Source organism: Pelagibacterium nitratireducens (assembly GCF_037044555.1).
In the GTDB taxonomy this organism is placed as follows: Bacteria; Pseudomonadota; Alphaproteobacteria; order Rhizobiales; family Devosiaceae; genus Pelagibacterium; species Pelagibacterium nitratireducens.
Map to the genome: position 1 here is coordinate 3377830 of NZ_CP146275.1, position 56850 is coordinate 3434679.

The window sequence follows — 56850 nt, forward strand, 5'->3', positions numbered from 1 at the left end:
GCGAACAGCGTTTTTTCGGGCACGCCTTCGGTGCGGGCGCCATAGGCATATTGGCCGGTGGCGAGGACGGCTTCGGCAAGGTCGGATTTTTCGGCCCATTTGCCGGTCTCGACCAGCTTGCCGAGGCCGGTGCCATAGCCGCCGGGCGCGGCGCCGAAAATGCGGTGGCCGGCGCGCAAACCCGCTTCGTCCTGGGAAGTGCCTTGTTCCATCATGGCCAGAGCGTCGGTGCGCATGCGGGCGGCGATGGGGTTATCCTCGATGGGTTCGTCGAGCGCTCCGATGGCGCGGATTGCGCGGTCGAAGAGAGCAATCTGGGCGGGGAAGGCATCGCGGAACAGGCCGGAGATGCGCAGGGTGACATCGACACGGGGGCGGCCGAGTTTGGCGAGCGGGATGATCTCGTATCCCGAAACGGTGAGCGAGGCGCCCTGCCAGACCGGTTTGGCGCCGATGAGCGCCAGCGCCTGGGCGATGTCGTCGCCGCCGGTGCGCATGTTTGCGGTGCCCCAGACACTCATGGCGAGCGAGGTGAGCCAGAGGCCGTGATCCTGATAGTGGCGTTTGAGGAGATTTTCGGCGGCCTTGCTGCCCAGAGCCCATGCGGTCTGGGTGGGGATGGCGCGGTTATCGACTGAATAGAAATTGCGCCCGGTGGGGAGCGTATCGACCCGGCCCCTTGTGGGGGCACCCGAAGGGCCGGGGGCAACGAATTTTCCCGCAAGGCCATCGAGGAGCGATTTGATCTCGTTGGGGCCGGACGCGGCCAAGCGCGGGCGGATGGTGGTTTGGATGGTGTCGAGGACGGCGGTTGTGGCGGTCCAAGCCGGATCGGGGGCGCGGCCGGTGACGAGATCGGCGGCCAGGGCTTCGAGGCGATCGATGGTATCGCCGTTGGAGCGCCAGACACCGGGCGTATCGAGCGCCTCGGGTTTTGGGCCGGTCCAGGGGGCGGCAAGATCGAGCGAGAGGGGATCGATGCCGAGTTTGAGATCGTCGGCCAGGGCGCGGATCAATGAAGCATCGCCCCCCTGCCCTTGCCCGCGCGGGACGCGGGCGAAGGCGACCAAAAGGTCGCGCTCGAATGTGCCAGTGGGCGATTGACCGAAGATGTGCAGGCCGTCGCGGATCTGGGCCTCTTTGAGTTCACACAGGAAATTGTCGATCTGGTTGAGGGCTTCGGTTTCATCCTCGGGCAGGCGCAGATCGAGATCGAGCCGCGCATCGCGGGTGAAATCGAGGATCTTGCGTTTGAGGCTTTCAAGCCGGCGCTGGTCCATGCCGAGCGCGGCGTAGTATTCATCGAGCAGGGCTTCGAGGTCTTTCAGGGGCCCATAGGTTTCGGCGCGTGTCAAAGGCGGTACCAGATGGTCGATGATGGTGGCGCCGGTGCGGCGCTTGGCCTGGGTGCCCTCGCCCGGATCATTGACGATGAAGGGATAGAAATGGGGGAGCTGGCCCCAGAGAACCGAAGGGTAGGATTCACTGTCGAGGGCATTGGCCTTGCCGGGCAGCCATTCGAGATTGCCGTGCTTGCCATTGTGGATCAGCGCGTCGATGCCAAAGGCGTGGCGCAGCCAGAGATAGGAGGCGATATAGGCGTGAGGCGGCACGAGATTGGGATCGTGGAAGCTGATTTCCTCAGCCACATCGTAGGCGCGGGCCGGCTGGAGCAGGATGGCGATGTTGCCGAAGATTTTTATCGGCAGATGGAAGGCGTTGCCGCGCACGAAAGGGTCGGCCTCGGGGGCGCCCCAGCGGGCGGGGACATCCTCGCGGATGCAGGGGTGGAGGGTTTCGAGCCAGGCCTTGTAGGTTTTAACCGGCAGGATGGCGTCGGAAGTGCCGTTGTGCGGACGGGCATTGGTGGGGCCGGTCTGGAGGTACTCGACAAGGGCGGTGCCCGATGGCGGAACAGGCGAAATATCATAGCCCGTTTCAGCGAGGGTTTTGAGAATCTCGACGCTCGATTGGGGGGCGTCATAGCCGACGCCGTTGGCGAGGCGGCCGTCCTTTAGGGGATAGTTGGCGAGGACGAGGGCGATCTTGCGCTCGGCGGGGGATTTGGCGCGCAGGCGGGCGTAGTTCTGGGCGAGGTCGGTGGCGCGGGCGATGCCGTCGGGTTCGGGAGTGAAGGCGGTGAGCGGGCATTGGGTGCGCTCGTGCCAGACCGCTTCGGCCTTGTGGCCGACGATCAGCGCGCCGACGCGGCCATCGATTTCGGGCAGGACCACCTGCATGGCGAGATCCTTGGAGGTCAAACCGCGCGGATCGGCTTCCCACATGATGGGCGGGCGCGAGCCCTGGACGAGCTGGATGACGGGCGCGTCGGTCAGCGCGAAGGGGTTTTTCTCGGGCGTGAGGTCGTTGATGCCCAGGGCGAAGCCGGTGAGGTTGAGAATCGCGGCGGGCTCGATGTCCCCCAAAGCCTGGCGCACGAACGCGGCGCAGTCGGGCGATTTCAGCGAAGAGATAACGATGGGCACTGGTGCCAGACCCTGACGCTCCAGCCCGCTTGTCAGCGCTTCGAGGGTCGCTGTGCCCGATCCTTCGAGCACGGCGCGGTAAAAGAGGATGGGCACATGGGCCGGCTTTTTATGCGGTGTGTCGATTGGTTCGGGACAGACACCGCGCGCTGGCGCGCTGACGATGCCGCGTTGGCGATCCCAGAAGCCAAAGGCGGGAAAAGGGTGGGGCGCGGCGGGGATGGGTTCGCCCGCAGCGAGGGCGCGGAAGGCCGATAGGATCGCGTCCGCATTGTCGGGACCGCCGGTCAGAAACAGTTTGTGCAGGGCATGCCAATCGGCGTCCGCAATGGTCGAGCGGGCCAATAGGATCGGGTCGGGGGTGGCGTCGCCGGGCAGGAAAGCCAGGGGAATGGATTTTTGCCGGGCCAGCATTTCGATTTCATCGCAGCCATAGGGCCAATAGGCCGAACCGCCGATCAGGCGGATGACAATCAGTTTGGTGTGGGCGAGGGTATCCTGGCACCAGAGGTCGACCGAGAAATTGTGAGTCAGCCGCATGAGGTTGGCCAGCCGCAAGCCGTCCGCGCCAGCCCTATCGGCGGCGGCGGCCAGCATGGCCAGTTCGCTATCGGCTGAGGAGGCAAAGGCAAAATCGCCCGGGGTCTGGGCAAGATCGATGGCCTCGCCCTCCTGCTGGAGGGCGCCGGCCTGGGCGGCAAGCAGATGCATCAGTGGTCGCTCCAGGGCAGCGCAGTGGCGGCAAGGGCGACCGCTCCACCGACACCACCCAGAAACGAAAACGCACTGAAGGGCGCGAAGCTGTGGCCGAAAAGAAGCAGCATTGGCCAAATCAAGACCGCACCGGAAATGCCACCGATTATGAGGGCGGCGATCGTACGCGCGAGTGGGTGGCTCAAGCGGCATCCAACGCTGAACCACACGTATGCCGAAACCAGCGCCGGCAAGAAGCCGACAAACCAGCCGAAGAACAGAAAAAATCCTAGATCCGACCAGAAACTGGTTGTGAAATCGCTCGAGAGCCATATGCGCTCGGCGAGCATCACGCTGGCAAAGACGGTAAGCGATCCGACAATTGGGCCTAAAAAGCCGATCGCCGCCGATCTCCGTGAGGCGCGACGGGTCGATGGGCTTTTCAAGTCCGGCAAGATCAGCATGACGCTATGCCGCCTCGGCAATCTTTTTCAGGCTCGCCTCGATGGCGTCGCGGGCCAGGGGGCTTTCGCCGATGACGACGAGGCGGGTTTCGCGCGCTTCGCCCTCTTGCCAGTCGCGGTCGAAATAGGCGTTGACGCGGGGGCCGACGGCCTGGATGGCGAGGCGGGCGCGGGCGCCGGGGATGGCGGCGAAGCCTTTCAATCGCAAAACGTCATGGGTGGCGATGGTATCGGCGATGGCGGTGAGGAGCTGATCGCGGCCGGGGCCGGACGGGATGGTGAGCGAGAACGAATCGAAATCGTCGTGCTCATGGCCTTCGCCGTCATGCTCAAGCTCGTGATGGCTTTCGCGGCCTGCCAGATTGTCCTCGGTGGACATGCCAAGACCGAGAAGCGCGATTGTATCGACGTGGCCGTTGGCGGCGCGCACGATCTGGGTGCCCTTGCGCATATGTTTTTTGAGTTCTGACTCCACCGCTTGGAGGGCGGCGGGATCGACCAAATCGGTCTTGTTGAGAACGATCATGTCGGCGGCGACCATCTGGTCTTCGAAGAGTTCGCCGAGCGGGGTTTCGTGATCGAGCATTTCGTCGAGCCGGCGCTGGGCGTCGACGGCCTCTTCATTGGCGGCGAAGCGGCCTTCGGCGAGGGCGGCGGCATCGGCGACGGTGACGACGCCATCGATGGTGACCTCGGCCTTGATCTCAGGCCAGTTGAAGGCGCGGATCAGGGGCTGGGGGAGCGCCAGGCCGGAGGTTTCGATGACGATGTGATCGGGGCGGTCGGGGCGCGCGAGGATCTGTTTCATCGTGGGGATGAAATCATCGGCAACGGTGCAGCAGATGCAGCCATTGGCAAGCTCGATCATATCCTCCTCGCGGCAGGTTTCATCACCGCACCCGGCCAGGACGTCCTTGTCGACACCGATATCGCCGAACTCGTTGATGATGAGCGCTATGCGCTTGCCTTTGGCGTGGGCGAGAAGATGGCGGACCAGCGTTGTCTTGCCGGCGCCGAGAAAGCCCGTGATGACGGTTGTGGGGATTTTCGAGGTCATGAGACCCTCCGTGAAAAACGTGACGTGAGAACACCATAGCTGACACCGAGCACCACCCAGAAGACGAGCCCGTTGGCGAGAACGGCGGACGCAAAGGACGCGGCGAGGCCGGCGGGAACGCCGGTCTCCTCGAGCGGGGGCCGGGGGGCGCCGGCGGCGTGCGGCAGAACGATGAGGATGGCGGCCAAAGCGAGGGCCCACCATGTGCGCCATTTGGCAATCGCCAGCAGGCCGAGCGCCGTGGAGACGGCGGCAAAAACCCACCAGATCTGCCGCGCGCCGGTTTCGGCGACCGGCATGCCGGGCAGGCCCGGCGGCAGGCCAAGGGCGGGCGCGAGGGAAAAGGCGATGAACCCGCCGATCCCCCAAGCCAGCCCCGTCTGTGGGGTTACGGGCAGGTTGAAGATGAGCGAAATCGCCGTGATGACGAAGGCAAAGCCGGCGGCCATGAGCAGATTGGCGGCCACTGTGAAAGCGGTGCGCTCGAACCCGTCGGCGGGCATCCATTCGCCTTCGTCGTGAGAGTGGGGCGCGACGGTTTGTTCGCCGTGATCGTGGGGGGCTTCGCCCTCATAGCTTTCGGCGGCGACGATCAGGGGGATCAGCCGGAAATGCTGGATGATGGATGTGGCCAAGCCGGCACACAACGCGGCGATGAGCGCCGCGAAGAACAGATTTCTAAACATGTGATTGAATCCCCGATCCTGCCTTAATGGCAGGGAAAGCCCATGGAATGGCGGGTATCGTGGGCCCCGTTATGGGCACGATAATCGCCGGCAAAGCCCGTGCCCGCGACGAACACCGCGCCGAGGACGAGAAACAGGGCTCCAAGGAGCAGTCTTTGGGAAACAGATAGCGGACCAGCCGCCGAAACAGTTGCAGTCGTCATGGCAACACCCTCCGTGTGCGAACGCGATATGCCGGCCCCCTCATGGGGCCGGGCCTGTGTGCTGGCAGGTCTCCTGGCTGATCGCTTTATCGGTTCCCGGATGCCTTCCCGGCCTTTGGGCCAGTGGATAATTCCGAAATCCATCGCGACTTACAGTTGCGGGGGCAGCCACGGCATTGGCCCCTTTTTGGGTCGTCCGCACCGTGTTCCCTTTTGCTTCCCGTTTCGACTCTTGCAACGAAAGGGGAACCAACACGGTTCTAGATGTGCCACGCGCAATGACCTCTCGTCAATTGCATCGGATGGCATGCTCGCTTATCACCAAAGAGAACCGGACAACCCGAGAGGCAGGACAAAGATGAAAACGCGGCGATTGGGCAAAACCGACTTTCTGGTTTCCGAAATCGGATTGGGCACCTGGCAACTGGGCGGCGATTTCGGCCCGATCGAGGATATGGACGCCTCAACCATCCTGGCCAATGCGGCGCGGCTGGGGGTCAATTTCTGGGATACGGCCGATGTTTACGGCAACGGGCTGTCCGAGCACCGGATCGGCACGTTCTATGGCAAGCCCGACGGGCTGGTGGTGGCCACCAAGGTGGGCCGGGCGGCGGCGCTCTATCCCGACAAATACACAAAGGGCGGGGTGCGCGAGAGTCTCGAAGAGTCGGCGCGGCGGCTGTGTGTGGAGAGCATCGATCTCGCCCAGCTCCATTGCGTGCCGCGCGCAGTGCTCGAAGCGGGCGAAATCTTTGGCTGGATGGACGAGATCAAGGCCGAGGGGCTGATCAAGAACTGGGGCGCAAGCGTGGAAACGATCGCCGAAGCGGAAATCTGTCTCGAGCACGAAGGGCTCGCGACGCTGCAGATCATTTTCAACATCTTCCGCCAGGACGCGACCGAAAGCCTGCTCGATAAAGCCATGGAGCGCGACGTCGGGGTGATCGTGCGCCTGCCGCTGGCCTCGGGGCTGCTGTCGGGCAAATATACGCGCGACACCGAATTTTCCCCCACCGACCACCGCAGCTACAATCGGGATGGGCAGGCGTTTTCAGTGGGCGAGACGTTTGGCGGCATTCCGTTCGAGGTCGGGGTGGAGCTGGCCGACGAATTGCGCGGCTATGTGCCCGAGGGCCAGCGGATGAGCCTTTTCGCGCTGCGCTGGATTTTGGACCACAAGGCGGTCTCCACGATCATCGCGGGGGTTTCGCGGCCCGACCAGATCGGGGTCAATGCCGAGGCGGGCGATCTGCCCGAACTTCCGCAGTCCGTGCATGAAAAGCTCAAGGCGTTCTATGCGGAAAAGGTGCGGCCGGCGATAAGGGGCGAGGTCTGAGCCAGGGCGGGCACGTCAGGCCCTTTCCAGCAGGTCTGCCAGTTCATCGGGCATGAGCAGCGGGACGTCGTGACCGCAGGGCAGTTCGTGGACGCTCCAGGCGGGATCGTCGCGGAGCGGGGCGGCTACAGAGCCAAAACCGTCCCAGCCGGTGGCGAGGATGAAACTCTTGCGGGCGATCTTGAGATAGGCGCCGGTGAGCGTGAGGCGTTCGGTGAAGGTGCCGGTGGGCTGTGGCGTGGCCAGCGCGGCGACCCGGTCGGTTTCGGCCTTTGTGGCGTATTCGCCATCGCCGATTTCGGGCACCGGCACGACGGGGCCGGTCAGTTTTTCGCCCATGATGTCTTCGAAGGACTGGCCATCTTCAGGGATGAAGGCGTCGAGATAGACAATCGCGGCGATGCGCTCGAGCGCACGCTCGGCCACACCCGTTGCGACGAACCCGCCATAGGAATGGGCAACCAGAACCACATCGGTCAGCTCGTGCCAGATCATCTCGTTGACGATGTCGTCGATATGGGTGCTCAGGGTGATGGGCAGCAGGGCCAGGTGCGAGCGTTCGCCCAGCCCGCTCAGCGTGGGCACGTAAACGTCATGGCCCGCCGCGCGCAGCCGCTTTGCCACACGGTCCCAACCCCATGCGCCTGTCCAGGCGCCGTGCACTACGACAAAAGTCGTCATCGCCTCCTCCTTACGATTGCAAAATGCAATCACTTGTTTTTTGCAATCATTGAACCTAGAGTCAACCCATGGACTCATCAGTTTTTCGTTCCGGCTGTCCGATCAATCTCGGTCTTGAAGTGTTCGGGGACAAATGGACCCTTTTGATCATCCGCGACATGATGTTTGCGGGCAAACGGCATTTCCGCGAGTTCCTGGGCTCGGACGAGGGCATCTCCACCAACATTCTGGCGGACCGGCTGGCCATGCTGACGCGCATCGGCATTATCACAAGGGCGGACGATCCCAGCCACCGGCTCAAGGCCATCTATTCGCTGACGGAAAAAGGCATTGAATTGCTGCCGGTGATCGCACAGATCAGCCGCTGGAGCCGCAACCATATGCCGGTCGATCCTGCGCTCGCGGCAACGGGCGAGGCACGCGATCGCGCCGGGCCGGGGGCCGTGGAGGCACAGATGGACGCGTTGCGGGCGGTGCATCTGAACACCGGCGGCTGACGGGGTTCGTCGTGAGCTGTGATCGTTACAGAAGATTGCACTTGATTTTGGTACGCGAAGCGCGCTTTCGATTTCGGTCCGCCAATCGTGGCGGCGTCCGAGACCTCAGCCATGACCGCCCTTGCCGCAGCGCCCTCGCTCCTATCCCTTGCCGCCCCGATCCTTTTGTTGATTGCCTCGAACGTCTTTATGACGTTCGCCTGGTACGGGCATCTGAAATTTCCCGGCGCGGCGCTGTGGGTCGTGGTGCTGGTGAGCTGGGGGATTGCGTTTTTCGAATACTGGCTGGCAGTGCCCGCCAACCGGATCGGGTATGGCACCTATTCCGCGGCCGAGCTCAAGACGATACAGGAAGTGATCTCGCTATCGGTGTTCGCGCTGTTTGCGATTTTCTATCTCGGGGAGAAATTCACGCTCAACCATCTGGTCGGTTTTGCGTTTATCGCGCTGGGGGCGTTCTTCATCTTCAAGGGGCCGATTCGATAGAGCCCTGCGTGATCGCGGGGGGACCGCCCCGAAAGGCGGTCCTTTTATTGTCAGTGCACGGCGCCAGAGCCGCCGGCGACGACGATGCCCATGGGGAGGCCATCGACGGGGATGGTTCCGGCAAGCTCGAAGGCGTTCGCATCGATCCGGTGGATCTGCGAAGCGTTGGGATCGGTCACGAGGATCTCATCGCCAGCGACCGCGATGCGGGGGCGCGGGTCGGACCAGTGGCCGTCCATGGAATAGGGTTCGGTGAGCGCCAGGGTTGCGCTTATCTCGCCCGAGAGGGTGTTGAGGCGGTGCAGATTGCCGCCCTCGGTGAAGATGTAGGCGAATTGCGGCCGGACGGAATCGACGGCGAAATGCACGCGGCGGGTGGGCAGATCGACGAGGCGGAAGGTTTCCTGATGGGGATCGATCAGCACGACGCGGTCGGCGCCGTAATTGCCGAGGAAATACTGGATGCCGACGCCGCCGAGCAGAGTGGAGCTTTTGCCTTCGGGCAGCGCCTCGTCATAGGGCAGATGGGTGATCTGAGGACCGTCGGCGCTGTCGGTGACCAGAAGAAGGCCGGTATCGCAGGCGATGGCGAGCAGATTGCCGGAACTGGCCTCGCCGTGAAGGCCGGGGCAGGCATGGGTATCACCCAATTGCTGGTCGTTGGCATCGAGGATGTTGATGCCAACGGGAAGGTTCGAGGGATCTTGGGGGTGCGGTTCGGTGACGAGGACATAACCGCCATAGGCAGCGGCGACGCCGTGATGAGGGGCGCCGGACTCCACGAGGCGCGGTTCGTTCGTTCCGAAATCGGATTCATCGATGATCTTGGCAACGCCTTCATCGTCGAAGAACAGGGCGATCTGGCCGTGATGTTCGACGAAGTGGACGGGATATTCGCCCTCGATTGCCGCATCGAGCAGAGCGGGGTCGGTGATGTCGATGTCGCCATGGTCGCCGTGATCGTCGATGGCGATGCCGGTATCGATGGCCTGGACGATGTTGGCACCGCCCTGAACGGCAAAGACGCGCTCGCCGCTGGAGGTGACATAGAGGCTGGCGGGACCGTTGAGGGCGAAGGTGTCGGCGATTTCGCCGGCTTGAAGGTCGATGACGTTGACGGTGCCCTGGGCCTGATCGGCTACGAAGGCGCGCCAGACGGAGACCTCGTCGGCATGCGCGATGCCGGGGAGTGCGATGCCGGCCAGAAGGAGGGCGCGGAAGAGAGGGGGGTTCGGTTTCACGGCAATTTATCCTTTATGTTATAACATAACACTGCAAATGAAAGGTTTGCGATTGTGGGGTGGAATTGGGGAATAGCGGACGTCGGGGTTTGGGTGCGGTACGGGTCCTCGGGGCGAGACCGAGGACGACGAAAGGGGGTGACGGTCTGGGTCGTTCTGCCTTTTTGAACCATCACAATCGGGGATGGCGGCAATTTCGGGGTGGGGCGGGTGCCACACGGCGCCCCGCCCCTATGCCCGGCAACCGGGTCCGGCAGGCAAACCGGCTCAGTCGGCGAGGCAATCGAGAAGGCTGTCAGCCATGGTGTTCATCAAGGTGAAGTACAGTTCTGGGCCGTCGGCGATGGCGGCGCCCAGGGGATCGAGGGTGCCGATGCGGGCGCCGGTGCCATCCGCGATGGTCTCGATGACCTGGGGGGAGAACTGGGGTTCGGCGAAAAGGCAGGCGGCGCCTTGCTGTTCGACAATTGCACGGATTTCGGTCAGCCGCCCTGCCCCCGGCGCGATCTCGGGATTGACGGTGAACGAGCCCGTTGCCTCGATGTCAAAACTTTCTTCGAAGGCGTGATAGGCGTCGTGGAAGACAAAGAAGGGCGTGCCGCGGGCGGGTGCGAGGCGGGCATCGATTTCGGCCTGCAGCGCATCGAGGCGGGCAGCGAGGGCCTGGCCATTGGCGTTGTAGGTTTGCGCATTTTCAGGGTCGGCGGCGATCAGGGCGTCGGCGATGGCGGCGACCATGAGACGGGCGTTTTGCGGGTCGAGCCAGATATGGGCATCGCCATGCTCGTGAGCGTGGTCATGATCGTCTGCGTGATCGTGGTTATCCGCGTGATCGTCCTCATGAGCGTGTTCGTCGTGCTCATGGTCATGATCGTCGTGCGCTTCATGGCCCTCATCACCATGGCCGTGGGCTTCGAAGAGGCCCCCTTCACGCAACTCGAGGATATTCATGCCCTCGACATCCATCATCTCGATTTTCGTGGCGTTGGCCGAGATGGTTTCAAGGGGACCGTCGAGGAAGGTTTCGAGATCCTCGCCGATCCAGAAGACCAGATCGGCGCTTTCGAGCTTGCCGGCATCGGAGGGGCGCAGGGAAAAGCCGTGCGGGCTTGCCGCGCCTTCAATGAGCAACTCGGGCGTGCCCACGCCCTCCATCACGCCTGCGACCAGCGAATGCAGCGGCTTTATGGTGGCGACCACATTGGGCGCGGCGAGCGCGGGGGTGGCGGCGAACAGCGCAAGGGCAGCGGGTGCGAGAAGAGCAAAGGCTTTATTGGGCATTGTCGGAAGGGCTCCGTGCGACTATGTTATGATATTACACAACCAATGTAATGCTATAACATTGCGACTTGAGTCAATGCACATCTGGCAGGATCGGGCATGAAAAATTTCAGCGCACCCGAGCGCGACGATATCGTCAGGGTTAAAGGCGTCGGGGTGAAGCGCGACGGGCGCTGGCTGGTGCGCGGGGTGGATATGGCCATCGCGCGCGGGGAAATCGTGACGCTGATCGGGCCGAACGGATCGGGCAAATCGACAACGGTCAAGACCGCTCTGGGCATCATCAAGCCCGATGAGGGCAGCGTCTGGCGGGCGAAAAACCTTGCCATCGGCTATGTGCCGCAAAAAATCGCCATGGACCGCTCGCTGCCCATGACGGTGGAACGGTTGATGGGGCTGACGGGACGGCGGACCAAGGCCGAGGTCGCGGCAACGCTTGAGATGGTGGGGATTTCCCATCTGGCCCGGGCGCAGGTGCATTCGCTTTCGGGCGGGGAATTTCAGCGCGCGCTCATCGCCCGCGCGGTGATCGGGCGGCCCGACCTCTTGGTGCTCGACGAACCCGTGCAGGGGGTCGATTTTTCCGGCGAGGTGGCGCTTTACGATCTGATCGGGCGGATCCGCGACGAGACCGGATGCGGGGTGGTTCTGATTTCGCACGATCTGCATGTGGTGATGGCGCGCACCGATACGGTGATCTGCCTCAATGGCCATGTGTGCTGCCAGGGCACGCCCGACAGCGTGGCGGCGAGCGGGGAATATGCGGCGCTGTTCGGGCCGCGGGCGGCCGAAACGCTGGCGTTCTATCGCCATGAGCACGACCATTCCCATCTGCCGGACGGGTCAGTGCGCGACGCTGCGGGGCATTTGCATTTCGACCATCACGCGCACGGGCCTCATTGCGAGCATGAGCATGAGCACGAGGGCGAGGGGCACAAGCATGCTTGAGAGCTTTTTCACGCGCGCTTTGATCGCCGGGGTGGGGCTGGCGGCGGTGACGGGGCCGTTGGGCAGTTTCATCGTCTGGCGGCGGATGGCCTATTTCGGGGATACGATGGCCCATTCGGCAATACTTGGTGTCGCTCTGGCCCTGTTCTTTTCGTTTTCGCCGGTGGTGGGGGTGTTCGCCATTGCCGTTATGGTGGCGCTGATCCTGGCGTTTTTGCAGCGCCGGGGCACGCTGTCGGCGGATTCGCTTTTGGGGCTTTTGAGCCATTCGGCGCTGGCGCTGGGACTGGTGCTGGTGTCGCTGATGCCCAATGTGAGGATCGATCTGATGGGGTTGCTGTTTGGCGACATTCTTGCGGTGTCGGTGAGCGATCTTTTTGTGATCTATGGCGGCGGGATCGTCGTTCTGGGGGTTCTGGCGTGGCTGTGGCGGCCGATGCTGGCGGGGACGGTGTCAGAGGACATCGCCCAGGCCGAGGGGCTGAGCCCCGAGCGCACGCGGCTGATCTTCATGGTGCTGCTGGCCGGGCTGATCGCGATATCGATGAAAATCCTGGGCGTGCTGCTGATCACCGCCATGCTGATCATTCCCGCGACCGCAGCGCGGCGGCTGGCCAATACGCCCGAGCAGATGGCGATCTATGCCGGGCTGGGCGGGATCGCCGCCGTGCTTGCGGGCTTGTGGGCCTCGCTTACTTTCGATACGCCATCGGGACCCTCGATCGTGGTTGCGGCGCTTTGCGTTTTTGCTATTACCTCCATCGTTCCGCTGGGCAACAAGGGAGCCGCCTGAGACATGAGTGCGCATTCCGATCTCACCCGCAACCAGTCGCTGGTGCTCGACCGGCTGGAAAAGGCCGAATCGCCGATGAGCGCTTATGCGATCCTCGACCAGTTGCGCGATGACGGCTTGCGGGCGCCGCTGCAGGTCTATCGGGCGCTCGAAAAACTGCTCGACATGGGACTGGCGCACAGGCTGGAATCGATGAACGCGTTCGTTGCCTGCGCACAGCCCCATTGCCATGATTCCGGGTTGATCGCCTTTGCGATCTGCGAGAAATGCGGGCAGGTGAGCGAGTTTTCCGACGATGTGGTGCGCGAAAGACTGACCGGCTGGGCGGACCGGGAGGGGTTCGTGGTCAAGCGCACGACGATGGAGATTCGCGGGGAGTGCCGGGTGTGTGCGGCGGCTTAGTTTTGCCTCACGGGGCGCACCGCATTTTTCATGACGCGCTAAAACCGCGCTGTGAAAAATGCTGCCCCTCCGGCCGGGCGGCGAAAACGTTCGCCGGGGTCCTCGCCAAGGGCTCGTCCAGGCGTGCCCATAATTAGCGCAGCATAGGGTGCTTCCAGAGATGGTGCGGCGTTGGTGCCAATCGCACCGGCCCCCACCATTACGGGAAGGGACCGCCAAGACGGCGTGCAAGCGGTTCCAAATCCCCAATGCAACACCCTCCCTCATGACGGAGGAGGATGGGAGGGGGTGGCGCGGCAGGCGCTACGGCCGGAACGCCGGGTGTCAGGCCACCTTGGAAATGTCCGGGACCGCGTCGAGCAGCATGCGGGTGTAGTCGGCCTGGGGGGCCCCGAAGATTTGTTCGACGGGGCCGGTTTCGACGAGATTGCCGTTGTGGAGGACGCCGACTTCATCGGCCATCTGGCGCACGACGGCGAGGTTGTGGCTGATGAGCAGATAGGTGAGGCCGAACTCTTCCTGCAGCCGGCTCATCAACTCGAGCACCTGGGCCTGAACGGAGACGTCGAGCGCGGAGGTGGGTTCATCGCAGATGATGAATTCGGGTTGGCTGGAAAGCGCGCGGGCAATGGCGATGCGCTGGCGCTGGCCGCCGGAGAACTCGTGGGGGTATTTGCGCATGGAGACCGGGTCAAGCCGCACGCGTTCGAGCAGGTCGGCGACGCGCTCGGCGATTTCGCCGGGTTTGCGCGCGATGCCCAGCGCCCGCATGGGCTCGGCGATGATTTCGCCCACCCGCCAGCGCGGATTGAGGCTGGCATAGGGATCCTGAAAGATCATCTGGATTTTCGAGCGGCGCTTTTTTTCGGCGCCCTTGGACCAGATGTCGGTGCCTTCGAGGCTTACGGTGCCCGATGTGGGCGGCAGAAGACCGACCATCATGCGGGCGCAGGTGGATTTTCCCGATCCCGATTCCCCGACCAGCCCATAGGTCTGGCCGCGCTGGATGGAAAAGGACACGCCATTGACCGCTTGGACGATCTTGCGGTTGCGGCCGGTGATCCGCGACAGGAACGAGCCGGAAAGATCGAACTGCTTGGTGAGATTGTCGACGACGACGAGGGGTTCGTCGGTCTTTTCCGAGGCAAAGCTGTGGCCCTTGGCGACGGCCGCCGCATAGCGCGGGTTCTGGGCGGTGATCGAGGGAATGGCTTCGATCAGCTTGATCGTATAGTCCATTTTGGGGCGGTTGATGATGTCGCCCACCGAGCCGGTTTCGACGATTTCGCCCTTGTTCATGACGACCATGCGGTCGGCGGCTTCGGCGATGACGCCCATATCGTGGGTGATGAGCATGACGGCAACGCCGCGCTCAGCGCACAGGCGTTTTAAGACCTTGATGATCTGGGCCTGGACCGAAACGTCGAGCGCCGAGGTGGGCTCGTCGGCGATGACCAGTTCAGGCTCGGCGGCCAGCGCAAGCGAGATCACCACGCGCTGGCGCATGCCGCCCGAGAATTGGTGCGGGTAGGAATCGATGCGGTTTTGCGGATCGGGGATGCCGGCATCGGCCAGCAGCGCGATGGCGCGGGCGCGGGCCTCATCCTGGCTGAGCGGGAGATGGCGGCGGATGGTTTCGATCAGCTGCTCGCCCACAGTAAAGAGCGGGTTCAATGAGGTCAGCGGGTCCTGCATGACCATGCCGATGCGGCGGCCGCGGATCTTGCGCAGGCTTTCCTCGTCGAGCCCGTCGATGCGGTCACCGCTGAGCGTAATCGATGTCGAGGAAATTTCGCCCGGCGGATCGATCAGGCCCATGATGGCGGTGCCGGTCATGGATTTGCCGGCGCCCGATTCCCCCACCACGCCGAGGACTTCGCCAGGCATGATGTCGAACGAGATGGATTTGACGGCGGTGAAATCGCCGCGCCGCAGATGGAAGACGACGGAAAGGTCTTTGACGGAAAGAACAGGTTGGCTCATCAGCGCAGCCTTGGATTGAGGGCGTCACGCAGCCAGTCACCCAGAAGGTTGACCGACAGGGCGAGGAGCACGAGCGTGATGGCAGGGAAAAACAGGATCCACCATTCGCCCGAGAAGAGGAACTGCTGGCCGATGCGGATCAGGGTGCCCAGCGAGGGCTGGGTGGGTGGAACGCCGACGCCGAGGAAAGAGAGCGTTGCTTCGGCGATGATCGCCAGGGCCAGCCCGATGGTGCCGATGACCAGAACCGGGCCGAGCACATTGGGCAGGATGTGACGGATGAGGATGAAGACCGGTTTGACCCCGATGATGCGGGCAGCCGAAACATAATCCTTTTGCCGCTCGACCATTGTCGAACCGCGCACCGTTCTGGCGAACTGGGCCCAGTCGGACAGTCCGATGGAAAAGATCAAAACGAAGATCGCCATGGATTCGCGCTGGTTGGGGGGAATGATGCCGCGGGCGATGCCGAAGATCAAAAGGGCGATCAGGATCGAGGGAAAGGAAAGCTGGACGTCGGCGATGCGCATGATGATGGTGTCGGTCAGCCCGCCGCGATAGCCGGCGATCAGCCCCAGAGTGACGCCGAGCAGCATGGCGAACAGGATGGCCGACAGGCCCACCATGAGCGAAACGCGCGAGCCGTAGAGAATTGCCGAGAACACGTCGCGCCCCTGATGGTCCGATCCGAGCAGGAAATAGCTGCCCGAAAAACTCTCGCTCATGGGCGGGGTGAACCCGTTCATGAGATTGAGCGTGCGCGGATTGAAGGGGTCGTAGGGCGCGATAAAGGGCGCAAAGATTGCCGCAAGGATCAGAACGGCGGCAACGATCGAGGAGACGACGGCCACCGGCGAGGTGCGGTAGGAATAGAAAATGTCGGAATCGACGATGCGGGCGAGGCGGCTCTTGGGGGCGGTCGGGGTGATGTCGTTCATGGCTCAGTGCCCCTTTGCCGCGCCGATCCGCAGGCGCGGATCCACGACGTAATAGAGTATGTCGACGATGAGATTGACGATCACGAACACGAAGCCGACAAAGATCAGATAAGCGGCCATGACCGGCACATCGACGACGGCGACCGACGAGAGAAACAGCGAGCCGATGCCGGGCCACTGGAACACCGTTTCGGTGATCAGCGCCCCGGTGATGATCGAGCCCAGTTGCAGGCCGGCGATGGTGATGACCGGAACCATGGTGTTCTTGAGCGCGTGCGAAAAATTGATGGCGCGCTTTGAAAGGCCCCGGGCGCGGGCGAACTTTATATAATCCTGGCGCAGCACTTCGAGCATTTCGGCGCGCACCAGACGCATGATGAGCGTCATCTGGAACAAAGAGAGGGTGATGGCGGGCAAGATGATCGAGCGCAGGCCGGTTTCGGTGAAAAAGCCCGTGGTCCACCAGCCCAGATCGAGGACCTGGCCGCGCCCGAAACTGGGCAACCATTGCAGCTCGACCGCGAAGATGTAGATCAACCCGATGCCGATCAGGAAGGTCGGCAACGACACCCCGATCAGCGAAAACGCCATGATGGCGGCAGCGGCGGGGTTCTTGCGGTTAAGGGCGGTAAAGACGCCGGCCAGAATGCCAAAGACCAGGGCGATGGCGGCCGAGGTGAGCGCCAGTTCGATGGTGGCGGGCAGGCGCGACATGACGAGTTCGGCAACCGGGGTCTGCAGGCGGTAGGAAATGCCGAAATTGCCCTGCAGGGCGTTGACGATGAAGCGGAAGAACTGCTCGTAGAACGGATCGTTGAGCCCCAGGCGCTCACGCAGGAGCTCCTGATCGGCAATCGAGGCTTCCTGGGAGACCATGGAGGCAACGGGATCGCCGACATAGCGGAACATGACGAATGCGATCAGCGCGACAGCGAGCATCACGAGTATCGATTGCCCGAGCCGTTTTAAGATGAAGGCCAGCATTTATGTGGTCTCCGTGAGCGCTTTTGCGCCGCAGCCCGGGAGCGCCCGGACGCATGTGCATTGCGTTTGAACTTTATCGGAAAATTGGCCAGCGACAATGGCCAGCCTTGTAAAGCCGGGCAAACAAAACGCCGCGCCACAGGAGTGTGGCGCGGCGCCGTGTCAGAACAGCCGTCTTACTCGAAGACCACGCCGGTCATGGAGGGCTGGTTTTCCGGATGCACGGCAAGGGTCATGTCGTCGCGCATGGCGTAGGCCAGAACCTGATTGTGGACCGGGATGAAGACGCGATCTTCCTGAACCTGGGCCCAGATGTCGGCGATCACGCCATTACGGGCCTCGAGATCGGTCATGGTGCCCAGCGATTCGATCATTTCATCGACTTCGGGATTGGAATAGAGCCCGATATTGTAGGTGCCGTATTCGTCGTCCTTGGTGTGAACCAGATCGTTGAAGTTGTAGGCCGAATCGAAGGTGGGAACGCCCCAGCCCAGGAGATAGAAATCCGTCTCGTTGTTGAGAATGAGCGGAGAGTGCTGGGCGACCGGGCGCGAGGCCAGGGTCACATCGATGCCGATCTGGCCGAGCATGCCCACAAAGGCCTGCGAAATGGCTTCGTCGTTGACGTAACGGTCATTGGGGGTATCGAGGGTGACCGAGAAACCATCGGGATATCCCGCTTCGGCCATCAGCTCTGTCGCACGTTCGACATCGACCGCCGGGCAGGCATCAAGCTCTTCGGTCCAGCCGTTCACGAACGGAGGCATGTTGACGCAAGTGGGCAGCGACTGACCGCGCATCACGACCTGACGAATGGCGTCGCGGTCGATGACCAGCGACATCGCTTCGCGCACCAGCGGGTTGGCGAAGGGGTTTTCGTCGGTGACGTTGGAGCTGATGAGCGGCTCGTCGTCCATGGCGTAGCCAAAATAGATCGTGCGGTTTTCAGGGCCGGTCTCGACCTTGACGCCATCGGTGCCGGCAAGACGTTCGATATCCTGAACCGGAACGTCCTGGACGAGATCGACTTCACCCGAAAGCAGGGCGGCGACGCGGGTCGCGTTGTCCGAGATCGGGGTGTAGACGATTTCGGTGACCGCAGGAGCCTCGCCCCACCAGTCTTCATTAACCGTCAATACCGAGCGCACGTCGGGGTCACGTTCGGCCAGAACATAGGGGCCTGTGCCGTTGGTGTTGCGAACCGCGAAGTTTTCCTCGCCAGCCGCGAAATCCTGGACTGCGGTAAGGTCGTTTTCTTCCGACCAGCCCTTGTCCATGATGAAGGTGTTGGTGATGTTGTTGGGATAGAGCGGGGACGGCCCGGCCATCTGGAATTCGACCGTATAGTCGTCAACCGCGGCAACGCTCTCAACATCGGCGTGGAGCTGACGCATGTTGGAGTTTTCGGACTTGGCGCGCTCGATGGAGAACACCACGTCTTCGGCCGTGAATTCCTCGCCGCCATGGAAGGTGACGCCTTCGCGCAGCTCGAAGACCCAGACGGTCTCGTCGCCTTCCTTGACGTACCAATCGGTCGCAAGGCGGGCCTGAAGGTTACCTTCCACATCGCGGTCGAGAAGCGTCTCGTAGATGTGGTGGTTGAAGGTGTGGGTCACGCCCTGGTTCTGGGAGTGCGGATCAAGCGTGAGAGCATCGGACTGACGGGCCCAGCGCAGCGTTTCGGCGCTGGCCGCGCCAACGAGCATGGTGGTGGCAAAAAGAGCCGCCGCAATGCCGGTGAGCGTGTTTCGCATATCGAGTTTATCCCCTTGACAAAAATTACCCGCCATCGGCGCCTTTTGCCCGGCGCCGATGGCGGAAGCCATCATCCAGAAAACGCCCCCGCCTGCTGGGCCGGAGCGAGATACTGACTTGGGGGTCGAATATGTCGAAACGGCACGGTCAGACGATTAAGCTCTTTCTGTTGATCGATGTGCAGGGGTTATCTTATTTTGCATGACGATCCCTCCCTGCGACTTGGGGCCAGCACCGCGCGGGGTCTTGACGCCCGGGCGGTGCACGCCGAAGCCGCAACAAAGCGTCTTTTGTTTGATCGCGCAATGGGTATGTGGAGGACGTTTACGTCAGATATACTGTCCTTTTTTGACTATCCGGTCAAAAAACTGCCAAATTCCGGGCAGCTCCGGCGTACTTGAGGGTACGATTTGCTGAAAATATCGGCAAAAAAATTTTTGTGCGCGATTGCTGGCCAGCAGGGAGGGCCGTGAATCGCGGGGCTTTAACGCTGAATCAGCGGGGCTTCCCAGCCGTGGGTCCCGGGCTCGAATTGGATACAGGTCAGCCCGCCGGCGGTTCCCACAATTCGATGGGGTTTCCCTCGGGATCGTGGATGCGGGCAAAGCGCCCCGTTTCGGGGGTATCCCATTCGTCGCGGGTTTCGACTGGGATACCCGCCGCTTTGAGGTCGGCCATCAGGGCGGAAAGATCGTCGACGCGGAAATTGATCATCCACTGCCTGTCGGGCGGGAAATAATCGGTTTCGCGCCTGAAGGGGGCAAAGACGGTCATGCCGGCCTCCTGCTCCCAGAAGCCGGGGACGCCGAGATGGGTCTCATACCATTTGGCCAGCGCCTCGGTGTCGCCCGAGCGAAAAAACACTCCGCCTATGCCCGTTGCCTGAGCCATTTCCCGCCTCCCTGCGATCGGGCAACATTGGGATACGTCCGGTGAGAAAGGTCAAGAGGTTGCGCCGCGGGCCAAGGCCAATTATGACATAATCGCCTTTTATGAGGAGCGCCTGCCTCTCGTGTCGATGATATCGCAAAAAGCCCGCTACGCCCTGCGCGCCCTTGTGGCGCTGACGCGCGCCGGCGAGGGTGAAAGCCTGATGATCTCGGAAATTGCCGCCGGACAGGACATTCCGAAAAAATTTCTCGAACAGATCCTGCTCGAACTCAAGCGCAGCGGCATCGTGATGTCGAAACGCGGCAAGGCAGGGGGGTATCTGCTCTTGAAGGCGCCCGAGGAAATCAGCTTCGGGGAAGTGCTGCGCATCATCGACGGCCCGATCGCGCCCCTGCCCTGCCTGTCGAAAATCGCCTATCGGCGGTGCATCGACTGCCGCAGCGAGGATGATTGCGAAATCCGGCACGTTTTCGCCAAGGTGACCGACGCAACGCGCGCCGTGCTCGACCAGACGACGCTGGCGGATGCCATCGGGGAAGTGGATTTGCTGGAAAAGGCGAGTTAGGCGACGATTTTTTCGCCTTCGACCCAGACGCCCTCAACACCCAAATCATCGGACAGGTGCACCATGGACGCCATGGCGCCCGAGCCCAGATGCCCGATCGTGTCGGCGAGCCCGATGGCCTGGGCAGGGTAAAGCGCGGCCATGCGCAGGGCCTCGTCGAGATCGAGACCGATGGTTCTGTGCATGTAGCTTAGCGCATCGATCATGGTGAGATCGGCCCCGGCCAATGTGCCGTCGGCCAGCCGCAGCGCACCATCGGCGCGGACGATGCCCCGGCCATTGAGGGCAAAGCCGGTCATGTCGGTGCCCATTGGCGACATGGCATCGGTGACGAGAAAGATCTTTCCCGGTCCTTTCTTGGCGCGCAGAGCAACGCCGATGGTTGCCGGATCGACATGGATGCCATCGGCGATCAGGCCGGCCCAGACGCCATTGGCGAGCGCGGCGCCGACAAGACCGGGCTCGCGGTTGCCGAGCTGGCTCATGGCGTTAAACAGGTGCGTGACCATCGATGCGCCGGCCTTGAACGCCGTGACCGCGCCGGCAATGCCGGTGTCGGAATGGCCGAGCGAGACTGTGACGCCGGCCTGGGCGAGCCGGGCGATCTGGTCAGGGCCCACGGACTCGACCGCGACGGTGGTCAGAAGAGCGGGCATGGCGGGGCGGGCTGCGATGAGCGCGCGCAATTCGGCTTCGTCCATGGGGCGGATAAAGGCGGGGTTGTGGGCGCCCTTGCGGGCGACCGAGAGGTGCGGGCCTTCGATGTGCAGGCCGATAAAGCCGGGCACTTTTTGGGCGTGGGCGGCAATGCCCGCATCGAGTGCCGTGCGGGTGACCGCGCGCGTGTCGGTGACGAGGGTGGGCAGGAGCGCGGTGGTGCCGAACTGGAAATTGGCGGCGCACAGCTGGCGCAGGCCTTCGACGCTGCGGTCTTCGTTGAACAGCACGCCGCCGGCGCCATTGACCTGCAGATCGACAAAGCCGGGAACCAGCATGCCGTGGCCGAGGTCGATTTCGGCAATGCCGGATGGCACGTCTGTGGTGCGGACGATGGATTTGACGCGGCCGTCTTCAACCAGAAGGGCACGCTCCTCATGCCAGGTCTGGCCATCGAAGATTTTCGGCGCCGAAAGCGAAAACAGGGTCATAGGGTCGAGGTTACCTTGCGCAGATGCGGGGGCTCGTCGGGGTTGAAGCCGCGATGGCGGGCCAGCGCTTCGATAAAGCCGTAAAACGAGACGACCAGCGCGATGGGGTCGGTCAGCGGATGGCCGGTGCGGGCGACCGGGAGCGCAATGGCGGCGCCGGGCTGGGGGTCGGTGACGAAGACCGAACCGCCCTGTCCGGCCAGCCGGGCGCTGGTTTCAAGGATCGAAGAGCGCGCCTTGTCTGTCGCGCTGAGCGCAAGAACGGGGAACCCCTTCTGGACGATGGCGGCGGGGCCGTGCAGCACTTCGGCGGTGGAATAGGCCTCGGCGTGCAGGCCCGAGGTTTCCTTGAACTTGAGCGCTGCCTCGTGGGCGATGGCGGCGCCGGGGCCGCGCCCGAGCACGTAGAGCGAATTGGCATTTGCCGTGGCCTCGACAAGAGGCGACCAGTCGCACGAGAGCGCATTTTCGAGCGCTTCGGGGAGGGCGTCGAGCGCGCCGAGGAGCGCCTTGTCAGCCGACCAGCCGGCAACGATGGCCAGCCCGGCGACCGCGGAGGTCACAAAGGTCTTTGTGGCGGCCACCGACTGTTCTTCACCCGCGCAGATATCGATGACGGCATCGGCGGCTTCGGCCAATGGGGAGTCCGGGGTGTTGGTGATGGCGATGGCGGTTGCGCCCGAGCGGGCGGCGCTTTGCAGCATGGAAACGATATCGGGGCTTTTGCCCGACTGGGAAATGCCGATGGCGGCGGCGCGGTCGAGCTTGAGATCGACGCCATAGATCGAGGCAATGGAGGGGCCGACCGAAGCGACGGGAACACCGGTCGAAAGCTCGCAGGCATATTTAAAGAAGGTCGCTGCGTGATCGGACGAGCCGCGGGCGATGGTTATGACCAGGCGCGGATCGGCATCGGCAAGCGCCTTTGCGGCGGCATCGAGCGCCGGGCGCCCCTCGCCGAGCAGGCGGGCCACAGCCGCGGGGATTTCGGCGATTTCGCGCTTCATGTGAGTCTGGGTCATGCTGGCGGTGGTCCCTTTTAGTTCTGCAGGCGCAGTTCGGCGACGAAATCATAGGCATCGCCGCGATAGATGGAGCGGGTGAATTCAACGATCCGGCCCGAAGCGAGATAGGAGGTGCGCTCGATGCGCAGGCTGGCGGCGCCGGGGGCGACGTCGAGCAGTTCGGCATCGTGCCGGCCCAGATTGACCGCCGCTATGCGCTGGATGGCGCGCACCGGGCGGTTGCCCGTCTGGTCGAGCTTGGCGTAGAGCGAATGGGCGATGGCGTCGGGATCGTGCAGGACAGTGGCCGAGAGCGAAGCGCGCTCGATGGCCAGGGGATTGCCATTGGCAATGCGCAGGCGGGCGATGCGGGCGACCTTTTCGCCGGCGCCGAGGCCCAAAATGATGGTTTCCTCGTTGGAGGGATCGTAAAGGCCGCGATCGAGCCATTGCGAACTCAGCGTCATGCCGCGGCGCGCCATGTCCTCGGTGAACGAGGTGAGGCTGGAGAGCGATTGTTCGACCCGCTGGACGGTGGGGGCAACGAAGGTGCCCGAGCCGTGGCGCTGGATCAGGATGCCATCGGCCACAAGGTGCTGGACGGCCTTGCGGACGGTAACCCGGGAAACCTCGGCCGTGGCCGCGATATCGCGCTCGGACGGCAGGGCGTCGCCGGGATTGATGAGGCCGGATCTGACCGCATCCTCGATGGACCGGCGCAGGCGCAGATAGAGCGGGCCGCCGCTGCGGGCCCCGGCCGTCTGCCTGAACATGTCCTCGATGGTGGCACTCATTGGCTGGCACTGCGCCTGGTACGCATGGGACCGCTCCTCATCCGGCCCAACGCCGGCACCCTCTGTGCGGCTATAATACCAATAATAGACCATTGGCCAAGCTGGCAGAACGGAAATTTCGTAAAAAGTCGTGAAAGGCCCGGATGGCACGCCTGTTGGTCAACTCCGGAGGAGCGCTCGAGACAATTTCGTAACACCCCACTGGACAAGTGGTATTTTTTTGGCATTATCGAGGGAACAGGAGGATTGTGCATGCCACGAAGGGGCGACATGCTGATCGAACGACACGCGCACAGGGCCATGCCGTGAGCGCTCTCGTTGCCACCGAACACGCCGATCCGCGCTTTTCCGGGCTCGATAGCTGGGACGATGCCGCCATTCTTTCGGCCCTGCTCGACGGCCAGAAGCGCGGTCTCGATGCCGTAAGCGCTGCCATTCCGGACATTGCCAAAGCGGCCGAGCTGGGTGTTGCCGCGTTGCAGGCGGGTGGGCGGCTGATCTATGTCGGGGCCGGCAGCCCGGGGCTGATCGCACTCGGCGACGCGCTGGAAATTCCCCAGACCTACGGCATTGCACGCGACCGCATCGAAATCGTCATGGCGGGCGGGCTGGCGATGACCCAGGAACTGCTTGGCGGGCCGGAAGACGATGCCGACCAGGGCGCGGCCGATGTTGGCGCGCTTGGCATCGGGGCCAACGATTGCGCGATCTGTATTTCGGCGAGCGGGACGACCCGTTATACCGTCGCCGCATTGCGGGCGGCCAAAACCGCCGGTGCGGGAACTGTCGGGATCGCGGGAAATGGCGGCGCGCCGCTGCTGGCCGATGCGGATGTGGCGATCCTTCTGGCGAGCGGGGCGGAGGTGATTTCGGGCTCGACCCGGATGGCGGCGGGCACCGCGCAAAAGGCGGCGCTCAACATGCTCTCGACCCTGATCGGGGTGCGGATGGGGCATGTGCACGACAATTTCATGGTCAACGTCACAGCCGACAACGACAAGCTGGTGCTCAGAGCCACCGGCATCGTGGCGCGCATCGCGGGGGTTGGACCCGATGTGGCGGCAAAGGCCATGCAAACGGCTCACAACGAAGTCAAGCCCGCCATCCTTCTGGCGGCGGGCGCAAAAGATCTGTCCGAGGCGCAGCAATTGCTTGCGCAATCGGGCGGTGTCGTACGCAAGGCACTGGCCGTTTTGGGCCGCCCATAAAGCCTTGCCCGACGAGGGAACGCCCGCCCGGAGCCTTTCCGGACGGGTTCAACAAAGAAGAGGAACCATCATGATCTCGAAATCGAGACTGCTATGCACAAGCGCGGGTTTAGCCCTCGCCCTGACCGCAACACCGTTGCTGGCCCAGGACGTGACGCTGACCATCGAAAGCTGGCGCAATGACGATCTGACCATCTGGCAGAACACGCTGATCCCGGCCTTTGAAGCAGCCAATCCGGGCATCACTCTCAATTTCGCTCCCACGGCGCCAACCGAATACAACGCGGCGCTCAACGCCAAGCTCGATGCGGGCTCGGCGGGCGATCTGATCACCTGCCGTCCGTTCGATGCTTCGCTGGCGCTGTTCGAGGCGGGTTATCTCGCTCCGCTCGACGATCTGGAAGGCATTTCGAACTTTTCCGATGTCGCCAAATCGGCCTGGAACACGGACGATGGCTCGACCCCGTTCTGCGTGCCCATGGCCTCGGTGATCCACGGCTTTATCTACAATGCCGACGCCTTTGCCGAACTGGGGCTCGAAGAACCCACGACCGAAGAAGAGTTCTTTGCGGTGCTCGACGCCATCCAGGCCGACGGAACCTATATTCCGCTGGCCATCGGCGCGGTGGATCAGTGGGAATCGGCCTCGATGGGCTACCACAATATCGGCCCGGCCTATTGGGCGGGTGAAGAAGGCCGTCTGGCGCTGATTTCGGGCGAAGCCAAATTCACCGACGAAGAATGGACCGAGCCGCTGCGCGTTCTGGGTCGCTGGGGCGAATATGCCGGTGACGGCTATCTGGCCCAGACCTATCCCGACAGCCAGAACCTTTTCACGCTCGGCCGTGCCGCGATCTTCCCGGCCGGTTCGTGGGAAATCGCGCTGTTTGAAGAACAGGCCGATTTCGAACTGGGCGCCTTCCCGCCCCCGGTGCCGGCTGAAGGCGACACCTGCTATATCTCCGATCACAACGATATCGGGATCGGCATGAACGCTTCGACCGAACACCCCGAAGCAGCCCGCACCTTCCTCAACTGGGTGGCGTCGGCCGAATTTGCCAGCCTTTACGCCAATGCGCTTCCCGGGTTCTTCGGGCTGTCGGACGAGCCTGTGACCATCGAGAACGAGTTGGCCAACGAGTTCGTCTCCTGGCGCGAGGAATGTGAATCGACGATCCGCCCGACCTACGCGATCCTGTCGCGCGGCACGCCGAACCTGGAAAACGACAACTGGCTGCATGCATCGAACGTTCTGGCCGGCACCGAAACGCCGGAAGAAGCGGCGGCTGCGATCCAGTCGGGGCTCGAGAGCTGGTACACGCCGGGCATGTTCGACTAGTCGAACCGCACCATCGATTGCAAACCGGATCGGGCGGCGCGCGTCGCCCGATCCCTTGAATTTCCGAAGGGAAAATCATCATGGCGGTGGACCAGGACACCCTACCCAAACCGGCGCGGCGCTGGCATATCGCCGTGTTTCTGGCGCCGGCGGTGCTTGTCTATACCGCCATCATGATTATCCCGCTGTTTTCGACGCTGTTCCAGTCGCTGTTCAACACCGTGGATGGCGAACGGGCCTTTGTGGGTCTGGGCAATTTCATAACGTTGTTTGGCGACCCGCGCTGGGCCTCCAGCTTCTGGAATGCGCTTGCCAACAATTTCTGGTTTTTTGTCATCCACATGGTGGTCCAGAACCCTATCGGGGTGTTGCTGGCGGCGATCCTGTCCAATCCCAATCTGCGGCTGCGGGGCTTTTACCGCACGGCGATCTTTATCCCCACCATCCTGTCCTTCGTGATCGTGGGGTTTGTCTGGAAGCTGATCCTGTCGCCGCTGTGGGGGATCGCGCCCAACATGCTCGACGCCATCGGGCTGCGGAGCCTGTTTTCGCCCTGGCTGGGCCAGGAAGGCGCGGCGCTGACCACGCTGGCGCTGGTCTCGGTCTGGCAGTTCGTGGGCATTCCCATGATGCTGATCTATGCGGCGCTGCTTTCGATTCCCGACGAGGTGATCGAGGCGGCCGAAATCGACGGGGTGACGGGGGCCAAGCAGTTCTTCAAGATCCAGTTGCCGCTGATCCTGCCGACCATCGGGATCATTTCGATTTTGACCTTCGTGGGCAATTTCAACGCCTTCGATCTGATCTATGTCAGCCAGGGGGCGCAGGCGGGGCCGAACGGGTCGACCGACATTTTAGGCACCCTGCTCTATCGCACCTTCTTTGGCTTCCAGCTCCAGCAGGGCGACCCCAATATGGGCTCGGCGATCGCGACAATGATGTTTTTGATCATTCTCGTGGGGGTTTCGATCTATCTGTTCGGCATCCAGACGCGGCTTAGGAGGTACCAGTTCTGATGAATACGGCCCGTGCCTCCCTGCCCCGCGCCCTTGCCGCCCATGCGGTGCTGATCGGATATACGCTGATTGCGCTGTTTCCGGTGTTCGTTGTGGTCATCAACGCCTTCAAGGACCGGCGGGCGATCTTTTCCGATCCGCTGGCCCTGCCCAACCCGGAGAGCTTTTCCCTGATCGGGTTCGAAACGGTGACGAACCAGGGCGATTTCCTGCTCTATTTCCAGAACTCGCTGATCGTGACGGTGGCGTCGCTGTTCTGTGTGTTGCTGTTTGGCGCCATGGCGGCGTTTGCGCTCTCGGAATACCGGTTCAGGGGCAATCCGCTGATGGCGCTCTATCTGGCGTTGGGCATCATGATCCCAATCCGGCTGGGGACGGTGGCGATCCTGCAGATCATGGTGGCGACCGGGCTGGTCAATACCCATACCGCGCTGATCCTGGTTTACACGGCGCAAGGGCTGCCGCTGGCGATCTTCATCCTTTCGGAATTCATGCGCACGGTTTCCGCCGATCTCAAAAATGCCGGGCGGGTGGACGGGCTATCGGAATACCGGATCTTTTTCACGCTGGTTTTGCCACTGGTGCGGCCGGCGATGGCGACGGTGGCGGTGTTCACGATGATCCCGATCTGGAACGATCTGTGGTTTCCGCTGATCCTGGCACCGGCCGAGGCGACAAAGACCGTGACGCTGGGGGCGCAGGTGTTCATCGGGCAGTTCGTGACCAATTGGAACGCGGTGCTGGCGGCGCTGACCCTGGCCATCATCCCGGTTCTGGTCCTCTATCTTATCTTTTCGCGGCAATTGATCCGCGGCATCACTTCGGGAGCCGTCAAATGAGCCAACCCATTAAAGTGCTCGTTGCCGGGCTGGGCAATATGGGACGGGCGCATGCCATGGCCTATCACAACCACCCCGGATACGAGATTGTCGGGGTCGTGACGCGCAGTAAAGACTCCGTGCCGGAGGGGCTGACCGATTATCCGCACTGGAGCGATTTTTACGACGCGCTGGAGGCGACGAAGCCCGATCTTGCCTCGATCAACACCTATTCGGACAGCCATGCCGACTATGCCGTGGCCGCTATGGAAGCGGGCGCGCATGTGTTTATCGAAAAGCCGCTGGCAACCAGTGTGGCCGATGCGGAACGGGTGGTGGAAACGGCGACGCGGCTGGGGAAAAAGCTGGTGGTTGGATACATTCTGCGCCACCACCCTTCCTGGGTGCGGTTGATCGCCGAAGCGCGGGCATTGGGCGGGCCGTTTGTGTTTCGCATGAACCTCAACCAGCAATCGGCGGGGCGGTTCTGGCGCACGCACAAGACGCTGATGGAGACCACGTCTCCGATCGTCGATTGCGGGGTGCATTATGTGGATGTGATGTGCCAGATCACCGACGCCAAACCCGTTCAGGTGCGCGGCATGGGGGTGCGGCTGACCGACGAGATTGCGCCCGAGATGTATAATTACGGACATCTGCAGGTGATGTTCGATGACGGGTCGGTGGGCTGGTACGAGGCGGCATGGGGGCCGATGATTTCGGAAACCGCGTTTTTCGTCAAAGACATCTTAACGCCGAAAGGCTCGGTGTCGATCGTCATGGACGAGGGCGCGAAATCGTCCGATCATGAGACCCACACCAAGACCGATCGCATCCGCATTCATCGGGCCGATCTCGGCGGCGATGGGGAATTCATCCATGAAGACGAGATGTTGTCGATGGAGGGAGAGCCGGGGCACGACGCCCTGTGCGCGCGGGAACAGGATTATGTCTATCGGGCGATTGTCGAGGATGTCGATCTGGGCCGGCACATGAGCGATGCGGTCCAATCGCTGCGCATCTGCCTTGCCGCCGATGAATCGATTAGGACCGGCAAGCCGGTGGATTTGTGAAACGAGGATCAATAATGACCGCTCTCGAACTTTCCGGCATCAAGAAGACCTTCGGGTCCACCGACGTTCTGCACGGGATCGACCTTTCGGTCGATGAGGGCGAGTTCGTTATTTTCGTGGGGCCGTCGGGTTGCGGGAAATCGACGCTTTTGCGGATCATTGCCGGGCTGGAAGATGCGAGCGCGGGGACGGTCAAGATCGATGGCAACATGGTCAACGCCACCCCGCCCGCCAAACGGGGCATCGCCATGGTGTTCCAGTCCTATGCGCTCTATCCGCACCTGACGGTGAAGGGAAACATGAGCCTGGCGATGAAACAGGAGGGCGCGGCGAAATCGGAAATCGAGGATCGGGTGGGTGTGGCGAGCAAGATGCTGGGGCTCGATCCGCTGCTTGAGCGGCGGCCGGCCGAATTGTCGGGCGGGCAGCGCCAGCGGGTGGCGATCGGGCGGGCCGTGGTGCGCAAGCCCAAGCTGTTCTTGTTCGACGAGCCTTTGTCCAATCTCGACGCGGCGCTGCGGGTCAACACAAGGCTCGAAATCGCGCGGCTCCATCGCGAGCTTTCGGCCACCATGGTCTATGTGACGCACGATCAGGTGGAGGCCATGACGCTGGCCGACAGGATCGTCGTGATGAATGCGGGGCGGATCGAGCAGATCGGGACGCCCATGGAGCTCTATAACAACCCGGCCAATCTGTTCGTTGCCGGGTTTATCGGCTCGCCGCAGATGAATTTCATCGACGCGGGCGCGCTGGGGGAAACTTCGGCCAAGACCATCGGCATCCGGCCCGAGCATATGAGCGTTTCACAGACATCGGGCGATCTGGGCTGCGAGGTGGTCCATATCGAACAGCTCGGCGCCGACACCAATCTTTATCTGCGCAACGAGAAGGCGGGACTTTTGACGGCGCGGCTGTTCGGCGAGCATTATTTTGCGCCGGACTCGAAGGTGTTCGTGACGTTCGAGAAAGCCAAGCGGCATCTGTTCGATGAGGCGGGCAAGGCGGTTCGGGCCGGGGTTTGAGGTGAGGACTGTGCCAACACCATTTCCGTTGGGGGTGGGGCTGCGGTGCGGATCTCCGGGTCAAGCCCGAAGATGACGAGGCGGCGAAGGGTAGAGCCCCATCGCCGCTCCTGTGCATGGCGTTCCGGCACCGCCCGGCGAAGCACCATCACGCTGCCGGTTACTGGATCCCGGGTCTTCGCCCGGGATGACCGTGGTGGGTGGATGAACATCTGGTTGCTGGCTGAAGCGCCTCAGAGGCCCTTTAGAAACTCGCGCGAGCGGTCGAGGCAGAGTTTGGCGGCGGCTTCGTTGTAATCGTCGCGGCTGGGGTCGAGGAAATAATGGCCGGCGCCGTCATAGCGGTGCATCTGGAGATCGGCCTCGCCTTTTTGTGCCACCCAATCGGCGAAATAGTCTTCGTCATCGAACGGATCGGGGCGCGCGATGTGCACCGAAACCGGCAGACCGGGCGTGGGCGGGTCCATCCAGTCCGTGATGCCTGCAAAGAGCAGGGCTCCGGCCATTTGCGGGCGATCGGCCCAGAATTCTCCGATCAACGACGCACCGAAGGAAACACCAGAGAGGACGGCTTCGGGCGGCGCTGCTTCGACCGCTGCCCGGGCGCGTTCCATTATGGCGTCGGTTCCCACTTCCTTGCGCAGGGCGAAGGCGGCATCGTAATTGTCGGCCGATTGTCCGTCGAACAGGTCCGGTAGCATGACCGTGTGGCCATCGGCCTCGAACACGGCGGCGATTTCGCCTTCGACGGGCCGCAGGCCGAGAATGGAATGAAACAGAACGACATGGGCCATTGTGCACCTCCTTTGGTGCGGGCAGCATGTCGTTCTTATTTTGTTCTGTCAAGGCAGGGATAGCCAAGTGGAAATCGGCAGGGGCTGGAGACGAGATCAAGTCCACTTTTGCTGGACGCGTTCCAGACCTTGGCCATGAGACAGAACTGCCGGCGCTGCCGGTTACTGGTTCCCGGGTCTTCGCCCGGGATGACGCAAGGAGCGGGACATTCTATTCGCCGACGCGAACCACCACGCTGCCGCGCTTGCGTTTGCTGTCGACGCGGGCGTGAGCCTGGGCAATATCATCGAAACCGAAGGTCTGATCGATGACGACCCGGTATTCACCTTTTGCTGCCAGATCGGCGAGGAAGGCGACGTCCTCGGGGCGTTCGGCGGCCATGCCGGCGATGGGGCGCTTGCCATCCTTTGGGCGGGCCAGCATGTCGCCGATGCCGCCGGCAATGGCAAGATAGCGCCCGCCGGGCTTGAGTGCTTTAAGGCAGCGTTGGAAATCGGTGGCACCGACGGTGTCGGCGATCACATCATAGGCCGACGAGACGGCGGAATAGTCGGTGGTCGCGTAATCGATGACGGTGTCGGCGCCAAGGCTTAAGGCCAGATCGGCGTTGGCGGCGCTGGCGACGGCGGTGACTTTGGCGCCGAAATGGTTTGCCAGTTGCACCATGGCCGAGCCGACAGCGCCGGACGCACCGATGACGAGGATATGTTCTCCCGGTTTTATGTCTGCCTTGCGGAGAAAATGGAGCGCCGTCGTGCCGCCGAAGCACAGGCCCGCGGCCTCATCGAACGAAAGGTTCTGCGGCTTTTTGACAATGGGTTTGCGTTCGGCAACAGCGACAAATTCGGCGTGACAACGAAGCCCGGTGCCGGGGAAGGCGATGATTTCGTCGCCGATGGCGAAGCGGGAGACCTGGGGACCGACAGCGACAACGGTGCCGGCGATCTCGGTGCCGAAGATCGGCTGGCGCGGGCGGGTGATGCCGATGGCGAGGCGCATGAGGGTTTTCATGCCCGCCGGCGCATCGAGGGCGCGCATGCGGGCGTCGCCGGAATTGACGGTGGTGGCGATTGTCTTGATGAGGATTTCATCATCACGCGGCATCGGCACGGGGCGGGTCTGGATTTCGACCATTTCGGGCCCGCCATAGGCGGTGACGATGGCGGCTTTCATTGTGGTGGGGATGGTCATTTTCTGGGCTCCTCGGCCTTCCAGAAAAACACCTCGCCAATGGGCACGCCGAAGGTTTCGGCGATGCGGAAGGCCGCTTCGAGGGAGGGGGAATATTTGTTGTGTTCGATGGACGCCACGGTCTGGCGGGTCATGCCGATGCGGTCGGCCAGTTCCTGCTGGGTCATCTCGTTGTGCTCGAAACGCAGGCGGCGGATCTGGTTGGTGATCGGGGGGTGGGCCATCAGTCGAGCATCCTGAAATGGACGATCTGGATGATTTCACGCGTCAGGGCCGAAAAGGCGAGCGCGAAAAGCATGAGGTTTATCAAGATGATCGCCGTGGCCCCGGCCGGATCGGCGGCATAAACCTCGCGGGCAAAACCGGCGATGAGGCCGCTCGAAAGGATCACGGCGACCATGAGCCATTCGAGAAGGATAAGCCCGATCCTGTTGGCCCTGGCATCGATTTCGCGCTCACGTTCGTCGGGCGGGGCGTCCATGTTCTGGCGGGCGAGGATGGCGGCGGCGATATTGACCGGCAGCATGATGGCGATGGAAATGCCAAGGCACCAGACGAAAAGCCAGAAGATGGCGTCGCCATCGAGCGTGCCGGACAGCGCCGCGTTGCCCACCTGCCAGAAATAGACCGTCCAGATGACCAACGTGGTCACCACCGCAATCCATGCGTTCTTTTCCCGAAAGCTCATCACACGCCCCAATGGAAGATATTGTTGGCGTTGTGTGCGATATTTTTTGCGGGATGTCAATTATATTTAACATTATGACGCGCATTTTTGGCATTCATTCGTGTCAGCGGCCCGGCTGGGGCTGCTGGACTCCGGCTTTCGCCGGAGCAGCGATGGGTGCGGATAAAGCCACAATCCCGCTCACAACATCGCTTCGATCTCGCGCCGGTGGGCGTGCATTTTTAAAAACACTGCGTAGTCGGTGTCATAGCGCGCCTTGCGGGAGGGGTCGGGCGTGCGGGTGACGGAGGTGTGGCGCATGGTGTGGGCGGCTGCGGTGAGGCGGGGGTAGAGGCCGGCGGCGGTGGCGGCGGCCATGGCGGTGCCAAGGATCATGGCGTCTGCGTCGGGGAGTTCGTGGACGGTGCAGCCGGTGGCATCGGCGTAGAGTTCCATCAAGAGCGGATTGCGGGTGTGGCCGCCGGTGACGTGAAGCGTATCGATGGCATAGCCGGTGGCGTTGAGGGTTTGAAGGATATGGCGCACACCGAGCGCGATGGCGACGGCGGTGCGCCAGTAGAGCTTGCACAACCCGTCGAAAGAGGAATCGAGATTCATGCCGGAAATGACCCCGAGCGCTGCGGGATTGGCGAAGGGGGAGCGGTTGCCGTGGAAATCGGGAAGGATGTGGAGGCGGGGGGCGAGGTCGGGGTCGGTTTCACGCAAGCGCTTGATACGGTTGATGATTTCAGCATGCATGATGGGGGTGGGTGCGGCGCCCGAGGCGTGGACGCGGATGATGTAATCAAGCGCGGCGCCCGAGGCGGACTGGCCGCCCTCGGTGAGCCAGAAGCCCGGGAGGACCGCGCCATAATAAGGTCCCCACAAACCGGGGGTCGGGCGGGGGGCTTTGGCCAGCGCGGTGACGGCGCTCGAGGTGCCGGCAACCAGGCCCAGATGCCGATCAACGCCCAATGGGTCCTCGGTATAGGTGCCCAGCACGCCCAATGCACCGGCATGGGCATCGACCATTCCGGTGCCCACCACGACCGAGCGGGGCAGACCGAGCTCGCGCGCCGCTTTTGCCGTCAAATTGCCGAGCGGAGCGCCGATGGGGGACGCCGTGCGCGGCAGGCTGGCGCGGATGAGCAGATCGTCAAGACCGATGGCTCCGAGAAAATCGGTGGGCCACCCATCGGGCTGGTGGGCGAGGAAGCTCCATTTGCTGGTGAGGGTCGATTGGGAGCGCTCGATCGAGCCGCTCGACTTCCAGGCGAGGAAATCGGCGAGGTCGAACATGTAGCCGGTCTTTTGCCATATGGCGGGCAGGTTGCGCTTGAGCCAGAGAAGCTTGGGGATTTCCATTTCCGGGCTGAGCGCGCCGCCGGAAAATTCAAGAACATCGTGGCCGGTGGCATTGATATCGGCGGTCTCACGCATGGCGCGGTGATCGAGCCAGACGATGGTGTCCCAACCCTCCTCGCCATCGGGGCCAACGGGCAAGGAGCCCCCGTCCCTGCCCAGAACGACAAGCGAGCAGGTGGCTGCATAAGCGATGGCCTTGACCGAGAGTGGATCGGCATTGGCCGTGGCCATAGCCTCGCGGACGGCGACGCAGACGGCGGACCAGATGTTTTCCGAGCGATGTTCGGCGCGGATGGCGCCTTCGCGGCGGATATCGATGGGCGCTTCGGCGCGGCCCAAAATATCGCCTTGCGCCGTGACCACCCCGGCCCTTGCGCTGGTCGTTCCCACATCGACGGCAACCAGAAGGGCGGTCATGCAATGGCCTCTAGATACGCGAAATCTTCCTCGAGAGAGACCTTAGAGCACTGGGCAGATTGTGCAAATCGTCGATCAGGGCATCGGGGTTCAATGTGGCCAGTTGCGGCTTTAGACCGGCGGGGCCGATATGGCTGCCGCCGGTAAAGGCGATGACGGCCATGCCTGCGGCCTTGGCGGCAGCAACGCCGGCGGGGCTGTCTTCGATGACCACGCACTCGGCGGGGGCAAAACCCATCTGCTCTGCGGCAAAAAGGAAGAGATCGGGGGCGGGCTTGCCGCGCGCGACCATGGTGGCCGAATAGATGTCGGGGGCAAACCTGTCGTAAAGCCCGGTCAGTTTGAGACTGATTTCGATGCGTTCGGAAACGCTGGACGACGCCACGCAGGCGGGGATATCGAGCGCATCGAGGACATCGGCGATGCCGGGCATGGGCTTGAGCGCGCTTTTGTAGCGGGCATAGAGGCGATGGCGCATGTCTTCGAGCGCGGTGTCGTCCATCGTGACGCCGTGATCGGCGGCAAGGGAGGCCGAGACCGTCTTGAGCGTGCGGCCGAGAAAATCGCGATAGGCGATCTCGGTGGGGATGTGAACGCCGAGCGCGGCCACGGTTTCGACAAGCACATCGATGGCGATGGGTTCGGAATCGACGAGCACCCCGTCGCAATCGAAGATGATCAGCGCCGGTCCCCTTGCTTGAGATCGGCGGGCCGGCGCAACATCCATCAAAGCTTGCCCTGAATGTAGCGCGTGAGGGTGTCGCGGGCGCCAAATTCCCAGATGGTGCCGAGCGCGTTGCTGAACGCGGCGATATAATCGCGGTGTTCGGCGGCGGCGCCGAAAATGTCCTTCATCTCCAGGAAGGCTTTCGGGTCGTCCTTGGCGCGGATGGCTGCAGCCTGCAGGCGATCCCAGTTTGGATCGTTGGGCGCAATCGGCGTTCCGGAATCGGTGACGCCATAGCAATAGCGGCACCAGAAGGCCGAGACCAGCGCAAGGCCGGTGATCGAGGCGCCGGAATTGAGGCGATCCTCGACCGAGGGCAGGATGAATTTGGGTTGGCGGTTGGAGCCATCGAGGCACAAGCGCTGGATGGTGTCGCCGATCCTGGGGTTGGCGAAGCGCTGGGCGCATTTGCGGCGGTAGGCGTCGAGATCGGTATCGGGCACCGGGGGCACGACGGGGATGATCTCGTCGCGGGTGAGCTTTTCGAGATAGGCGGCGACCAGCGGGTGTTCCATGGCCTCATGGACGAAATGGATGTCCATGAGGGCCGACGGGTAGGCGATGGCGGCGTGCCCGCCGTTCAGAATGCGGATCTTCATCAGCTCCCAGGGGGAGACGTCATCGACAAAGGTCACGCCGACCTTTTCGAGCGCGGGGCGGCCGGAGGGGAAATTGTCTTCGAGCACCCATTGCCTGAAGGTTTCGCAAAACACCGGCCAGGCGTCGGATATGGCGTATTCATCGGAGACCATGGCGCGTTCGCGATCCGAGGTTGCCGGGGTGATGCGATCGACCATGCCGTTGGGGAAGGCGACCGAGCGGCGGACCCAATCGGCCATTTCGCTGTCGAACAGAGCGGCAAGCCCGGCCACGGCGTTGAGCGTCACCTTGCCATTGTGGGGGATGTTGTCGCAGCACATGATGGTGAAGGGCTCAACCCCTGCCTCACGCCGGGCCCTGAGACCGGCAAGAATGATGCCGAAGACGGTCCTGGGTGCTGTGGGGTTTGCGGCGTCGGCGACGATATCGGGATGGTTGGGGTTAAAATTGCCGGCCGCGTCGAGATAATAGCCGCCCTCGGTGATGGTGAGCGAGACGATGCGGATGGCGGGATCGGCGAGTTTTGCAATGATCGCGGCCGGATCGCCCGGATCGAGGAAATCGACCATGGGCCCGGTGATGCGCGCAGTGGTGCCCGAGGCTTCCTGCTCGACCACGGTGGACAGGTAATCCTGCGCGGCGAGGATCTTTCGCATTTCGGCATCGTTGGCGCGCACGCCAGCCCCCACGATTCCCCAATCGTGGTCTTGCCCGAGATTGAAGAGGTCATCGAGATAGACGGCCTGGTGGGCGCGATGGAAATTGCCAACGCCGAAATGAACGATCCCCGCCGCGAGATTCGAGTGATCGTAGCGCGGCACGGCGACCGATCCGGGCAAGGAGGAGAGAGAGTTTGCCGCTAGTCTGACACTCATGATGCCGCTGATCCTCGAATGGTGTTCTTTGCGTTAGAGCCGTTCAGGATTTGATTGGATCAAATCCTCGGCTCTTAACCTTTGTTTTGTCGCGTGTCCGAACCGCAAAACCGTTTCCATCCCCGATCGCGTCGAGGACATGCTTTTGCTGGACACGCTCTAGAGGGCATTGCCCGACGCGTCGAACTTGTAGATGCGGCCATCCTGGGGAGCGAGGGTGACCGTTTCGCCGTGCTTGAAGGGCACATCGCCAGCCGCGCGGGCGGTCAAAGTGCCAATGCCGGCCACATCGATATGAAAGAAGGTATCGGACCCCAAATGCTCGGAAACCTTGACCGTACCCGACCAGATGCCGCCTTCTTTGGACACGGCGAGATGTTCGGGGCGGATGCCGATGGTGTGGGCATCGAACTTTTTCGCCTCGGCGCCTTCAATGAAATTCATCTTGGGGCTGCCGATGAACCCGGCGACGAATTTGTTGGCGGGTTTTGTGTAAAGTTCGAGCGGAGAGCCGTATTGCTCGACACGGCCGGCGTGCAGAACGACGATCTTGTCGGCCATGGTCATGGCCTCGACCTGATCGTGGGTGACATAGACCATTGTGGTCTTGAGTTTCTGGTGCAGGTCGGAAATTTCGAGCCGCATGTTGACCCGCAGGGCGGCGTCGAGATTGGAAAGCGGCTCGTCGAACAGGAAGGCCTTGGGCTGGCGCACGATGGCGCGGCCGATGGCAACGCGCTGGCGCTGGCCGCCCGAGAGCTGGCGGGGCTTTCTGTCGAGATAATCGGTGAGATTGAGGATCGAGGCGGCGTTGTCGACCGCCGCGTCGATCTTTTCCTTGGGCGCCTTTTCCATCTTGAGAGGAAAGGCGATGTTGCCGCGCACGCTCATGTGGGGATAGAGCGCGTAGGACTGGAACACCATCGAGAGCTTGCGCTGGGCGGGCGCTTCCTTTGACATATCCACGCCATCGATGAGGATCTGGCCGGAGGTAACGTCCTCAAGCCCGGCGATCAGCCGCAGCAGGGTGGATTTTCCGCAGCCCGAGGGGCCGACGAAGACCACGAACTGGCCGTCCTCGATCTCGAGCGAGATGTCGGGGATGACGGTGACGCCGCCGAAGCTCTTTTGAACGTTTTTGAGTGTGATCGATCCCATATCCTTACCTCCCTACTTAACCGCGCCGAAGGTCAGGCCGCGGACCAATTGTTTCTGGCTGAACCAGCCCATGATGAGGATGGGCGCAATGGCCATCATCGATGCTGCCGAAAGCTTGGCCCAGAACAGGCCCTCGGGCGAAGAATAGGCCGCGATGAACGCGGGGAGCGGGGTTGCCTGGGTGGTGGTCAGAACGATGGTCCAGAACGATTCATTCCAGGCCAGGATGATGTTGAGCAGTATGGTCGAGGCGATGCCGGGGATGGCCATGGGGGTGAGCACATAGATCACCTCCTGGCGCAGGGACGCGCCATCCATGCGGGCCGCTTCGAGGATATCGACGGGGATTTCCTTGAAGTAGGTGAACAGCATCCAGACGATGATGGGCAGATTGATGAGGGTGAGGACCAGGGTGAGCCCCAGATGGGTGTCGGTCAGGCCCGCCATGCGGAACAGCATGGTGATGGGCACAAGAACGCCGACGGCGGGCAGCATCTTGGTCGATAACATCCACATCAGGATGTCCTTGGTGTGCTTTGTGGGCGAGAACGCCATGGCCCACGCGGCGGGAATGGCGATGACCAGGCCCAGAAGGGTCGAGCCGACGGCCGTGATGATCGAATTGCCCAGAAAGCGGAAATAATTCGAGCGTTCGAGGACCGTTTCGTAATTTTCCAGCGTCCAGTTGAAGAACAGGAACTGGGGCGGGGTCGCAATGGCGGTGCCCTCGGTCTTGAAGCTGGTCAGGAACGTCCACAGGATCGGGAAAAAGATCACGAAGGCGATGAGCCAGGCAAAGACCGTGAAGCCAACTTTGCGTTGAGTTGATATCGCACGGGCCATGTTACGCCTCCAGGTTCTTGCCGACGACGCGAAGCAGGAAGATCGCGACGATATTGGCGAGGATGACGGCGACGATGCCGCCGGCCGAGGCCAGACCGAAATCATACTGGAACTGGGCCTGGAGATAGATCAGGAACGGCAGATTGGTAGTGGCGACGCCCGGCCCGCCATTGGTGGTGACGAAGATTTCGGCGAACACCGAGAGCAGGAAGATGGTCTGGATAAGCATGACCACGGTGAGCGCGCGGCTCATGTGGGGCAGGATTATGTAGAAAAACAGCGATATGGGTCCCGCGCCGTCCATGCCGGCGGCCTCGCGCTGTTCCTCATCGAGCGATTGCAGCGCGGTCAGAAGGATGAGCGTTGCAAAGGGCAGCCATTGCCAGGCAACGATGATAATGACCGAAAACAGGGGAACGTGGGCGAACCAATCGACCGGCTGGAGCCCGAAGGTTCGCGCGATCCAGGCGAAGAGCCCATTGACCGGGTGCATGAGCATGTTCTTCCACACCAACGCGGACACCGTGGGCATGACAAAGAACGGGGCGATGACCAGGAGGCGCACGATGCCCTGCCCGAACATGGGCTGATCGAGCAACAGCGCCAGCAGGGTGCCGCCGACAAGGGTGATGGCCAGAACGCCCCCCACAAGGATCAGGGTGTTGAAGAACACCGTCCAGATGTTGGGGTTGGCGAAAAAGTAGGTGTAGTTGGCAAAGCCGGTAAACTCGGGCGCACGGAAGGCCGTGTACCACTGGAACGAGAACCAGACGGTCATCGAAAGCGGCACGATCATCCAGATCAGAAGCGCGATGACCGACGGGGCCATCATGAACCGGGCCGCTGTTTGGGTTTGAGCTGTTGCCATTGTCCTCTCCCTGACCTTGGCGCGCGATTGGGGGGATCGCGAAGTATTTGTGTCCGCTCTTTGGGGCGGGGCCGAAAGTCTCAATGCGGGCGGGTGGAGGGGCCGAAAGACTCCGGCCCCTCGAGATCAGATGCTAGCGGTAGTAACCGGCGCGATCCATTTCCATACGCGAGGTCTGCTGGGCCTGCTCAAGGGCCTGGTCGACATTGACCTGACCGGCGAGAGCCGCCGAGAAGATCTGGCCGACCGACGTGCCGATGCCCTGGAATTCGGGGATCGCCACGAACTGGCCGCCGGCATAGGGAACGTCCTGTACCGAGGAGTTGGTGGTGTTGGCCGACTGGATCGCCTCAAGGGTGATATCGGCAAACGGGGCCGCTTCGGTATAGGCCGGGTTTTCATAGAGCGAAGTGCGGGTTCCCGGGGGAACGTTGGCCCAACCCTCTTCCTCGGCCACCATTTCGAGGTAGCTTTCGGACGTCGCCCAATCGATGAACTGCTTGGCGGCATCGACATTCTGGCTCGAAGCCGGAACGGCCAGCGACCAGACCCACAGCCAGTTGCCGTGGTTGTCGAATTCACCATTGGTCGGGAACAGCGCGTAACCGACGCTGTCTGCGACCTGGCTTTCATCGGGGTTGGAGACGAAGGACGCGGCGACGGTGGCATCCATCCACATGCCGCACTTGCCCTGCTGGAACAGTGCCAGATTTTCGTTGAACCCGTTGGACGAAGCACCCGGAGGGCCCGCGTCGGTCATCAGGTCAACGTAATAGGTGAGCGCCTCGTTCCATTCGGGGCTGTCGAACTGGGGTTCCCAATCCATATCGAACCAGCGGCCGCCCATGGAATTGGCAAGAGCGGTGATGAACGCCATGTTCTCGCCCCAGCCGGCCTTGCCACGCAGGCAGATGCCGTAAATTTCATTGTCGCGGTCGGTAATGGCCCGAGCCGCTTCGCCGATGAATTCCCAGGTGGGCTCCTGAGGCATTTCCAGACCGGCCTCTTCGAACAGGTCGGTGCGGTACATGATCATGGCGCTCTCCGCATAGAACGGAGACGCGTACTGGGTGCCATCGACCGAAAGCGCCTCGCGCACGGCGGGGATCAGGTCGTCGGCGTTGTAGTCGTCACCCAGATCGTCGAGCGGGGCAAGCCAGCCCTGAGCGGCCCAGATGGGGGTTTCGTATGCGCCGATGGTCATGACGTCATACTGGCCACCGCCGGTGGCGATGTCGGTCGTGACGCGCTGGCGCAGAACGTTTTCTTCCAGCGTCACCCATTCCAGATCGATACCGGTCTGTTCGGTGAAGCGGTCCGACAGACCCTGCATGCGGATCATGTCGCCATTGTTGACGGTGGCGATGGTGAGCGATTGGGCCTGCGCGCCGGCTGCCAGGGCAAACAGCGAACACGACCCGATGATGATCGAGCGTAACTTCATATGGTAATCCTCCCATATGCTCCAAGAATGAGCATTTGCTATACGCGTGGGCAATTACTCATTTTCTGCGGCATAATGTCAAGGGGCTTTTGCTCATAGCTGGGGAAATTGCTCAAGGGCAGACCTTAGCGGCCGTGTTTGCGGAGCGGTATCGCCGGGGTAGCGAGGGTGGGGAGATGGGGCCAACGAACGGGAACGCTGGGCGCGGTGAGGTCAGGTCAGAAGCTGGGCGGCGGTGTCTTCGTCGGTGATCAGCCCGTTGACCAGCCCACGAGCCACGGCGGCGCGGATGGCGGCGACCTTGTTGGGGCCGCGGGCCGCGGCGATGACCAGCGCCCGCTCACCCGAGGGCAAGGGGGCCGAGGCCACGCGTTCATTGGTCATGCCCGAGACCAGCTCGCCACCGGCATCGAAGACCCAACCGAGCATTTCGCCCACTGCCCCGGCCTTTTGCAGGGCTTTGAGTTCAGCGCGGGTGACGAACCCATCCTCATAAAGCGGAGCATTGGGCCCCAGATCGCCAACACCCACAAAGGACACGCTGGCCTGTGCGGCAAGGGCGAGATTTTTTTCGATGCCGACCTGACTGTGCAGCAATTGGCGGTCATGGGCCGTGGCGGCGATGACCGGGAGGGGCATGGGAAAGGACGGCGCCTTGACCTTGTCGGCGATGGAAAAGATCACGTTATAGAAGGCGGCCGAACCGTCGGGGGCGATATTGCCGGTCAAGGACACGATCTTGTGCTGGGGGCAGTCCATGGCCGGAAGCAGATCGACGGCGGCCTTGAGGGTGCGGCCCGTGCCGACCCCGAGAATGACCGGGCTGGAGCCGGAGAGAATTTTTTCGATCTCCAGGGCCGTCGCGTCGGCAACCCCCAGGGTGGTATCGGGGTGGCCGGGATCGGAGGGGACGATTTCGGCAAGACGCAGGCCGAAACGCTCCCGAAGCCGGGCGGACAACTCGAGGCAATTGGCGATGGGGTGGTCGAGGCGGACCTTGATGAGCTTTTCGGAGATGGCAAGGGAAACCAGCCGCTGGGCGCTCTGGCGCGACACGCCGAGCTTTGCGGCGATTTCATCCTGGGTGTTGCCGGCAACGTAATAGAGCCACCCGGCGCGGGCGGCATCGTCGAGCTTGTTGCGAGTGGCTTCCGAACGCGGCGGCACGGTGTTCTCCCCCTGATCAATGGGTTAGATATACCGCATCGCCCTACATGGAAAGGATGAGAGACTATGGAGCCTGGCAAACCCGCCATTACCATAACCTATTGCACGCAATGCAACTGGCTGTTGCGTGCCGGCTGGATGGCCCAGGAACTGCTCTCGACCTTCGGGACCGAACTGGCCGGGGTGACGCTGGTGCCGGGAACAGGCGGGACCTTTGAAATTGCCGGCGGAGACACGCTGATCTGGGAGCGCGAGCGCGATGGGGGATTTCCCGACGTCAAGACGCTGAAACAGAGGGTGCGCGATGTGATCGACCCGGGCCGCGATCTGGGCCATATTGACCGCTGATCCGCTGGTTTGCTCGCGATGACGTTCTCTCGCAAAGCCTTGCCCGCCCTAAAGCCCAATTGGGGAAAACATTTCCCCGGCGCGCGGTTCAAGGCAATGCAATAGAACCCATATTGGATGGGACAGTTTTTGATCCATTCGCCCAATCTTCGGGCACGGATAAGGAGAAAAGCACATGGCTATTCTGATTGGCGATACGGCCCCCGATTTCACCGCGCAGACGACGGAAGGGGAAATCCGGTTTCACGATTATATCGATGGAAGCTGGGCGGTGCTGTTTTCGCACCCCAAGAATTACACCCCGGTCTGCACGACCGAGCTCGGGTATACCGCCAAGCTCAAACCCGAATTCGAAAAGCGCGGCGTCAAGGTGCTGGGGCTTTCGGTCGACAAGATCGAAGACCACGAAGGCTGGGCCAGAGACATCGAGGAAACCCAGGGCACCGCGCTCAACTTTCCGCTGATTGCCGACGATGGCACGATCGCCCGCCAGTACGACATGATCCACCCCAATGCCGACAACACGCTGACGGTGCGTTCGGTCTTCGTTGTGGGGCCGGACAAGAAGGTCAAGCTCAAGCTCGAATATCCTGCTTCGACGGGCCGGAATTTCGATGAAATCCTGCGGGTGATCGACAGCCTGCAACTGACCGCCAGCCATCAGGTGGCAACGCCGGTCAACTGGAAGAACGGCGAAGACGTCATCATCGTCCCGGCCGTCACCAACGAGCAGGCAAAGGAAAAATTCCCCGAGGGCTGGAACGAGGTCAAACCCTATCTGCGCATCGTCAAGCAGCCGGGCGCCTGATTTTCAGGCCTCAGATTGCATATCGGAAAGGGCCCTTATCGGCCCTTTTCTTTTGGCCGAGATCAATACGCAATACCGACCTGGGAGAGCCGGTTTTCCTCCTGGCGGCGCAGCGCTGACAGGCTCTGGTCGGCGGACCGCACACGCAGTTCGAGCACGCGGCGTTCGGTCTGCAGTATGGTTAGTTCCCGCGTCAGCGCCGCAACCTGTTCGGGCGTGGGATCACCGCGGCGGAGTTCGGCCAGCTTGGCGTCGATTTCGCTATCGAGACTGTTGAGTTCGGCCTCGAGATTGAACACCTCCCTGCCCGCTGCATGAACACGGGCAAAGGCGACGCCCAACTCGCCTTCGCAAACGCCGAAATAGCGCTCGCCCGACCGTCCCTTCCGCTCGGCATTGCTCAGGCGGCAATAGACCCTCAGGCCCTCGGTACGACCGGTCTGATAAAGCGCATTGTCAACAGAAATGCCGTATTCGGAGCAGGCCTCGGCATGGCTCGATATGCGATCGGCCGGGCGGCCATCGGCGCCATCGTTAAATCCGATGGCGCGCCAATCGCCCGCCTCGCATTGTTCCTGGGACAGGGTCGCGCATGATGCGAGAAGCAGAGCAGCGAAAAGCGCTGCGCACACAATCAACAGTCTCTGCATCGATCAGGCACCCCAGATAACAGGATCGGACCATAGGGCGGGCCGTGCACACTTGGCAACCCGATCAGCGCGGGCGAAGCGCGCGAAACTCCACCCACGGTCGCCGAGGCAATTGCGATGTCGCTAGAACTGGTCGATGCTGACCATGCGCCGGCGTGAACGGGAGCGTCCCAAAAGCGCCAGCACCAAACCCACCGCGCCAATCACGGCCCAGCCGGGCCAGGCCAGCAATGTGGTGAGCGTGGGCTCCCAGAGCAGGGGATGCACATTGTCCTGAACGGCCAGTTGCACCGATTCCAGCGTGCCGGGAAACAGACTGGCGATCGTTGCCGCCAAGGGCGTCGCCGTAAAAGCATTTGCGGCCAGCATGGCGGTTCCATCGGCAACCAGAAGCACGACCGAAAGGGCCAGAAAGGCCGCAGCCAATATTCTCAGTACAGCACGCATGACACTCGTCCCTGCCTTGTCCGGTCCGGCTCCATTTGCTGGGCTTTTCATCATTCCGCAAGGCTTTATTAACAATAGCACGAGGGGCCGGGCAAAGGGCAATCGGAATCTCCAATCGTGCTTAACCCGCCTGCGTGCAACGCATCGGCGGGCCAAATGATCCGGCCAAAGAAAAGTTTTGCAGCCTTTTTTGCCTCACGCCCCTTGGCAGGGACCGCAAAGCCGGATAATCGGGCACCCACGCGGAGAGATGGCCGAGTGGTCGAAGGCGCACGCCTGGAAAGTGTGTAGGCGGGGAACCGTCTCGAGGGTTCGAATCCCTCTCTCTCCGCCAATCAACCCCAAAAATCGCTAGTTTTCTGGTTTTTTTGGGATTTTGAAGTCAGCGACTAACCACCGAGCACTCACCAGTTCCGCAAACGCTCGATTGTGAGGCGATTGTAACAAAGCGACCATGCCACCAATTTCATGGTGCCATAGGACTGGACCTTCGCCCCGCATTGCCGCATTAGCCGCCAAGTTTGGGCATGGAGATGCGGGGGAAAGTCGGCTTCGGGCGTATAGGCGTTCAACATTTTGACCCCCGACCATAGTGCCCGCCAGTCAGGCTCCGAAAGGTTGGCCACTTTTTCAAGGTTGGGGCGCGGCTCGGTCATGTCAGTTTTCCTCGATATAACGCCTGTAAATGTCTGCGGCTTCCTCGACGGTGTGCGTCGTCAGGATTCGTGGCGTGTCATCGTCGCCACGTGCAACGAAGGGTTTATTTAAGGACTGCTCGTATGCAGCAGCGGCTTCATCAACGGTCATTGTGGGCTTAGATCGTTGGCGACATTGAGCGACTTCGGCTAGGGCCTTGATCCGTTTTTTATCTGACTGCCGAATGGTCATGAGTTCGGACCCTTCACGAAGGCTTTTTCGAGTTCGTCCAAACGTTCGCGCAACTGCTCGATGTCAGATACTTCGGCCAATTTTGCGAGGGCCGCTGCAACGTCTTTCGCCTCAACTGGCGAGATGTCGCCATCCTTGAGCGCGCCGCTCACGTCTTCAGGGGTCATATCCTCGAATTCAATCAAGCGACCACTTGAGGGCAACAAGCGATTGAGCACATACTCCACCGCCCAACGCTCTTTGGCGACCACGCTTTCACGCAATGCGGCGAGAGCATCAGGACCGAAGCTTTTTACTTGTTCCAAAGCTTCGCGCGATTTTTTGCCTTTCACCCCATGGGGACGACCACCGGACCCTTTTGCGAATTGACCACGAGGGGTTCGCTCCGGTGCCCATGATTTACCAAAATTATGGGCGTTCATCATCGCCACTCCGCTCAACAATTACCCCGCGCTCGGTCAACCAGCGGGCAACTTCATCAGTGAAATAAGCGGCTCGCGTGTGATCGTAACCACCGGGCAGATACATGGCAGGAAACCCGGCATGGGCGCGCCATGTGATTAATGTTTGCCTACATTTCCCGCCAAGAGCTTTGCGCACCAGCGGCGCGGGCGTGATCGATCCCGTTGGAAGTGTCACGGTTGGGGGAAGCTGGCACTTGTAGGGCTTCTCACGCATCGGACTGCCCCATAAGTTTAGCCCAAGCGTTGGCGGGCGTTGTTGCGGTGGCAACCGCAACCACATTGACGAACTGCTTCAAGAACTGTTGCGCATTGTCCGCATCATCGATCCGGCGAAGGCGTTGGGCTGAAGCGTCGGCAACGATCTTGCTCAACTCTGGTTCGTTAATCTCGTGAGCCAACGGTGTCGGATTTTCCAGCGTCGGCTTTTGACGAATACCTTCTGAAATATGCTTGCGAATCCATTCTGCGTGCGCCAATTCAAGACGGCGGGCTTCAAGGCGCTTTCGCAATTCTGGGTCAATTTCGAGGGCATCAAAACCATCGGTGCGCAACGCAGCGTCGAGTTCGGCTAGCGATGCATTATCCAACAGTTTCTGCGCAAGCTCGCTCTTGCTGATCAATGCAAGTCTAGCCCGAATGTCACGAATTTCTGGCGTGATCGGTCCAGCTTGAGGGATCAGGTCACGGTTCGTTTCGTAATCGAAATTGTCTTGCTTCACTTTGGCCACGGCGGTTTGGAGCCGCTGAAAATGATCAGTCATCGCGGCAAACCGTTCGGTCAAAGCCTCTTGATATGCATCAGGCTTCAATTTTTCCGCAAGCTTGGACGCATCGATACTGATGCGGTCCATCTCATTGGCGAGAACGTTGTAGTTCTCGTTAAGCGCCTTGAATTCCTCGGCAGGGCGGGCAGCGGCATAGGCTCTGCTATCGCTCCCAGAAACACCGAGTGCAATGGTGCCGTCTGCATTCCTTTGAACTTGAAATTCGAACATATTAGTATTCCTTCACGCTTTAATGTGAAGTGAGCATGACGATCAAATTTCTTGCTGTAAATATCACCACATGGTGAAATACAATATTTATTTTATACCCAGCCGGTGATCACCATTATTGACCAACGGAAGTATACTTCCATTTTCTCGGCTTTTATTTGCTTTGTTCGGCTCCTTTTCCCGATTTCGGTTTTTCGTTCCGTTCCTCGCGCGCTGACGCGGGTTAGCCAATATTCCAAATAGAGCTTGCGTCCGACTTTCAATTGCGGAAACGTTCCACTTTTATTGCATTTGGGGGCAAGCGTGGACAGGCAGGAGCCAACTCTAGGTGGGGCGTCGTCTCATTCGGAATCGGATAAGGGGCAAAGCGAGAAACGCGATGTAGAGGCGATTTTGGCTGAACTGGCGACGATGCGCGCTGCTGGTGAAATCAGCGCCGATGAATTGCGCGCGGCTCGGTTGCGACTGACTGGGCAGGCATCGGTTATCGAAAACAATAGGGCAGTCGAACCCGAAGAAGAATTCTATGTTGAGCCTCCCAGTGCCAAAAATTCCAAAAAGGCGAAAGCTCCCAAAGCTCCGAAGAAAAAGGGGAACGTGTTCTTCATAATCGGACTGCTCGTGTGGGGAGGCCTCTTCGCAATAATGTGGATTGGGTCAGGTCAGCCCGGTGGATCGGGCTCGACCGGTTCGCAGGCCGTATCCACGCGGGCAGCTGAACAAGCCGAAGACGAGCGAAAGGGCTTTCACTGCCTCTCATCGTGGGATGGTTCCAATAGAGCTCTTGTCGATACCGTGAAAAATTCCATGCGTGAGCCGGGCAGCTTCGAGCATATCGAAACTAGAATAACGCCGGTCAACAACGGTCAGCACACCATCATAATGGAATATCGTGGCCGTAATGGATTTGGCGGCATGAGCGTTGAAACGGCTACCGGCACGCTAAGCAACAATGGTTGTCGCCTTACCGATGTGGCTAGCCTGTAGCTTTTTGAAGCATTGGGATTTGGACGCGCATTGACGCTGCAATGACACTATTCAATTTTCAGCGTCATTACTAACCATTTGAGTTTATTACAAAAATGACACTATGACGCTTATGACAGTGAAGTAGGTAGCGAGTGGAGAATAGCGGCGGATGCGGTCCTACGTGTGTGCTTATAGAAAGGTGGCCAGTTTCAGTGTCACAAGTGTCATTGAATAATTGCGGGCACAATTTCAATGAGTTAGCTATGACACTTTGGGACACTCTAGCGTCATAGCTCTGTCATTGTGGTTTCCGTTCGTACCAACGTTGGGTGGCATTGCGCGTCGGTCGAAAGCCAAGCGTTCGCAGAATGCTTTTCACCCGCTTGGTAACGCCTGTGTTCTGGTGTTGGTAGGGAAGTCGCAAGCCTTCGCTCACAATCCTTTCCATTGTGATCAACTGACCAGAAACTTCGTTGCTCGCACAAAATCGACGGATCGGTTCTTGCCATGAATCCGTGACGACGCGCTCGGACTGCTCGGACTGTGCTAGAGCCGCTTCCGCAGCGCTAAAGTACCAAGGTTCACCCTGCCGATATGCAACCACCGCTTCGGCAAATAGCTGTTCGCGGCTACCTTCAAGCGCGGCAAGGTCTATGTTGCCGGAAATCTTGACCGGCCAGAACCGGCGATTGCCGGTGTCGTCGTGCAGGTATTCATCGCTGTTGGTTGTCGCGATGAACACACATCGGCGCTGGCAGGTTATATCGTGCTTGCCGTAGGCTGGACGAAATTTGTCGGTTCGACGGCTGATGAAGGCCTTCACTTCCTCGACATCTGATCGGCGCATTGCGGAAAGTTCGGCAATTTCGACAATCAGTTTGCCTTGGAGATGAGCGGCGGCGTCCTTCTCGTGCATCGGTGGCAGATGGTCAGAAAAGTAATCATCACCACCAGCCAATATTGCAGCGGCTGTCGATTTGCCGGTGCCCTGTTCGCCTTCCAAAACAAGTACGGTGTCCACCTTGCACCCCGGCTGAAACACCCGTGCCACAATTGAAATCATGACTTTGCGGAGTGCGATCCGGGCAAAGTCGGCATTCTTGGCGGTAAACATCAACGGAAGGCTATCTAGTCGTGGCACGCCATCCCATTGCAGTTCGTTGAGGCGATCAGCTATCGGGTCGAATTTGTTACGATCAGCCAACAAAACGATGGCTTCATTCAAAGCTTCGGTTGGCGGACTTTTGCCCGACCCTCGCTGAATGTAAGCTCGCAAGTAGGCATCGTCGGTCGCAGTCCACGGCCTGCCGGTAGCCTCGGGGTCCCAAGGCATTGGACCGCGCTTGACGATATTTCCGGAAAACTCATTGAAGCCGATCAGAGTGCCGATGTTGTCTCGCAAAAGCAGATATATTTCACTCGAAACTAAACGGTCGATCTTGCAGCCGGAGCCATCGTCAAGGAAATGGACTGGCTTTTGTCCAGGCGGAAAGGGCAGTTGTGGCATGGGCGCGGGACCGTCCCCGAATTGAGCTAGCGCTTTTGCAGCCGGATCGTAGCCCATTGAAGCGAGCGTATGAAAATCACCGTTCGCACCATATCGCTCAAAGCCATGCCACGCTCTGGAATTGGCAGCCGGATCGTTATTTTCGTAAGGTTCGTTCCATGCCATCCAATGTTTCTTGGCATCTGGAAAACCGTGCGTAGCAGTGCAATACGATCCACTGAAAAGTAGCCATTCTCGGCGGCTCTTGAAATCGGACGGGTCACGGCTTTGCAAAGCGGCAAGCGCGATTTCAAAATTTGGAGCGCGACGACCTTCGCCGGGCTGAATGCGCTTACCACCGAACCCACTTGCGGCTTCGGGTGGGCCAACAGGTTTCAGACCTTCCACCAGATCAAGCGGAAGACCATCCACGCGCCATGTTTTAACAGGCTCACCACCAGTCACAGACCCAACGTAGTAGGATTGCGAAGCTACAAACGATTCTGGCGCGAGAATGCCCCCAAGAGCGCTGTTCAGGCGGCTGGTTAACTCGTGTCGCTCTTCCGCTGCCACCGGGTTAGACAGGGGGCACACGACACGCCAGCGTGGCGCGCCATTCTGGTGGCTGGGTGACGTGTAGATCAGGGCCTGAATGCCCTTAGCCGCGAGCAAGGCACTCGCAGCATAGGGATGGAGCGCTTCACCATCATAGTCGCCTTCGATCCCGAAAACCGCCTCAAGCTTCTCATTTTTCCGATGATTATCGACAAAAGTCGCTAGCTTGATGAGCGGAAGCCCGCCTTTCGTAGCGGCCATAGGGGGATGGGTCGCTATCCAATCGCACAATTGGTCAAAAGGTGCTGTGCGGCGTTCGCCAATTGAATCGGTATACGATGTGAAGTAGGTGAACGAAATCTCGCCATCGGGCGCAGCGTCGGTCGAAATAGTCATCGGAAATGCCTTCGGTTGGATCATACGAAGCGCTGTCACGCGCAAAGCGGCATCCACCGCATAGGCACCGGGTCAACCGGCATGAGCCATCCGGCTCGGTTCTAATCGGAGGGCAGGCAATCAGCATGTTGCTGAAGTTGACACCCCGCCCTCCTATGATCCGCTCGAAAGCAAAAAACGATCAGCCTTTTGCGAATCAATGTCAACAAATGAACTTGCGGAGTGTCTGTCCGCTCAATCTGTTCATTTCATTGAATAATTTCTGTTACTCACCATTTTCGCTAACCAAAAGCGAGCACAAATGAGCGATTATGAGTGTTCAGGGATATGCATTGCAGCTTGGCGCTGGCGGTCCACATAAGCGGCCACATCACGGCTCGAAAAGCCAACGCGGCGCGGACCAAGTTGAATCTTGCGGGGGAAACCTTCAATGCCCGCCTTGATGTAGCGGCGTAGCGTCGGTTCTGACAGTGAAAGACGATGGCAGGTCTGGGCAACAGTGAGGATTGTATCGTGGGCTGGTGCGGTCATCATAATTAACCTCGAAGCGGAATGGGGTGACGTGTCAGCAGCATCCACTGCGAGCGCCAGGGCTTCCCCTCCGGCCTTCGGTCATCCAACCGCTTGCACCGCCGAGTCTAATGCTCAGCGACAACACAAGCATCCCTGAGCCACCACGACACGTCAAGAAGAAATTCAGTAATGGCTCCGTTTCATCTTCGGCTTGCAAACGCGGTTGCGCCGCGCGTGGTGTTTCTTTCGTCGCCCGAAACCCTAGTCGTTAACCTGCCCACCACCCTCTGGCAGAATGGGCCGATTCGAACTGGCAAATGTTGCACGATGGGTGACAGACAGTAGTCGCCGGTAAACTTGACGAGAGGCCGAGTGACGGCCCGCTCCTACCGTCATTTCACCCGACAGCCGATTGATACGGAAACCGAGAAGGCGCTTGTGTGTGGGCTGCCAACAGCCATTAAGGTCAGAGCGGAGCGCCGCAGTTAGTATACGTCGCGGCTACGCTTCGCGTCCAGTTCCTTGGCCAAATTAAACTTGTCTCCCCACGCCGTGAACCAGTGGTCGTTGACGCCTTGCACCTCTGCCAGCCCCGCAGCGTCCAGGCCAAAGATCGCTCCTGCCGCCACCTTCGTGTCATGGTCCAGATAGGGACAAACAATGAGGTCCAGGAACAGCATCAGGGCCTCCGCGTCGTTAGGACAGTGGGCCTTGACGAATTCAAGCTTCGCGAGTGCCTGACTTTCGATGAAGGCTCTTAGCTTGTCGTACCGCACCTTCTTCTTCATGTATGAGAGAAGGACAGTAATTGAGAAGTGATTTAAGAACTCACTCCTGACGTACTGATCGGATTCTTTGTCCAAAATAATCAAAAAGTGATTGGCAATAGTCTCCTCCGGCAACCAGTATTCTTTGCCGATGCGTGAGAGCACAATCAGCAGATATAGACTTTCCACCTCTCGGTACGTACTCATCTTATTTTTATCAAGCATCTCGACAATGTTGTCATGAACGAATTTGAACAGCAGGTGTTTCAGCTCGTGAGAGAACGCCTGGGCGGTCACGAAATCGACTGAGGTGGCTACCATTCGGCTCATGCGGATGGTGTGATTGACCTTAGGGCTAGCTGAGTAGGCGAAGAACGCGAATTCCAGCAGTGCCATTACCGCGTTTACCATGCGCCGCCGATCGCCGTCGCCAGCATCGCTGGAGAGGTACGCCTTGATAACCAGATCGATCTTGTTCTCCACGATGGCAAAAGTGTAGTTTAGGAGATCGCCATATTCGACCTTCGACTCCTTGATGATCATCTTGTAGCGCACGATCAGTCGGTTGGAATTCAGGTCGCACTTGAAGCGCTTGGTAACAGCAGCCCCGGACTCGGCTGCCATTGACTCTTCCAAGCTAGGGTCGACCTGCGAATTCATCAGTGCTGATATGCGCTCCTTCGCGATCGTGATCTCGGTAATGATCGGCTTCGGGTACGACTTGACCTTGGCTGGATTGATCGTGAGTTTTTTCGTCTTAAGTATCTCTTGGAGCTCCTCAATCACCCTCAGCTCCGTAGACTGCTCATTGTAGAAAACGAAGTAGTCGTCGACGTAACGGAATATCTCGTAGTCGACCTTGTGCTTCAGTTTGGCGCGCTTTGTCATTGCGCACTCTAGCTCGACATCGACGGATTGGAGGATGATCTCGGCAAAAATGCGAGAAAACTCAGGGCCAATAACGATACCGTTGGTCTCGTTCTGGTTGAGCTTCTGCATTAGCGAGTCGAACCGGCCACCGAAGGTCGCCTTGGAGTTTTCAAGGTTGAATTTTGTCTGGCTCTTCCCGATCACCGCCCACGGGAGCGAGTGCGTGTAGATACTATCGAAACACTTGCTGACATCGATCTGGACCATCGCATTATATTTTTTCTCGCAACGATGGTATTTGTAGGATTCAAAGAAGCGGTGGATGTTTCGGTATTTTCGATAAACGAAGAACGAACCAATCTGCTCGTATTCGCGATCTTCCTCTTCGACACCAGTAGGCACCGTCTCGAGCTTCTGGTCGTGTAGCTTGTCTTTGAAGAACGCAAAGCGGGAAACGGAGACCGGGTGCCGGATCGAAAATGCGCTAAGTGACGTATAGTAGATAATCGTCGCGCTATGACGCGCGTAGAAGTCCGCGACGCAAACTTGATTCCTTGGGTGGACCACGCTCAGTATGCGGCCTTCGAGCTTATGGGCGACGCGAAAGTTGAACGGCATGGTATCCATCCTGCACGCCTGCATTGGGATGCTGCGACGCTTGACCGTAGCTCCCCACTCGCTGGTCGTGTTGGTCGCTAAGATCGCCGACTCCCGGACATCAAAAAGCAACCGAATCGTCCGGTCCAAGCCAGGCCCTCCTTCCTTCCAACGCAGACGGTCCGACTCGATGTCGATGTGGTGGTCACGAAGGAAGGCAAAGAAGCCTCGGTTCGTGAATGTCGGCGGCACCTCGAAGGGAAGCATATCCGTCAGGACAGAACGTTGTCGGCGATGCGTGAGGGTGACGCTGTGTTTAGACATGCCGCCATGCCTTCACGATCGTCTGAAATTCCCGGGCACTGAAGTTGTGGAACCGCCGTTCCAGGAAGCCTGATTTGAATCCATACCTCAACAGCAACGACCGCAGAGTCGGGCGCTTTATTTCCCGGATTCGCCTCCGCAGCAAAGTGTCGAGCATCTCGTACTTCCGCAGATCGGTGACCAACGGGGTGTTGTAGTAAATACCTGTCGTGGCACTCGACTTATTGTTTCTCAAGCGCGTGTTTCCAGTAAGGAACTTTATCCTCGCCACGATCTCCCTGAAAGCCCGCCGCTGCCCCGTCGGGGCGGTTCGCCGGTACTCCAGGAATGCGGCTTCCAGCCGCTGCTCGAGTCTTTCAATTTTGGCATCGCTTGGCGCGATCTCAAGCGTTCTGAGGGTCACCATGAAATTGTAACCGAGATAGTGGAAATTTTTAGGTCCTGCCTTGTCACCTAGATCGATCTCGGCCGTCTTTCCCACGTTGCAGGCTAGTTGGTTGTCGCTCAGTATCCCAAGCACGTGACTCTTGTAGCTTCCCAAAACGCCGCCCGTAGGCGGCCTAGCAAACACCGCGACGATATCATCGACGTAGCGGCAGTACATGACGATGCCAGGTAGCTCGCCGATGGCTCGGTCGACTGGTCGCAGGAACAGCTCGGCTAGGTAGGCGCTGATGCCTACACCACGTGGGATGCCATTCGAATTGCCGCTCAGTACCTTGTAGGAACTAAATATCTGGCGGATGAACCGCTTCGACGACGAGCTGAGCAGTTGGTCGTGATCTAGCTTGGCATACAGCTTCTCGCGATCAATGCTTTCGTAGAAGTCGGAAACATCCGTCCGAACCAGCTCGAAAGGAAAGCCAGTTCCGACTGTGTCTCGGATTCGGCAGGCTAAGTCATGGCGATTGGCTTGTTTCACCTTGTAGATGCGATGGATGTTCCGCTGAAGCTGCTTAACAACGAAAAAGGTCTCCGCCGAACCGTCTATGCAATAGACTGGTTTTCCCTTCGGTCCGATCTTCTCCGTCAGTTCCACCTTGAAGCCAGACGCGGCAACCGCCATGCTCAGCTTCTCCATCTCCAGGTCAATCGCCTCAGATTTGGCCGCCTTGAGCTCGGCAAGCTGTGACTTTAGCTCGATTTCACCAGCGACAAACGCGGTTTCAGATAGGTCCGCCTTGTCCTTTCGCCACTTCCGAACCTCGGCGACTTTATGCCGGACTGCATCGGTTAAGTCATCAAGGTGTGGAAAGTAGAGCCCTGCCACATCCAGGCCCTTGCGATTCTCAGTATCGAATATCCGCCGAAAGTTTTCGGCAGTGAACATCTGGTCGAGCACAGTTCCCCCTCAACATGCTTTTGCTTGCGAATGTCGCATTTAGCCTCACGCTGCCGCCGCGCGCGATAGTGACATGGACAAGCGTCTATCAGAACGCCCACGAATATTCGGAAAAAAGGCGGCTAGACAATTAGCTCGTGGGCAATAAACGCCCGCCACTTTCCTTTGTATTCACTCACCTCCATATTTAGATAGTCATCCCATTGCTGCATTAAATTCCGGCGTCGGTCAAACGCGGTTCCGCGTCGGTACGCGGCTTCTGTCTTGTTTTTGATTGTATGAGCCAATGCCATTTCGGCAATTGTGTCGGGGTGCATCGTTGTTTCCGATACCCAATCCCGAAAAGCCGACCGGAAACCATGCACGGTGAAATTCTGATCATTCATACCGCGCAATATTTCGAGCATCGCCATATTGCTCAATGGACGATTTTTTTTGGAACCGGGAAAGATGTAAGGGTTTTCTTCCATCCTCGGAAGTTTCGAAAGCAATTCGATTGCAGTGTTGGACAGGGGCACCGAATGGGGTTGGCCCGCTTTCATTCGTTCAGCTGGGATATGCCAGACACGTTCGGCAAAATCGATTTCGGACCACTTGGCATTGAGTGTTTCGGACGTGCGTGTTGCGCAAAGTATCGTCAGACGCAGTGCATGTGATGAAAAATCGGACTTGCTGATCAGTTGGGTAAAATATGCTGGCAAGTCTTTCCAATCCATTGCCTTGAAATGCCTTTTGGTGCGGCGGTTCGCTTTGAATATGCGATCTAGGTGCCCTTTCCATTGTGCCGGATTTCTGAACGTTGCCCACTGCTCGGCATAGCGAGGATCGTCTTTGCCCAAGGCATAAGCCCGACCTAACACTGCCTCCATTCGCATCCGGACACGAGATGCTGTTTCGCGGGCACCATCCCAAAGCGTGGCGTCCTTGTATTCTTGCCGCAGCACGTTCACCACGTCGGCAGTGGTGACGTCGAACGGCAGCTTCGATCCAATGACGGGGTAAACGTACCGCTCCAACGTGCTGGACCATTGTGCAGCGTGCTTTTCGTTTTTCCAATCGCCCCGATTTTCGGCAATGAATGCGCGGGCCGCTTCCTCGAAAGTTTCGACTTTTGCCACTGCAATCGGAGGGCTGTTTTCATTTGCGGCATGACGTTCAACTAGTGGATCGCATCCGTTGGCAACTTGCTTGGCCAATTCCGCCACCTGCAATTCGAGTGCCTTCATGGTTGTGGTGTCGATTTCGTCAAAAGGTGCGAGCGTCATGGTTCGCCGCTTGCCCTGCTTGGTTGAATATCGATATGCCCACGAAGCGTTGCCGGATTTGGCGACGACAAGGTAAAGCCCGGCACCTTGTGCCCACATGCCGGGTTCGGCAGCTTGCACGATAGCTCGAATGGCTGGAATGGGTGATTTGCGGCGGGTAGCATTCTTCATGTTGAGCGTCCTTAATTTGGCTAGTCGCCACGCTAAACACTCACCAAGTTGGGCTCACCTATCCATTTAGTAGCTGATCGGGCCTGATTGGTCCTGATCGTCTAAAGTTGTGGATAATCAAAACGGTAGCAACATTCTTGGCCGTTCGCGACGACTTTTGACTGGCCAAATTTAAGGACTCTCTCTCCGCCATTTCCCAAAATCGACGGTGGCTCTTTCGAAAGATTCAGGGCAACTGTGCTCGCCCGTCAGAGATCGAAGGCATCGGCGTTGTTCTCGATGACGATGGGCAGTGATTTGAGCATTTCGCGCAGATGGTGCCGCATGGCCGCCTCCGCGGCGTCGGGAGATCTGTCGGCGATAGCCTGAACCAATATGCGGTGTTGTGACACGATTGTGTCCGCCGGGGTGGCTGACGAAATCGAAAGGTAGCGCACGCGGTCCATCTGCGCCTTGAGATCCTCGATCAGGCGCCAGCCCCGCTCGCAGTCCGCCATGCGGGCAATCTCATGATGAAGCGCATCATCGAGAGCGAGGAACTGGCTGTGATCAGGCAGCACACCGCAGCGCGCCTGGTCCTCCACAAGGTCCCAAAGCGGGCGGACTGCTTCAGCGCTGGCGACTTCCGCGGCGCGGCGCGCGATGGCGACTTCGATTGCTTCGCGCAGAAACCGCGCGTTTTCCACTTCGCGCCGGGAGATCCGCTGGATGAACGTGCCGCGCTGCGGACGGATCTCGACAAGTCCCATGTCCGCCAGCTTGATGAATGCTTCGCGTACCGGCTGGCGCGATACGCCCAACTGGCCCGCCAATTCCACTTCTGATACCGGATAACCGGGGACCAGCCGACCATGGACGATGGCGCGCTTGATCGAGAGAAAGACCCGATGGCCCATCGTCACTTGCCGCACATCGCTTGCGCTGTCGGCAAGACGCTCCAGTTCAAGAACCTCAGCCGTGGTCTTCCTGCTACGACTTGGCAAATTGCTCTCTCCGCATTGGCGATCGATCTGACAGGCAAATGCGTCGCGCTAAGGACATCGGGCCATTGACCGAGCTTAACTACCATACTAGTAGTTTAAT

At 60.4% G+C, this 56850-nt stretch carries 56 protein-coding genes, 1 tRNA gene and 1 riboswitch (1 of these 58 only partly in view); of the genes, 17 read left to right on the forward strand and 40 right to left on the reverse strand.

Features of this window, described 5'->3' with window-relative positions:
• The 5 genes in view from cobN to V6617_RS16600 are tightly spaced (at most 23 nt apart) and all read right to left on the reverse strand, a layout consistent with a single transcriptional unit that may run on beyond the window.
• Positions 1-3197 carry the 5' portion of a cobaltochelatase subunit CobN gene (cobN, locus tag V6617_RS16580; protein ID WP_338608025.1) on the reverse strand. It extends 523 nt beyond the left edge of the window, so only the first 3197 of its 3720 coding nucleotides appear in the window; it begins with the start codon at positions 3195-3197; the stop codon falls past the left edge of the window.
• Positions 3197-3643: a hypothetical protein gene (locus V6617_RS16585; RefSeq protein WP_338608026.1), complete on the reverse strand. Its 447-nt coding sequence runs from the start codon at positions 3641-3643 to the stop codon at positions 3197-3199. Before V6617_RS16585 ends, cobN begins: the two co-directional genes overlap by 1 nt.
• A gap of 4 nt (positions 3644-3647) precedes the next feature.
• The gene (gene cobW / locus V6617_RS16590; protein ID WP_338608027.1) at positions 3648-4700 is read right to left on the reverse strand and encodes a cobalamin biosynthesis protein CobW; all 1053 of its coding nucleotides are present in this window, start codon (positions 4698-4700) and stop codon (positions 3648-3650) included.
• Positions 4697-5386 (reverse strand): CbtA family protein, encoded by a 690-nt coding sequence (locus tag V6617_RS16595; RefSeq protein ID WP_338608028.1) that lies wholly within the window; start codon positions 5384-5386, stop codon positions 4697-4699. The genes cobW and V6617_RS16595 overlap by 4 nt, the downstream gene beginning before the upstream one ends.
• 23 nt (positions 5387-5409) lie before the next feature.
• Positions 5410-5589: a CbtB domain-containing protein gene (locus V6617_RS16600; RefSeq protein WP_338608029.1), complete on the reverse strand. Its 180-nt coding sequence runs from the start codon at positions 5587-5589 to the stop codon at positions 5410-5412.
• 46 nt (positions 5590-5635) lie between these two features.
• Positions 5636-5858, reverse strand: a riboswitch (cobalamin riboswitch).
• A gap of 89 nt (positions 5859-5947) precedes the next feature.
• Here V6617_RS16600 and V6617_RS16605 point away from each other — a divergent pair.
• Complete coding sequence (locus V6617_RS16605) at positions 5948-6925, forward strand: aldo/keto reductase (RefSeq protein ID WP_338608030.1); 978 nt, start codon at positions 5948-5950, stop codon at positions 6923-6925.
• 15 nt (positions 6926-6940) lie between these two features.
• Here the strand turns inward: V6617_RS16605 and V6617_RS16610 are convergent, their stop codons facing one another.
• Positions 6941-7606 (reverse strand): alpha/beta hydrolase, encoded by a 666-nt coding sequence (locus V6617_RS16610; protein WP_338608031.1) that lies wholly within the window; start codon positions 7604-7606, stop codon positions 6941-6943.
• A gap of 68 nt (positions 7607-7674) precedes the next feature.
• Between V6617_RS16610 and V6617_RS16615 the strand changes: the two genes are divergently transcribed.
• A complete protein-coding gene (locus tag V6617_RS16615; protein WP_338608032.1) occupies positions 7675-8103 on the forward strand; it encodes a helix-turn-helix domain-containing protein in 429 nt (142 codons plus the stop codon).
• Positions 8104-8214: 111 nt separating this feature from the next.
• Positions 8215-8589: a DMT family protein gene (locus V6617_RS16620; protein WP_338608033.1), complete on the forward strand. Its 375-nt coding sequence runs from the start codon at positions 8215-8217 to the stop codon at positions 8587-8589.
• A 50-nt stretch (positions 8590-8639) separates the two neighbouring features.
• Here the strand turns inward: V6617_RS16620 and aztD are convergent, their stop codons facing one another.
• A complete protein-coding gene (aztD, locus tag V6617_RS16625) occupies positions 8640-9830 on the reverse strand; it encodes a zinc metallochaperone AztD (protein WP_338608034.1) in 1191 nt (396 codons plus the stop codon).
• Between the two features lie 267 nt (positions 9831-10097).
• Positions 10098-11111: a zinc ABC transporter substrate-binding protein ZnuA gene (gene znuA / locus V6617_RS16630; protein ID WP_338608035.1), complete on the reverse strand. Its 1014-nt coding sequence runs from the start codon at positions 11109-11111 to the stop codon at positions 10098-10100.
• Between the two features lie 99 nt (positions 11112-11210).
• On the opposite strand from znuA, the gene V6617_RS16635 reads away from it, so the two are divergent.
• The 3 genes from V6617_RS16635 to V6617_RS16645 are packed head-to-tail and all read left to right on the forward strand — an operon-like array spanning position 11211 to position 13254.
• A complete protein-coding gene (locus V6617_RS16635) occupies positions 11211-12059 on the forward strand; it encodes a metal ABC transporter ATP-binding protein (protein WP_338608036.1) in 849 nt (282 codons plus the stop codon).
• Positions 12019-12852 (forward strand): iron chelate uptake ABC transporter family permease subunit, encoded by an 834-nt coding sequence (locus V6617_RS16640; RefSeq protein ID WP_338608037.1) that lies wholly within the window; start codon positions 12019-12021, stop codon positions 12850-12852. Before V6617_RS16635 ends, V6617_RS16640 begins: the two co-directional genes overlap by 41 nt.
• Positions 12853-12855: 3 nt before the next feature.
• Positions 12856-13254, forward strand: a complete 399-nt coding sequence (locus V6617_RS16645) for a Fur family transcriptional regulator (protein ID WP_338608038.1) — start codon at positions 12856-12858, stop codon at positions 13252-13254.
• A gap of 324 nt (positions 13255-13578) precedes the next feature.
• On the opposite strand, the gene V6617_RS16650 is transcribed toward V6617_RS16645, so the two are convergent.
• The 5 genes from V6617_RS16650 to V6617_RS16670 all read right to left on the reverse strand — a co-directional run bounded on the left by V6617_RS16650 (position 13579) and on the right by V6617_RS16670 (position 19805).
• Positions 13579-15237 carry an ABC transporter ATP-binding protein gene (locus V6617_RS16650; RefSeq protein ID WP_338608039.1) on the reverse strand — a complete coding sequence of 553 codons (1659 nt, stop codon included), beginning with the start codon at positions 15235-15237 and terminating at the stop codon, positions 13579-13581.
• Positions 15237-16175: an ABC transporter permease gene (locus V6617_RS16655; RefSeq protein WP_338608040.1), complete on the reverse strand. Its 939-nt coding sequence runs from the start codon at positions 16173-16175 to the stop codon at positions 15237-15239. The genes V6617_RS16650 and V6617_RS16655 overlap by 1 nt, the downstream gene beginning before the upstream one ends.
• 3 nt (positions 16176-16178) lie before the next feature.
• The gene (locus tag V6617_RS16660; RefSeq protein WP_338608041.1) at positions 16179-17159 is read right to left on the reverse strand and encodes an ABC transporter permease; all 981 of its coding nucleotides are present in this window, start codon (positions 17157-17159) and stop codon (positions 16179-16181) included.
• 176 nt (positions 17160-17335) lie between these two features.
• Positions 17336-18913, reverse strand: a complete 1578-nt coding sequence (locus tag V6617_RS16665) for an ABC transporter substrate-binding protein (RefSeq protein WP_338608042.1) — start codon at positions 18911-18913, stop codon at positions 17336-17338.
• 544 nt (positions 18914-19457) lie between these two features.
• The gene (locus V6617_RS16670) at positions 19458-19805 is read right to left on the reverse strand and encodes a VOC family protein (protein WP_338608043.1); all 348 of its coding nucleotides are present in this window, start codon (positions 19803-19805) and stop codon (positions 19458-19460) included.
• Between the two features lie 127 nt (positions 19806-19932).
• Here V6617_RS16670 and V6617_RS16675 point away from each other — a divergent pair, with 127 nt between their 5' ends.
• A complete protein-coding gene (locus V6617_RS16675) occupies positions 19933-20370 on the forward strand; it encodes an Rrf2 family transcriptional regulator (protein WP_338610751.1) in 438 nt (145 codons plus the stop codon).
• On the opposite strand, the gene nagA is transcribed toward V6617_RS16675, so the two are convergent.
• Genes nagA through V6617_RS16690 form a run of 3 tightly spaced genes read right to left on the reverse strand, consistent with a single transcriptional unit; the run spans position 20367 to position 23316 of the window.
• Positions 20367-21518 (reverse strand): N-acetylglucosamine-6-phosphate deacetylase, encoded by a 1152-nt coding sequence (gene nagA, locus V6617_RS16680; RefSeq protein WP_338608044.1) that lies wholly within the window; start codon positions 21516-21518, stop codon positions 20367-20369. The genes V6617_RS16675 and nagA overlap by 4 nt on opposite strands.
• A complete protein-coding gene (locus V6617_RS16685; RefSeq protein ID WP_338608045.1) occupies positions 21515-22540 on the reverse strand; it encodes an SIS domain-containing protein in 1026 nt (341 codons plus the stop codon). Before V6617_RS16685 ends, nagA begins: the two co-directional genes overlap by 4 nt.
• Positions 22541-22557: 17 nt before the next feature.
• Complete coding sequence (locus tag V6617_RS16690) at positions 22558-23316, reverse strand: GntR family transcriptional regulator (protein ID WP_338608046.1); 759 nt, start codon at positions 23314-23316, stop codon at positions 22558-22560.
• A 305-nt stretch (positions 23317-23621) separates the two neighbouring features.
• Here V6617_RS16690 and V6617_RS16695 point away from each other — a divergent pair, with 305 nt between their 5' ends.
• From V6617_RS16695 to V6617_RS16720, 6 genes are all read left to right on the forward strand, one after another.
• The gene (locus tag V6617_RS16695) at positions 23622-24524 is read left to right on the forward strand and encodes an N-acetylmuramic acid 6-phosphate etherase (RefSeq protein WP_338608047.1); all 903 of its coding nucleotides are present in this window, start codon (positions 23622-23624) and stop codon (positions 24522-24524) included.
• Positions 24525-24594: 70 nt separating this feature from the next.
• Entirely contained in the window at positions 24595-25863 is a 1269-nt protein-coding gene (locus V6617_RS16700; protein WP_338608048.1) for an ABC transporter substrate-binding protein, read from the forward strand.
• An 80-nt stretch (positions 25864-25943) separates the two neighbouring features.
• A complete protein-coding gene (locus V6617_RS16705; RefSeq protein WP_338608049.1) occupies positions 25944-26879 on the forward strand; it encodes a sugar ABC transporter permease in 936 nt (311 codons plus the stop codon).
• The gene (locus tag V6617_RS16710; RefSeq protein ID WP_338608050.1) at positions 26879-27718 is read left to right on the forward strand and encodes a carbohydrate ABC transporter permease; all 840 of its coding nucleotides are present in this window, start codon (positions 26879-26881) and stop codon (positions 27716-27718) included. The genes V6617_RS16705 and V6617_RS16710 overlap by 1 nt, the downstream gene beginning before the upstream one ends.
• Positions 27715-28770 carry a Gfo/Idh/MocA family oxidoreductase gene (locus V6617_RS16715; protein WP_338608051.1) on the forward strand — a complete coding sequence of 352 codons (1056 nt, stop codon included), beginning with the start codon at positions 27715-27717 and terminating at the stop codon, positions 28768-28770. The genes V6617_RS16710 and V6617_RS16715 overlap by 4 nt, the downstream gene beginning before the upstream one ends.
• Before the next feature lie 14 nt (positions 28771-28784).
• Positions 28785-29795, forward strand: a complete 1011-nt coding sequence (locus V6617_RS16720) for an ABC transporter ATP-binding protein (RefSeq protein WP_338608052.1) — start codon at positions 28785-28787, stop codon at positions 29793-29795.
• A 233-nt stretch (positions 29796-30028) separates the two neighbouring features.
• Here V6617_RS16720 and V6617_RS16725 read toward each other — a convergent pair whose 3' ends face one another.
• From V6617_RS16725 to V6617_RS16780, 12 genes are all read right to left on the reverse strand, one after another.
• On the reverse strand, positions 30029-30589 hold the full coding sequence (locus V6617_RS16725) for a dienelactone hydrolase family protein (protein WP_338608053.1): 561 nt from the start codon (positions 30587-30589) through the stop codon (positions 30029-30031).
• Between the two features lie 211 nt (positions 30590-30800).
• Entirely contained in the window at positions 30801-31781 is a 981-nt protein-coding gene (locus V6617_RS16730) for an NAD(P)-dependent alcohol dehydrogenase (protein ID WP_338608054.1), read from the reverse strand.
• Positions 31778-32005 carry a helix-turn-helix transcriptional regulator gene (locus V6617_RS16735; protein ID WP_338608055.1) on the reverse strand — a complete coding sequence of 76 codons (228 nt, stop codon included), beginning with the start codon at positions 32003-32005 and terminating at the stop codon, positions 31778-31780. Before V6617_RS16735 ends, V6617_RS16730 begins: the two co-directional genes overlap by 4 nt.
• Complete coding sequence (locus tag V6617_RS16740; RefSeq protein ID WP_338608056.1) at positions 32005-32469, reverse strand: hypothetical protein; 465 nt, start codon at positions 32467-32469, stop codon at positions 32005-32007. Before V6617_RS16740 ends, V6617_RS16735 begins: the two co-directional genes overlap by 1 nt.
• A gap of 180 nt (positions 32470-32649) precedes the next feature.
• Complete coding sequence (locus V6617_RS16745; protein WP_338608057.1) at positions 32650-34230, reverse strand: FGGY-family carbohydrate kinase; 1581 nt, start codon at positions 34228-34230, stop codon at positions 32650-32652.
• A gap of 10 nt (positions 34231-34240) precedes the next feature.
• Positions 34241-34957: an HAD family hydrolase gene (locus V6617_RS16750; protein ID WP_338608058.1), complete on the reverse strand. Its 717-nt coding sequence runs from the start codon at positions 34955-34957 to the stop codon at positions 34241-34243.
• Complete coding sequence (locus V6617_RS16755) at positions 34957-36432, reverse strand: mannitol dehydrogenase family protein (RefSeq protein WP_338608059.1); 1476 nt, start codon at positions 36430-36432, stop codon at positions 34957-34959. Before V6617_RS16755 ends, V6617_RS16750 begins: the two co-directional genes overlap by 1 nt.
• A gap of 159 nt (positions 36433-36591) precedes the next feature.
• A complete protein-coding gene (locus V6617_RS16760; RefSeq protein WP_338608060.1) occupies positions 36592-37590 on the reverse strand; it encodes an ABC transporter ATP-binding protein in 999 nt (332 codons plus the stop codon).
• A 12-nt stretch (positions 37591-37602) separates the two neighbouring features.
• A complete protein-coding gene (locus V6617_RS16765) occupies positions 37603-38433 on the reverse strand; it encodes a carbohydrate ABC transporter permease (RefSeq protein ID WP_338608061.1) in 831 nt (276 codons plus the stop codon).
• Between the two features lies 1 nt (position 38434).
• Positions 38435-39301, reverse strand: a complete 867-nt coding sequence (locus V6617_RS16770; protein ID WP_338608062.1) for a sugar ABC transporter permease — start codon at positions 39299-39301, stop codon at positions 38435-38437.
• A gap of 133 nt (positions 39302-39434) precedes the next feature.
• On the reverse strand, positions 39435-40745 hold the full coding sequence (locus V6617_RS16775) for a sugar ABC transporter substrate-binding protein (protein WP_338608063.1): 1311 nt from the start codon (positions 40743-40745) through the stop codon (positions 39435-39437).
• Between the two features lie 213 nt (positions 40746-40958).
• The gene (locus V6617_RS16780; protein WP_338608064.1) at positions 40959-41912 is read right to left on the reverse strand and encodes a sugar-binding transcriptional regulator; all 954 of its coding nucleotides are present in this window, start codon (positions 41910-41912) and stop codon (positions 40959-40961) included.
• A 66-nt stretch (positions 41913-41978) separates the two neighbouring features.
• Between V6617_RS16780 and V6617_RS16785 the strand changes: the two genes are divergently transcribed.
• Positions 41979-42260, forward strand: coding sequence for a SelT/SelW/SelH family protein (locus V6617_RS16785; protein ID WP_338608065.1), 282 nt, complete (start codon positions 41979-41981; stop codon positions 42258-42260).
• 175 nt (positions 42261-42435) lie between these two features.
• The gene (locus V6617_RS16790) at positions 42436-43068 is read left to right on the forward strand and encodes a peroxiredoxin (protein ID WP_338608066.1); all 633 of its coding nucleotides are present in this window, start codon (positions 42436-42438) and stop codon (positions 43066-43068) included.
• Positions 43069-43130: 62 nt separating this feature from the next.
• On the opposite strand, the gene V6617_RS16795 is transcribed toward V6617_RS16790, so the two are convergent.
• Entirely contained in the window at positions 43131-43718 is a 588-nt protein-coding gene (locus V6617_RS16795) for a DUF2799 domain-containing protein (RefSeq protein WP_338608067.1), read from the reverse strand.
• A gap of 123 nt (positions 43719-43841) precedes the next feature.
• Complete coding sequence (locus V6617_RS16800; protein WP_338608068.1) at positions 43842-44165, reverse strand: hypothetical protein; 324 nt, start codon at positions 44163-44165, stop codon at positions 43842-43844.
• 244 nt (positions 44166-44409) lie between these two features.
• Between V6617_RS16800 and V6617_RS16805 the strand changes: the two genes are divergently transcribed.
• A tRNA-Ser gene (locus V6617_RS16805) sits at positions 44410-44499 on the forward strand.
• A 323-nt stretch (positions 44500-44822) separates the two neighbouring features.
• On the opposite strand, the gene V6617_RS16810 is transcribed toward V6617_RS16805, so the two are convergent.
• Genes V6617_RS16810 through V6617_RS16825 form a run of 4 tightly spaced genes read right to left on the reverse strand, consistent with a single transcriptional unit; the run spans position 44823 to position 46512 of the window.
• Positions 44823-45053, reverse strand: coding sequence for a hypothetical protein (locus V6617_RS16810; RefSeq protein WP_338608069.1), 231 nt, complete (start codon positions 45051-45053; stop codon positions 44823-44825).
• Positions 45050-45478 (reverse strand): hypothetical protein, encoded by a 429-nt coding sequence (locus V6617_RS16815; RefSeq protein WP_338608070.1) that lies wholly within the window; start codon positions 45476-45478, stop codon positions 45050-45052. The genes V6617_RS16810 and V6617_RS16815 overlap by 4 nt, the downstream gene beginning before the upstream one ends.
• Positions 45462-45731: a hypothetical protein gene (locus V6617_RS16820; protein ID WP_338608071.1), complete on the reverse strand. Its 270-nt coding sequence runs from the start codon at positions 45729-45731 to the stop codon at positions 45462-45464. Before V6617_RS16820 ends, V6617_RS16815 begins: the two co-directional genes overlap by 17 nt.
• Positions 45724-46512 (reverse strand): hypothetical protein, encoded by a 789-nt coding sequence (locus tag V6617_RS16825; protein WP_338608072.1) that lies wholly within the window; start codon positions 46510-46512, stop codon positions 45724-45726. The genes V6617_RS16820 and V6617_RS16825 overlap by 8 nt, the downstream gene beginning before the upstream one ends.
• Before the next feature lie 393 nt (positions 46513-46905).
• Here V6617_RS16825 and V6617_RS16830 point away from each other — a divergent pair, with 393 nt between their 5' ends.
• Complete coding sequence (locus V6617_RS16830) at positions 46906-47499, forward strand: hypothetical protein (RefSeq protein WP_338608073.1); 594 nt, start codon at positions 46906-46908, stop codon at positions 47497-47499.
• A gap of 280 nt (positions 47500-47779) precedes the next feature.
• Here the strand turns inward: V6617_RS16830 and V6617_RS16835 are convergent, their stop codons facing one another.
• From V6617_RS16835 to V6617_RS16860, 6 genes are all read right to left on the reverse strand, one after another.
• Positions 47780-49918, reverse strand: coding sequence for a virulence-associated E family protein (locus V6617_RS16835; protein ID WP_338608074.1), 2139 nt, complete (start codon positions 49916-49918; stop codon positions 47780-47782).
• Positions 49919-50227: 309 nt separating this feature from the next.
• Entirely contained in the window at positions 50228-50452 is a 225-nt protein-coding gene (locus tag V6617_RS16840) for a helix-turn-helix transcriptional regulator (RefSeq protein WP_338608075.1), read from the reverse strand.
• A 464-nt stretch (positions 50453-50916) separates the two neighbouring features.
• On the reverse strand, positions 50917-52989 hold the full coding sequence (gene drt3b, locus V6617_RS16845) for an antiviral reverse transcriptase Drt3b (RefSeq protein ID WP_338608076.1): 2073 nt from the start codon (positions 52987-52989) through the stop codon (positions 50917-50919).
• A complete protein-coding gene (gene drt3a / locus V6617_RS16850) occupies positions 52982-54331 on the reverse strand; it encodes an antiviral reverse transcriptase Drt3a (RefSeq protein WP_338608077.1) in 1350 nt (449 codons plus the stop codon). The genes drt3b and drt3a overlap by 8 nt, the downstream gene beginning before the upstream one ends.
• 122 nt (positions 54332-54453) lie before the next feature.
• Complete coding sequence (locus tag V6617_RS16855) at positions 54454-55767, reverse strand: tyrosine-type recombinase/integrase (protein WP_338608078.1); 1314 nt, start codon at positions 55765-55767, stop codon at positions 54454-54456.
• Positions 55768-56015: 248 nt separating this feature from the next.
• On the reverse strand, positions 56016-56750 hold the full coding sequence (locus V6617_RS16860; RefSeq protein WP_338608079.1) for a GntR family transcriptional regulator: 735 nt from the start codon (positions 56748-56750) through the stop codon (positions 56016-56018).
• Positions 56751-56850: the final 100 nt, after the last annotated feature.

Coding starts and splice junctions, on each gene's coding strand:
- V6617_RS16800 (WP_338608068.1), bottom strand. CDS start 44,165: ATGCGTGCTGTACTGAGAATATTGGCTGCGGCCTTTCTGGCCCTTTCG.
- V6617_RS16685 (WP_338608045.1), bottom strand. CDS start 22,540: ATGACCCAGACTCACATGAAGCGCGAAATCGCCGAAATCCCCGCGGCT.
- V6617_RS16720 (WP_338608052.1), top strand. CDS start 28,785: ATGACCGCTCTCGAACTTTCCGGCATCAAGAAGACCTTCGGGTCCACC.
- V6617_RS16795 (WP_338608067.1), bottom strand. CDS start 43,718: ATGCAGAGACTGTTGATTGTGTGCGCAGCGCTTTTCGCTGCTCTGCTT.
- V6617_RS16730 (WP_338608054.1), bottom strand. CDS start 31,781: ATGACCATCCCCACCACAATGAAAGCCGCCATCGTCACCGCCTATGGC.
- V6617_RS16755 (WP_338608059.1), bottom strand. CDS start 36,432: ATGAGTGTCAGACTAGCGGCAAACTCTCTCTCCTCCTTGCCCGGATCG.
- V6617_RS16760 (WP_338608060.1), bottom strand. CDS start 37,590: ATGGGATCGATCACACTCAAAAACGTTCAAAAGAGCTTCGGCGGCGTC.
- V6617_RS16645 (WP_338608038.1), top strand. CDS start 12,856: ATGAGTGCGCATTCCGATCTCACCCGCAACCAGTCGCTGGTGCTCGAC.
- V6617_RS16745 (WP_338608057.1), bottom strand. CDS start 34,230: ATGACCGCCCTTCTGGTTGCCGTCGATGTGGGAACGACCAGCGCAAGG.
- V6617_RS16855 (WP_338608078.1), bottom strand. CDS start 55,767: ATGAAGAATGCTACCCGCCGCAAATCACCCATTCCAGCCATTCGAGCT.
- V6617_RS16640 (WP_338608037.1), top strand. CDS start 12,019: ATGAGCATGAGCACGAGGGCGAGGGGCACAAGCATGCTTGAGAGCTTT.
- V6617_RS16765 (WP_338608061.1), bottom strand. CDS start 38,433: ATGGCCCGTGCGATATCAACTCAACGCAAAGTTGGCTTCACGGTCTTT.
- V6617_RS16610 (WP_338608031.1), bottom strand. CDS start 7,606: ATGACGACTTTTGTCGTAGTGCACGGCGCCTGGACAGGCGCATGGGGT.
- V6617_RS16790 (WP_338608066.1), top strand. CDS start 42,436: ATGGCTATTCTGATTGGCGATACGGCCCCCGATTTCACCGCGCAGACG.
- V6617_RS16635 (WP_338608036.1), top strand. CDS start 11,211: ATGAAAAATTTCAGCGCACCCGAGCGCGACGATATCGTCAGGGTTAAA.
- V6617_RS16655 (WP_338608040.1), bottom strand. CDS start 16,175: ATGAACGACATCACCCCGACCGCCCCCAAGAGCCGCCTCGCCCGCATC.
- V6617_RS16775 (WP_338608063.1), bottom strand. CDS start 40,745: ATGAAGTTACGCTCGATCATCATCGGGTCGTGTTCGCTGTTTGCCCTG.
- V6617_RS16700 (WP_338608048.1), top strand. CDS start 24,595: ATGATCTCGAAATCGAGACTGCTATGCACAAGCGCGGGTTTAGCCCTC.
- V6617_RS16835 (WP_338608074.1), bottom strand. CDS start 49,918: ATGACTATTTCGACCGACGCTGCGCCCGATGGCGAGATTTCGTTCACC.
- V6617_RS16615 (WP_338608032.1), top strand. CDS start 7,675: ATGGACTCATCAGTTTTTCGTTCCGGCTGTCCGATCAATCTCGGTCTT.
- V6617_RS16705 (WP_338608049.1), top strand. CDS start 25,944: ATGGCGGTGGACCAGGACACCCTACCCAAACCGGCGCGGCGCTGGCAT.
- V6617_RS16735 (WP_338608055.1), bottom strand. CDS start 32,005: ATGGCCCACCCCCCGATCACCAACCAGATCCGCCGCCTGCGTTTCGAG.
- znuA (WP_338608035.1), bottom strand. CDS start 11,111: ATGCCCAATAAAGCCTTTGCTCTTCTCGCACCCGCTGCCCTTGCGCTG.
- V6617_RS16715 (WP_338608051.1), top strand. CDS start 27,715: ATGAGCCAACCCATTAAAGTGCTCGTTGCCGGGCTGGGCAATATGGGA.
- V6617_RS16595 (WP_338608028.1), bottom strand. CDS start 5,386: ATGTTTAGAAATCTGTTCTTCGCGGCGCTCATCGCCGCGTTGTGTGCC.
- V6617_RS16820 (WP_338608071.1), bottom strand. CDS start 45,731: ATGCGTGAGAAGCCCTACAAGTGCCAGCTTCCCCCAACCGTGACACTT.
- V6617_RS16605 (WP_338608030.1), top strand. CDS start 5,948: ATGAAAACGCGGCGATTGGGCAAAACCGACTTTCTGGTTTCCGAAATC.
- drt3b (WP_338608076.1), bottom strand. CDS start 52,989: ATGTCTAAACACAGCGTCACCCTCACGCATCGCCGACAACGTTCTGTC.
- V6617_RS16740 (WP_338608056.1), bottom strand. CDS start 32,469: ATGAGCTTTCGGGAAAAGAACGCATGGATTGCGGTGGTGACCACGTTG.
- V6617_RS16785 (WP_338608065.1), top strand. CDS start 41,979: ATGGAGCCTGGCAAACCCGCCATTACCATAACCTATTGCACGCAATGC.
- V6617_RS16690 (WP_338608046.1), bottom strand. CDS start 23,316: ATGAGTGCCACCATCGAGGACATGTTCAGGCAGACGGCCGGGGCCCGC.
- V6617_RS16600 (WP_338608029.1), bottom strand. CDS start 5,589: ATGACGACTGCAACTGTTTCGGCGGCTGGTCCGCTATCTGTTTCCCAA.
- V6617_RS16660 (WP_338608041.1), bottom strand. CDS start 17,159: ATGCTGGCCTTCATCTTAAAACGGCTCGGGCAATCGATACTCGTGATG.
- V6617_RS16810 (WP_338608069.1), bottom strand. CDS start 45,053: ATGACCATTCGGCAGTCAGATAAAAAACGGATCAAGGCCCTAGCCGAA.
- V6617_RS16825 (WP_338608072.1), bottom strand. CDS start 46,512: ATGTTCGAATTTCAAGTTCAAAGGAATGCAGACGGCACCATTGCACTC.
- V6617_RS16620 (WP_338608033.1), top strand. CDS start 8,215: ATGACCGCCCTTGCCGCAGCGCCCTCGCTCCTATCCCTTGCCGCCCCG.
- V6617_RS16675 (WP_338610751.1), top strand. CDS start 19,933: ATGATATCGCAAAAAGCCCGCTACGCCCTGCGCGCCCTTGTGGCGCTG.
- V6617_RS16840 (WP_338608075.1), bottom strand. CDS start 50,452: ATGATGACCGCACCAGCCCACGATACAATCCTCACTGTTGCCCAGACC.
- V6617_RS16665 (WP_338608042.1), bottom strand. CDS start 18,913: ATGCGAAACACGCTCACCGGCATTGCGGCGGCTCTTTTTGCCACCACC.
- V6617_RS16670 (WP_338608043.1), bottom strand. CDS start 19,805: ATGGCTCAGGCAACGGGCATAGGCGGAGTGTTTTTTCGCTCGGGCGAC.
- V6617_RS16725 (WP_338608053.1), bottom strand. CDS start 30,589: ATGGCCCATGTCGTTCTGTTTCATTCCATTCTCGGCCTGCGGCCCGTC.
- V6617_RS16815 (WP_338608070.1), bottom strand. CDS start 45,478: ATGATGAACGCCCATAATTTTGGTAAATCATGGGCACCGGAGCGAACC.
- V6617_RS16710 (WP_338608050.1), top strand. CDS start 26,879: ATGAATACGGCCCGTGCCTCCCTGCCCCGCGCCCTTGCCGCCCATGCG.
- V6617_RS16770 (WP_338608062.1), bottom strand. CDS start 39,301: ATGGCAACAGCTCAAACCCAAACAGCGGCCCGGTTCATGATGGCCCCG.
- nagA (WP_338608044.1), bottom strand. CDS start 21,518: ATGACCCTGTTTTCGCTTTCGGCGCCGAAAATCTTCGATGGCCAGACC.
- V6617_RS16750 (WP_338608058.1), bottom strand. CDS start 34,957: ATGGATGTTGCGCCGGCCCGCCGATCTCAAGCAAGGGGACCGGCGCTG.
- cobW (WP_338608027.1), bottom strand. CDS start 4,700: ATGACCTCGAAAATCCCCACAACCGTCATCACGGGCTTTCTCGGCGCC.
- V6617_RS16650 (WP_338608039.1), bottom strand. CDS start 15,237: ATGAGCCAACCTGTTCTTTCCGTCAAAGACCTTTCCGTCGTCTTCCAT.
- V6617_RS16585 (WP_338608026.1), bottom strand. CDS start 3,643: ATGCTGATCTTGCCGGACTTGAAAAGCCCATCGACCCGTCGCGCCTCA.